This is a genomic window from Phyllobacterium phragmitis (assembly GCF_002980495.1).
Lineage (GTDB): Bacteria > Pseudomonadota > Alphaproteobacteria > Rhizobiales > Rhizobiaceae > Paramesorhizobium > Paramesorhizobium phragmitis.
In genome coordinates, this window is sequence record NZ_PVBR01000002.1 from 1 (window position 1) to 57,179 (window position 57,179).

Annotated in this window: 54 protein-coding genes, 1 pseudogene and 1 riboswitch (1 of these 56 running past the window's edge); of the genes and pseudogenes, 29 read left to right on the forward strand and 26 right to left on the reverse strand. The window is 60.4% G+C overall.

Going from position 1 to position 57,179, the window contains the following annotated elements; translation table 11 throughout:
• Window positions 1-151 precede the first annotated feature (151 nt).
• Window positions 152-376: a hypothetical protein gene (locus C5748_RS02175; protein ID WP_105740313.1), complete on the forward strand. Its 225-nt coding sequence runs from the start codon at window positions 152-154 to the stop codon at window positions 374-376.
• Between the two features lie 3 nt (window positions 377-379).
• Here C5748_RS02175 and C5748_RS02180 read toward each other — a convergent pair whose 3' ends face one another.
• The gene (locus C5748_RS02180) at window positions 380-1,387 is read right to left on the reverse strand and encodes an MBL fold metallo-hydrolase (RefSeq protein ID WP_105740314.1); all 1,008 of its coding nucleotides are present in this window, start codon (window positions 1,385-1,387) and stop codon (window positions 380-382) included.
• A 158-nt stretch (window positions 1,388-1,545) separates the two neighbouring features.
• Between C5748_RS02180 and C5748_RS02185 the strand changes: the two genes are divergently transcribed.
• Window positions 1,546-2,352: a helix-turn-helix domain-containing protein gene (locus tag C5748_RS02185; RefSeq protein WP_105740315.1), complete on the forward strand. Its 807-nt coding sequence runs from the start codon at window positions 1,546-1,548 to the stop codon at window positions 2,350-2,352.
• A 203-nt stretch (window positions 2,353-2,555) separates the two neighbouring features.
• The gene (locus tag C5748_RS02190) at window positions 2,556-2,855 is read left to right on the forward strand and encodes a hypothetical protein (RefSeq protein ID WP_146119460.1); all 300 of its coding nucleotides are present in this window, start codon (window positions 2,556-2,558) and stop codon (window positions 2,853-2,855) included.
• 585 nt (window positions 2,856-3,440) lie between these two features.
• Here the strand turns inward: C5748_RS02190 and C5748_RS02195 are convergent.
• Together C5748_RS02195 and C5748_RS02200 are read right to left on the reverse strand one after the other, a co-directional pair.
• The gene (locus C5748_RS02195; protein ID WP_245428738.1) at window positions 3,441-4,028 is read right to left on the reverse strand and encodes an alpha-ketoglutarate-dependent dioxygenase AlkB; all 588 of its coding nucleotides are present in this window, start codon (window positions 4,026-4,028) and stop codon (window positions 3,441-3,443) included.
• Between the two features lie 73 nt (window positions 4,029-4,101).
• The gene (locus tag C5748_RS02200) at window positions 4,102-4,596 is read right to left on the reverse strand and encodes a class I SAM-dependent methyltransferase (protein WP_105740318.1); all 495 of its coding nucleotides are present in this window, start codon (window positions 4,594-4,596) and stop codon (window positions 4,102-4,104) included.
• 560 nt (window positions 4,597-5,156) lie between these two features.
• Here C5748_RS02200 and C5748_RS02205 point away from each other — a divergent pair.
• Window positions 5,157-5,585: a P-loop nucleotide/nucleoside kinase family protein gene (locus C5748_RS02205; protein ID WP_280953469.1), complete on the forward strand. Its 429-nt coding sequence runs from the start codon at window positions 5,157-5,159 to the stop codon at window positions 5,583-5,585.
• A gap of 146 nt (window positions 5,586-5,731) precedes the next feature.
• On the opposite strand, the gene phnN is transcribed toward C5748_RS02205, so the two are convergent.
• From phnN to C5748_RS02220, 3 genes are read right to left on the reverse strand one after another with little or no spacing between them, the layout of a single operon-like run.
• A complete protein-coding gene (phnN, locus tag C5748_RS02210) occupies window positions 5,732-6,328 on the reverse strand; it encodes a phosphonate metabolism protein/1,5-bisphosphokinase (PRPP-forming) PhnN (protein ID WP_245428740.1) in 597 nt (198 codons plus the stop codon).
• 26 nt (window positions 6,329-6,354) lie between these two features.
• A complete protein-coding gene (locus C5748_RS02215) occupies window positions 6,355-7,494 on the reverse strand; it encodes an alpha-D-ribose 1-methylphosphonate 5-triphosphate diphosphatase (RefSeq protein ID WP_105740631.1) in 1,140 nt (379 codons plus the stop codon).
• Window positions 7,495-7,507: 13 nt separating this feature from the next.
• A complete protein-coding gene (locus C5748_RS02220; RefSeq protein ID WP_105740632.1) occupies window positions 7,508-8,242 on the reverse strand; it encodes a DUF1045 domain-containing protein in 735 nt (244 codons plus the stop codon).
• 167 nt (window positions 8,243-8,409) lie between these two features.
• Between C5748_RS02220 and C5748_RS02225 the strand changes: the two genes are divergently transcribed.
• Complete coding sequence (locus tag C5748_RS02225; protein ID WP_105740321.1) at window positions 8,410-9,339, forward strand: sugar kinase; 930 nt, start codon at window positions 8,410-8,412, stop codon at window positions 9,337-9,339.
• 65 nt (window positions 9,340-9,404) lie between these two features.
• On the opposite strand, the gene C5748_RS02230 is transcribed toward C5748_RS02225, so the two are convergent.
• From C5748_RS02230 to C5748_RS02240, 3 genes are all read right to left on the reverse strand, one after another.
• Window positions 9,405-10,421, reverse strand: coding sequence for an aldose epimerase family protein (locus C5748_RS02230; RefSeq protein WP_105740322.1), 1,017 nt, complete (start codon window positions 10,419-10,421; stop codon window positions 9,405-9,407).
• A gap of 5 nt (window positions 10,422-10,426) precedes the next feature.
• Window positions 10,427-11,884, reverse strand: a complete 1,458-nt coding sequence (locus C5748_RS02235; protein WP_105740323.1) for an NAD-dependent succinate-semialdehyde dehydrogenase — start codon at window positions 11,882-11,884, stop codon at window positions 10,427-10,429.
• Between the two features lie 182 nt (window positions 11,885-12,066).
• Window positions 12,067-13,023 (reverse strand): AEC family transporter, encoded by a 957-nt coding sequence (locus C5748_RS02240; protein ID WP_105740324.1) that lies wholly within the window; start codon window positions 13,021-13,023, stop codon window positions 12,067-12,069.
• A 204-nt stretch (window positions 13,024-13,227) separates the two neighbouring features.
• Here C5748_RS02240 and C5748_RS02245 point away from each other — a divergent pair, with 204 nt between their 5' ends.
• From C5748_RS02245 to C5748_RS02270, 5 genes are all read left to right on the forward strand, one after another.
• Window positions 13,228-13,509 carry an acyl carrier protein gene (locus C5748_RS02245; RefSeq protein ID WP_068882530.1) on the forward strand — a complete coding sequence of 94 codons (282 nt, stop codon included), beginning with the start codon at window positions 13,228-13,230 and terminating at the stop codon, window positions 13,507-13,509.
• A 59-nt stretch (window positions 13,510-13,568) separates the two neighbouring features.
• Entirely contained in the window at window positions 13,569-14,750 is a 1,182-nt protein-coding gene (locus tag C5748_RS02250) for a beta-ketoacyl-ACP synthase (RefSeq protein WP_105740325.1), read from the forward strand.
• Between the two features lie 18 nt (window positions 14,751-14,768).
• Window positions 14,769-16,049, forward strand: a complete 1,281-nt coding sequence (locus tag C5748_RS02255) for a beta-ketoacyl-ACP synthase (protein ID WP_105740326.1) — start codon at window positions 14,769-14,771, stop codon at window positions 16,047-16,049.
• 116 nt (window positions 16,050-16,165) lie between these two features.
• Window positions 16,166-17,194, forward strand: coding sequence for a zinc-binding dehydrogenase (locus C5748_RS02260; protein ID WP_105740327.1), 1,029 nt, complete (start codon window positions 16,166-16,168; stop codon window positions 17,192-17,194).
• 217 nt (window positions 17,195-17,411) lie between these two features.
• On the forward strand, window positions 17,412-18,341 hold the full coding sequence (locus C5748_RS02270) for a lipid A biosynthesis lauroyl acyltransferase (RefSeq protein WP_105740328.1): 930 nt from the start codon (window positions 17,412-17,414) through the stop codon (window positions 18,339-18,341).
• 23 nt (window positions 18,342-18,364) lie between these two features.
• On the opposite strand, the gene C5748_RS02275 is transcribed toward C5748_RS02270, so the two are convergent.
• Window positions 18,365-18,706 (reverse strand): L,D-transpeptidase, encoded by a 342-nt coding sequence (locus C5748_RS02275; protein ID WP_342588339.1) that lies wholly within the window; start codon window positions 18,704-18,706, stop codon window positions 18,365-18,367.
• Between the two features lie 428 nt (window positions 18,707-19,134).
• Here C5748_RS02275 and C5748_RS02280 point away from each other — a divergent pair, with 428 nt between their 5' ends.
• The 4 genes from C5748_RS02280 to C5748_RS02295 all read left to right on the forward strand — a co-directional run bounded on the left by C5748_RS02280 (window position 19,135) and on the right by C5748_RS02295 (window position 24,116).
• Window positions 19,135-20,595 (forward strand): ABC transporter substrate-binding protein, encoded by a 1,461-nt coding sequence (locus C5748_RS02280; RefSeq protein WP_105740330.1) that lies wholly within the window; start codon window positions 19,135-19,137, stop codon window positions 20,593-20,595.
• A gap of 118 nt (window positions 20,596-20,713) precedes the next feature.
• Window positions 20,714-21,661 (forward strand): ABC transporter permease, encoded by a 948-nt coding sequence (locus C5748_RS02285; RefSeq protein WP_105740331.1) that lies wholly within the window; start codon window positions 20,714-20,716, stop codon window positions 21,659-21,661.
• Window positions 21,658-22,497, forward strand: coding sequence for an ABC transporter permease (locus tag C5748_RS02290; RefSeq protein ID WP_105740332.1), 840 nt, complete (start codon window positions 21,658-21,660; stop codon window positions 22,495-22,497). The genes C5748_RS02285 and C5748_RS02290 overlap by 4 nt, the downstream gene beginning before the upstream one ends.
• A complete protein-coding gene (locus C5748_RS02295; RefSeq protein ID WP_105740333.1) occupies window positions 22,497-24,116 on the forward strand; it encodes an ABC transporter ATP-binding protein in 1,620 nt (539 codons plus the stop codon). Before C5748_RS02290 ends, C5748_RS02295 begins: the two co-directional genes overlap by 1 nt.
• On the opposite strand, the gene cbiB is transcribed toward C5748_RS02295, so the two are convergent.
• From cbiB to cobA, 4 genes are read right to left on the reverse strand one after another with little or no spacing between them, the layout of a single operon-like run.
• Complete coding sequence (gene cbiB / locus C5748_RS02300) at window positions 24,113-25,093, reverse strand: adenosylcobinamide-phosphate synthase CbiB (protein ID WP_105740334.1); 981 nt, start codon at window positions 25,091-25,093, stop codon at window positions 24,113-24,115. The two genes, C5748_RS02295 and cbiB, sit on opposite strands and share 4 nt — an antisense overlap.
• A gap of 30 nt (window positions 25,094-25,123) precedes the next feature.
• Window positions 25,124-26,122 (reverse strand): threonine-phosphate decarboxylase CobD, encoded by a 999-nt coding sequence (gene cobD / locus C5748_RS02305; RefSeq protein ID WP_105740335.1) that lies wholly within the window; start codon window positions 26,120-26,122, stop codon window positions 25,124-25,126.
• The gene (locus C5748_RS02310) at window positions 26,119-27,438 is read right to left on the reverse strand and encodes a cobyrinic acid a,c-diamide synthase CobB (protein WP_105740336.1); all 1,320 of its coding nucleotides are present in this window, start codon (window positions 27,436-27,438) and stop codon (window positions 26,119-26,121) included. The genes cobD and C5748_RS02310 overlap by 4 nt, the downstream gene beginning before the upstream one ends.
• 9 nt (window positions 27,439-27,447) lie before the next feature.
• Window positions 27,448-28,302 carry a uroporphyrinogen-III C-methyltransferase gene (gene cobA, locus C5748_RS02315; protein WP_105740337.1) on the reverse strand — a complete coding sequence of 285 codons (855 nt, stop codon included), beginning with the start codon at window positions 28,300-28,302 and terminating at the stop codon, window positions 27,448-27,450.
• Between the two features lie 133 nt (window positions 28,303-28,435).
• Here cobA and C5748_RS02320 point away from each other — a divergent pair, with 133 nt between their 5' ends.
• On the forward strand, window positions 28,436-29,554 hold the full coding sequence (locus C5748_RS02320) for a cobalt-precorrin-5B (C(1))-methyltransferase (RefSeq protein WP_105740338.1): 1,119 nt from the start codon (window positions 28,436-28,438) through the stop codon (window positions 29,552-29,554).
• A 213-nt stretch (window positions 29,555-29,767) separates the two neighbouring features.
• Window positions 29,768-30,517, forward strand: a complete 750-nt coding sequence (locus C5748_RS02330) for a cobalt-precorrin-6A reductase (RefSeq protein WP_425350194.1) — start codon at window positions 29,768-29,770, stop codon at window positions 30,515-30,517.
• On the opposite strand, the gene cobM is transcribed toward C5748_RS02330, so the two are convergent.
• Window positions 30,503-31,285 (reverse strand): precorrin-4 C(11)-methyltransferase, encoded by a 783-nt coding sequence (cobM, locus tag C5748_RS28765; protein ID WP_245428777.1) that lies wholly within the window; start codon window positions 31,283-31,285, stop codon window positions 30,503-30,505. The genes C5748_RS02330 and cobM overlap by 15 nt on opposite strands.
• A gap of 99 nt (window positions 31,286-31,384) precedes the next feature.
• Window positions 31,385-31,783: pseudogene (locus C5748_RS28770) on the reverse strand (cobalamin biosynthesis protein); the annotation flags it as partial.
• Between the two features lie 217 nt (window positions 31,784-32,000).
• Here C5748_RS28770 and C5748_RS28495 point away from each other — a divergent pair.
• Window positions 32,001-32,171 carry a hypothetical protein gene (locus C5748_RS28495; RefSeq protein WP_199194684.1) on the forward strand — a complete coding sequence of 57 codons (171 nt, stop codon included), beginning with the start codon at window positions 32,001-32,003 and terminating at the stop codon, window positions 32,169-32,171.
• Window positions 32,172-32,249: 78 nt separating this feature from the next.
• Here C5748_RS28495 and cobO read toward each other — a convergent pair whose 3' ends face one another.
• The 7 genes from cobO to C5748_RS02375 all read right to left on the reverse strand — a co-directional run bounded on the left by cobO (window position 32,250) and on the right by C5748_RS02375 (window position 41,914).
• Window positions 32,250-32,888, reverse strand: a complete 639-nt coding sequence (gene cobO / locus C5748_RS02340; protein ID WP_105740340.1) for a cob(I)yrinic acid a,c-diamide adenosyltransferase — start codon at window positions 32,886-32,888, stop codon at window positions 32,250-32,252.
• Window positions 32,881-36,972, reverse strand: a complete 4,092-nt coding sequence (cobN, locus tag C5748_RS02345; RefSeq protein WP_105740341.1) for a cobaltochelatase subunit CobN — start codon at window positions 36,970-36,972, stop codon at window positions 32,881-32,883. The genes cobO and cobN overlap by 8 nt, the downstream gene beginning before the upstream one ends.
• Before the next feature lie 252 nt (window positions 36,973-37,224).
• Window positions 37,225-38,277, reverse strand: coding sequence for a cobalamin biosynthesis protein CobW (gene cobW / locus C5748_RS02350; protein ID WP_105740342.1), 1,053 nt, complete (start codon window positions 38,275-38,277; stop codon window positions 37,225-37,227).
• Window positions 38,278-38,282: 5 nt separating this feature from the next.
• Window positions 38,283-38,798: a bifunctional adenosylcobinamide kinase/adenosylcobinamide-phosphate guanylyltransferase gene (cobU, locus tag C5748_RS02355; RefSeq protein ID WP_105740343.1), complete on the reverse strand. Its 516-nt coding sequence runs from the start codon at window positions 38,796-38,798 to the stop codon at window positions 38,283-38,285.
• Between the two features lie 211 nt (window positions 38,799-39,009).
• The gene (locus tag C5748_RS02365) at window positions 39,010-39,723 is read right to left on the reverse strand and encodes a CbtA family protein (protein ID WP_105740344.1); all 714 of its coding nucleotides are present in this window, start codon (window positions 39,721-39,723) and stop codon (window positions 39,010-39,012) included.
• A 169-nt stretch (window positions 39,724-39,892) separates the two neighbouring features.
• Window positions 39,893-40,075: a CbtB domain-containing protein gene (locus tag C5748_RS02370; protein ID WP_105740345.1), complete on the reverse strand. Its 183-nt coding sequence runs from the start codon at window positions 40,073-40,075 to the stop codon at window positions 39,893-39,895.
• A 51-nt stretch (window positions 40,076-40,126) separates the two neighbouring features.
• Window positions 40,127-40,348, reverse strand: a riboswitch (cobalamin riboswitch).
• A gap of 108 nt (window positions 40,349-40,456) precedes the next feature.
• Window positions 40,457-41,914: a cobyric acid synthase gene (locus C5748_RS02375; protein WP_105740346.1), complete on the reverse strand. Its 1,458-nt coding sequence runs from the start codon at window positions 41,912-41,914 to the stop codon at window positions 40,457-40,459.
• A 122-nt stretch (window positions 41,915-42,036) separates the two neighbouring features.
• On the opposite strand from C5748_RS02375, the gene C5748_RS02380 reads away from it, so the two are divergent.
• From C5748_RS02380 to bmt, 7 genes are all read left to right on the forward strand, one after another.
• Window positions 42,037-43,203, forward strand: a complete 1,167-nt coding sequence (locus C5748_RS02380) for an isobutyryl-CoA dehydrogenase (protein ID WP_105740347.1) — start codon at window positions 42,037-42,039, stop codon at window positions 43,201-43,203.
• A gap of 33 nt (window positions 43,204-43,236) precedes the next feature.
• Complete coding sequence (mmsB, locus tag C5748_RS02385; RefSeq protein WP_105740348.1) at window positions 43,237-44,157, forward strand: 3-hydroxyisobutyrate dehydrogenase; 921 nt, start codon at window positions 43,237-43,239, stop codon at window positions 44,155-44,157.
• A gap of 1,049 nt (window positions 44,158-45,206) precedes the next feature.
• On the forward strand, window positions 45,207-46,220 hold the full coding sequence (locus C5748_RS02390) for an ABC transporter substrate-binding protein (protein ID WP_105740349.1): 1,014 nt from the start codon (window positions 45,207-45,209) through the stop codon (window positions 46,218-46,220).
• Between the two features lie 195 nt (window positions 46,221-46,415).
• Complete coding sequence (locus tag C5748_RS02395; RefSeq protein ID WP_105740350.1) at window positions 46,416-47,303, forward strand: ABC transporter permease; 888 nt, start codon at window positions 46,416-46,418, stop codon at window positions 47,301-47,303.
• Window positions 47,296-48,369, forward strand: coding sequence for a quaternary amine ABC transporter ATP-binding protein (locus C5748_RS02400; protein WP_105740351.1), 1,074 nt, complete (start codon window positions 47,296-47,298; stop codon window positions 48,367-48,369). Before C5748_RS02395 ends, C5748_RS02400 begins: the two co-directional genes overlap by 8 nt.
• Window positions 48,370-48,593: 224 nt before the next feature.
• Entirely contained in the window at window positions 48,594-50,081 is a 1,488-nt protein-coding gene (locus C5748_RS02405) for an ArnT family glycosyltransferase (RefSeq protein WP_105740352.1), read from the forward strand.
• A 104-nt stretch (window positions 50,082-50,185) separates the two neighbouring features.
• Entirely contained in the window at window positions 50,186-51,208 is a 1,023-nt protein-coding gene (gene bmt / locus C5748_RS02410) for a betaine--homocysteine S-methyltransferase (RefSeq protein WP_105740353.1), read from the forward strand.
• A gap of 206 nt (window positions 51,209-51,414) precedes the next feature.
• Here bmt and C5748_RS02415 read toward each other — a convergent pair whose 3' ends face one another.
• Window positions 51,415-52,110, reverse strand: coding sequence for a hypothetical protein (locus C5748_RS02415; RefSeq protein ID WP_105740354.1), 696 nt, complete (start codon window positions 52,108-52,110; stop codon window positions 51,415-51,417).
• Between the two features lie 86 nt (window positions 52,111-52,196).
• Window positions 52,197-53,774 (reverse strand): trimethylamine methyltransferase family protein, encoded by a 1,578-nt coding sequence (locus tag C5748_RS02420; RefSeq protein ID WP_105740355.1) that lies wholly within the window; start codon window positions 53,772-53,774, stop codon window positions 52,197-52,199.
• 253 nt (window positions 53,775-54,027) lie between these two features.
• On the opposite strand from C5748_RS02420, the gene C5748_RS02425 reads away from it, so the two are divergent.
• On the forward strand, window positions 54,028-54,732 hold the full coding sequence (locus C5748_RS02425) for a corrinoid protein (protein WP_105740356.1): 705 nt from the start codon (window positions 54,028-54,030) through the stop codon (window positions 54,730-54,732).
• A gap of 211 nt (window positions 54,733-54,943) precedes the next feature.
• Here the strand turns inward: C5748_RS02425 and C5748_RS02430 are convergent, their stop codons facing one another.
• Window positions 54,944-55,078, reverse strand: coding sequence for an entericidin A/B family lipoprotein (locus tag C5748_RS02430; RefSeq protein WP_105740357.1), 135 nt, complete (start codon window positions 55,076-55,078; stop codon window positions 54,944-54,946).
• A 73-nt stretch (window positions 55,079-55,151) separates the two neighbouring features.
• Here C5748_RS02430 and C5748_RS02435 point away from each other — a divergent pair, with 73 nt between their 5' ends.
• From C5748_RS02435 to C5748_RS02450, 4 genes are all read left to right on the forward strand, one after another.
• Window positions 55,152-55,814, forward strand: coding sequence for a DUF1638 domain-containing protein (locus tag C5748_RS02435; protein WP_105740358.1), 663 nt, complete (start codon window positions 55,152-55,154; stop codon window positions 55,812-55,814).
• A gap of 198 nt (window positions 55,815-56,012) precedes the next feature.
• Window positions 56,013-56,651, forward strand: a complete 639-nt coding sequence (locus tag C5748_RS02440) for an exopolysaccharide biosynthesis protein (RefSeq protein ID WP_245428742.1) — start codon at window positions 56,013-56,015, stop codon at window positions 56,649-56,651.
• Window positions 56,652-56,800: 149 nt separating this feature from the next.
• A complete protein-coding gene (locus C5748_RS02445; protein WP_105740359.1) occupies window positions 56,801-57,103 on the forward strand; it encodes a virulence factor in 303 nt (100 codons plus the stop codon).
• Window positions 57,090-57,179 carry the 5' portion of a methylenetetrahydrofolate reductase gene (locus tag C5748_RS02450; protein WP_245428744.1) on the forward strand. Its footprint extends 843 nt past the window's final position, so the window shows 90 of its 933 coding nt (coding positions 1-90); it begins with the start codon at window positions 57,090-57,092; the stop codon falls past the right edge of the window. Before C5748_RS02445 ends, C5748_RS02450 begins: the two co-directional genes overlap by 14 nt.

The following is a 57,179-nucleotide window of genomic DNA, read 5'->3' on the forward strand; positions in this document are numbered from 1 at the left end:
GCCTTCACATCCCGTAATGAAGACGCCCAAAGTTCAAGCGTCGCCTCGATCGAGGCACATGTCATCCATGATCTCCGAACCATCAAAACCCATGGATTCAGACCGCGAAAGAAATTGAAACTGTAATGATAGTGATAAGAACTTTGCGGAATTGGCTGTAACTCTGGCCGAGAGGCCGGTTAACGGCTTCCACTCATGGCGTGATGGCGAGGACTTGATCGAACTCTTCAAGCACATACGGTTCGGCTACTACCAGGATTTCCCGTTGGAAGACCAACTCATGGGTGCGCTCCAGGATGGCCTCATCTCGATGCTGGCGGATGGAATGGATTCCGAAGATTTGGAAAAGATATCCGAGCGGTACGGGATCGAGTAAGACCTATAAATTGAGCTGATAGGAAATCGGCAGCCAGCGGTAGCCTCCATCCTTTTTCTCGACAAACCCAAGGGAAGGGAACGACGTGTGGTAGCCAGCGACGGGAAGCCGGTCAGTCGCAACCATGTCGTAAATGCGCCGTCTGGTTTCCGCACCCTTCGCTTTATCCATATCAAAGAAGGCATGCCACTCGGGGTGCGCTAGCGATGCTACCTCATGATGTGCGCAATCACCCCACACGAACAGCTGCTTGCCCTGGCTTTCAATGTGGAAGGCTAAGTGTCCTGGGGTGTGTCCGTAGGCTTCAACGGCGTGAATGCCGGGGGCAACCTCGTCACCCGGTTTGATAAAGCTTATACGTTCGGCCAAAGGAGCAACGTTCGTCGCGAAGAGTTTGGCCGACACATATTCGTTGTCGTCGGGAGCTGCAGCGAGACGATCCTCGGACGACCAAAAATCAAACTCCGCATCTCCAATTACATATCGAGCGTTGGGAAACAGCGGTTCTCCCCCCTCCATCAAGCCACCAATATGATCGGGGTGCGCATGGGTCAGGACCACGAGGTCGATCTGCTCGGGAGCAAATCCGGCCGGGTCCAGCAAGTTAGCAAGCCAGCCGCCATGTGGCCGCGGGACGAAGCCATCCGCGCCGTTGCCGGCATCAAAAAGAATGAGCTCTTTGCCGGTGTTCACGATCGTGGGGGTGAAACCGGGTTGGAACCTCCTTTCGGGAAGCAAGCTCTGTCGCATCAGCTCTTCGATTTCCGCCTGCGGTCGATCTTGCCCGACGATCGGCCAGGGTCCATCGATCACTGCACCGGCATCGAGAATATTGGTTACTTCGAACTCGCCGAGTTTGAATCGATAGTGCGTGGGCATTGACGGACCAAGTGGCATTGCGGCGCCATGTGCTGCCGACGCGAACAGGCCGAGTATCGCCGGAGCCACTGTCAATGTAGCAGCCGAGGCGAGAACTTTTCGTCGAGATAAGTTCGAGCGAGGTAGAAGCATGTGCGGTATCCTCCGTAGGCACTGATCCCTGCAAGAACGGTTCCACTTGCCGGCAAAGTGCTTCACCGTGCCACCATTCCATTTCTGCACGGTTCGCTTACACTGCGTACCGCGACCAGGATGAGGGCCCGACAGTCGCAAGCAATGGGAGGTTAGCTGTGCCTACTCCAGATGGCTTGTACGAACGTGCTGCCGTAAGACCATCGCTCCGTCCCTTTTGGCATGTGGACGAAATGCGCACCTTCTTCGTAGGGCCGCTTGAATACAATGGGCTTCATCAGCATGGGGCGCCCGTTTACCTAGCCGGAATGTACAGCAAATTCGGGTTGCGAATCCACGGAGGTCGTTGGCATTGGTGCCGCACAGCCGTCATTCCCGCCGGAGTGCTTCACGAACTTGATCTCGCCGGGTATCCATTGGCGGTCTTATATGTTGAGCCAAGTGTCGGTGGTGTCGACGCGCTCGTGCCACTATCCGGCGATGGTTGGGAAGTGGACGGCGTCCTTATTGGCCGCAGCGGCGAGTTCTCGATCGTGCGCGAGCTGTGGGAGGACAACGCCAGCGCAAGATGGGCCGGCCAGGCACTAGACGACTTACTCGCCTATTCCAAACGGCGAGCCGCCAAGTGCATAGATCCGCGCGTATCTGCCGCCGCTGATTACCTGCGAATGCACTCAGACGAGCTCACGCCCGTGATGAAGCTGGCAAGGAAGGTGGGCTTATCCGCGTCCCAGTTTCAGCGTGTGTTCACTCGGGAGGTGGGTGTGCCTTTCCGTCGCTACCGTGCATGGAACCGAATGCGCGTAGCCATAAGCGAGATTGCGAACGGAAGCAATTTTACAACAGCCGCCCATGCAGCGGGCTTTGCGGACCAAGCACATTTCACCAATGATTTCCGTCGGACTTTCGGTGCACCGCCATCAGTCAGTCTTCTTGGCCTCAGGAATGTTGCGTACCGTGAGTAGGAGCCAACCTCCGGGTATTGGCATTATAGCTTCGGCATCCTTGGTTCTATGAAGTGGCCACAGTGGCCCACCCCAATTTCAGGCGGTCGAACACGTCACCGACACGACCATTGCTGAGCTTACCGCGATACCCTGCTGAACTGATGACTATGTGGCCGGTATCGCACCCTGCGTCCAATGCTGCCAACAATACGCCAGACATCTTGGACCGGATCGAGCTGGAACCACAGGACGAACAGGCGCTGAGGCAAGCGATGAACGACGATCGGAAGCTCACCATGGACGAGGAGTATCTCAGGGTCTGCCTGTCACTGGCTCGGGATAGGATCTCGAAGGAGACGCTGGTTCGCATGACCTCCAAAAACTGGCAGGACGCCGAGAAGGCGAGACAGGAAGCTGCAGAGCTCGTAATCGGTGAAGTGCTGAGGCATGTGCCCGTCGCGTGCAAGCCGGCCCGAAGGGGCCACAGCATCGGCTACTATCCCAGAGAGGGTGAGGATTGACACGGATCGTCGCTTCAATACCCCTCAGGGTTCCTCAAAGAGCGTTCGAGGGAAACAGCGTCGTTGAAAAACCCGCTGACAAAATTGTAAAATTTCGCGTTACACTATATCCAAAAACTACCATAAGTAATTGTTTTACTAGAAATTTTTGGTAGCGGAGGAGGGATTGGAACCCCCGACACAAGGATTATGATTTGACTCAGGGACTACCGCATTCAGTTGTAGAGTGCCAAAGGTCAGTTCGCTGAGTGATTGAACGTATTGATGAGTAAAGCTCCAAACTGCGTCGAGCTCCTTCATGCTTCCGCATTCAAGCTAACCGCCTTTGAAGACCCTTTGAAACCCAGCAGGCGTTCCCATATTCGCAATTGCGGCGGATCCGGCGATGCGTTCGGATAAGTGTCAATCACATCGCGCAGCACGAGATAGCTTCCGGCTATAGTTTGGCGACGTGCTGGCCGCCAGGATGCGACAGGCGTTCGCATGGACTAGCGGTAACTGAAAATGTCGCGCGGGAAAAAGCTGCGTTCATGTTTCCCGGTGGGATGGTCGGGTTGATCGCGGCTCGGTTACATCCACTGGGGATCATCCCGTAGGTCGATTCTCGATGACCTTTCGAAAGGTCAGCGAGACGCGTCGTCGGCGTGCGATTTTGGTCCCGTCGACGATATCAAACTTCCGAGCGGGAATTTCATGGGTCCAGTCGTAGCGGGCGGCCCCTTTCAGAACCAGAACGGAGCAGGGTTCCAGAATAGCCGACTTTCTCTCTCCGCTTTGCTGGTTTCGAAAAAGCATTTCGCACGGCGACAGCAAACTGAGCGAGGCGATCGTGTCTTCAAAGCAGGGGATGCAATCCACATGGGCGCTGATGCCTTGCGCAGGTTCATATTCGTTGACAATCACCTGATCCGGCACCTCCGTGAAATGACCCTGTCCCACCAATCGGGCGCCGAGAACGCTGAGCCACGACGGCAAGGGGCCTAGAAAGGCATTCGGCAGCACCGTCCGTGCCCGATAATCATAGCGATAGCCAAAATGCTGCACCCGGCGCTTCAGCTCCGTGCTCCAGGCCCGTTGGTCCAACAAGGCAGTCAACCGCGCCTCTTCCGCTGGAGATAAAAAATTCCGCACATACTTTGCCCCGGCGGGCAAATCGAGATCGAGGTCGCTCACGGCATGATCCATTTCTTCGATCGGCTCGGCTCGAAAACATAGGTGACAAACTCATCGTCTTGGTCGACCGCTGCTACGCCGTCCTCTTTCGTTTCACATGAGTATAGCCGGGATAATCGGAAAACTTGAACGGATGAGCCCGAGGTGGTTCATATCCGTTCCGCTTGGCAGCGCTGTCCATATCAAATGCGCCATCATAGTGCGGACTGTTTACCACGGTAATTGCGACTTGGCCTTTATAGGAAAGATGGCTACCCGCGCTTCCTAAAACGCGCCGCACAAGAACATGATTTGGATTCCTGCCGTAAAGAGGTTCACGGCTGCCGACGTTTGGGAACTGAAACACGATCAAATCGAAGCGAACAGGGCCAAAGAATTTTGTCAGATCGGTTGCATCAACACCGGAGAGAACCTTAATCCCTCGACGGCGTAAGAACCTGGCGTTCTTGGCAGCGGTCTCAGAATAATGAACCTCCTTTTCAAACGTCGTGGAGACCATATCCACATTCTGCTCCGCCAACTGCGCAAGGGATACTGAAAAACTTAAGTTGCCTTCACCAAGAAGCAGGGTGCCCCGATCCGAACCTTCTCGGAGAAATCAAAAGAAGTCTTTGAGTCGAGAATGCGTTTCAGCTGAAGTGCCGAAAACATGCAGCGTCTCCAGGCCGCCTTATACAGCACTTCATGCTGGATCTTCTCAGATTGGTTTATCATTCTTCCCCTCGCTCGAAATAGACGTGGCGCAGTATCGCATGGTGCCAGGTGGCGAGGATAAAAAAATATCGAACGAAGCAATTTTCAATTTTGATAGGGGAGAAAGATCAGGCTAACGGCCTGTTTGAACTTGTTCTTTCTGCTTGTGTCCGTTGGAATGGTGCATCGCGCGTGCAAATTCAACCCGGTTTTATCCCCATCCTTTGGAACGCCGCATCGAAGTCACGGCACGTGAACCTGGGACGGAATAGCTATGCGAATCGCGGGGTTGGTCGGAGGCCTCAACTCCTGAGAAGGTGAGCCATGACAAGCAAGACGACCAACAAGTATTCTCCAGAGAATCGCAACCGCGTGGTTCGCTTGCAAGAGGATCTACGTGACCTGATCGATCGATATGGAGCGCTGTAGTGTGCCATTCGCTTCACACATGATGAATGGATGCAGAAACTCTATGGTGATGATCCTCCCGAGCAGGAATTTTCCGAATATGCCAAGCGTGTTTCCTCTGTCATGGAGGAATTGTGGCATCGGTGTCTTTGCGTTGGTGCGGACGTCATTCTTGATTTTGGCTTTTGGTCTCGCGGGGAGAGAGATCGCATCCGAACGACGATCATTGAGATTGGAGCCGATTTCAAGCTCTATCGCTTGACTTGCTCCGACAACGTGGCATGGGAACGCATTCAGGCCCGGAATGCCGCGTTGGATAGCAGCCTGTATATCGCAGAAAATACCTTTTCCGTACTCAAAGCTCGTTTCCAGCCTCTTGACGACGACGAAGCTAGAATCGAGGTGCCGCAGAACTTCCAACTAAACGGAATTTCTGCGCAGAATTCAGTCGCATAACTTTGAATTTTGCGCCCTGCGACAGCAAGCATTCCACATTTCAGTTAAGGGCTGGCTCAAAGGCCGCCCCGCCGTAATTCAAGATCGCCGCATCAAAGGGAGCTTTGGGGAAGTTTGCGAACGGAAAGGCTCCCCCTTCCATCTCGTCAGATCTGTTCGCAGACAGCGGCGAAGGCGGCGGCTTTATCGAGGATGGCGACGAAGCGCTCGCCGGCAATCTCCACCGGCCCTGAATTGTCGAGCGTGATCGCCGCATCGCGCTCGGCGATCGCCTTCGCGCTTCGCCGCAACCGCGCTTCGATCGCCGCCGCATCCTCGCGCCCCCGCATGGCGAGACGGCGCGCCAGCACCTCCGGCGCGGCACTGAGATGGACAACCGTCACATTGGCATAAACCGAACCAAGCTCACCGAGCATGCTGCGCGAGACGTTGGCAATGACCACCGAGCCGTTCTCCACGTGATGGTCGACTGATTTGGGCAGCGCATAGCGCAGCCCATGCGCTGCCCAATGCAGGCTGAAGGCGCCGGATTGCAGCGCCGCGGCAAAAGCCTGCTCGTTCAGCGTATCATGCTCCTCCGCGTCACCTGCGGCAGTGCGCGTCACGATCCGGCGGACGAAGTGGAACTCGGGGCGGTGCCGCACCCGCTCGCGTGCATAGGAAAGAATGGTGTCCTTGCCCGAACCGCTCGGCCCGACAATGGCGACGAATACACCGTTTCTCAGCGGCCGCGACTCACCCATGGCCCGTTCTATCAACCCTGTCGCCATCATATGACCCGATCTCCCTGGCGCCAGACCGTCTTGACGACAGGCACATGATCATCGACCCGCACCCGCACCAGATCGGCGCGTTTGCCCACGGCGATCTCGCCGCGATCATCGAGCCCGACCGCCTCGGCGGAATTCTTCGATACGAGCTGCATCGCTTGCGGCAAGGTAATGCCGTCGACGACATCGCTCAGAAAGAATGCCGATTGCATCAGGCTGAACGGAATATAATCGGAGGATAAGATATCGAGACAGCCGTTTTCGGCCAGCTCCCGCGCCGAGACATTGCCCGAATGCGATCCGCCACGCACCACGTTGGGCGCGCCCATCAGCACCGATAGCCCCGCCTGCTTGGAGGCGGCGGCGGCCGTCAGCGTGGTCGGGAACTCCGCCACCCGAATGCCCTGCTCCACCGCTTCCTCGACATGGGCGGCGGTGGCATCGTCATGGCTCGCCAGAACGATGTTGCGTAGCCGGCAGGCCTGCGAGATCGCCGCCCGGTTGGCGGCTGAATTGCGCTCGGAATCGGCCATGCGCCTTTCGCAATAAAGCCGGAACGCCTCCTCCGATACCTTCAGCTTGCGGATATAATAGGCACGGTAGGTTTCCAGATCGATGAACTGGCGCTGACCCGGCGCGTGATCCATCAGCGAAGCCATGCGCACCCGGTCATATCCTTCCATGCGTGAAAAGGCTTCGAGGCAGTCGGGCGCCGAAACCTCACAGCGCAGATGCAGGAAGTGCTCGGCGCGCAGCCGCTTGTTCCGCATGCCGTCCGAGATCGCGTCGGCCAACACCCGCATATCCTCCACGCCCACCTCCGCCTCGGCATCGAGGCCGACGCGCAGCGCATCGAAAACCGTGGTGATGCCGGAGGCGGCGATCTGCGCATCATGCGCCTGGACCGCGGCGATCGGGTTCCAACGCACCTTCGGACGTGGCGCGTAATGGCCCTCCAGATGATCGGTATGAAGCTCGATCAGCCCCGGCGTCAGGAAGTCGCCTTCCATGTCCTTGCCGGCAGCCATCGACCCTTCGGAAATGTCCGCGATTTGCCCGTCCCGGATCAGTACGGAACCTGCAAGCACCTCGTTTTCCAGGACGATACGGGCATTCTTCAGTATCAATTCATGGGGCATGTCATCTTGCATGTCAGGCACTTTTCTTGCGACCGGCTCCAGTCCCGGATCCAGTCAATGAAGGCATGGCCAGCGGGTGTAGGGAATGAACCTCGAACGGCGCACCGGGCCTGGTTTCGATGAACAGCGCCAGATTGGCGATATCGACCGGCTCATTCAGAACGGGTTCGAAGAACTCGTCCAGTATGCGCGCAACACGAAGTCTATCCTTTTCCTCGACACGCCCCGTCAAAGTCATGTGAAAGCGAAAATCCTCGAACGCGTGAGGATACCCCCATTGCTCGAGATTTCTCAACTGGGAAATACTTAAAGTTTCCGGCCGCCGCCGGGCCTTCTCCGCATCGCTCGCCGGCGCGCGAAAACGATCGAAGGCGACGACGACATCATTCGCCAACTGATCAAGCTCCGGCAACGGCTCATCCGGCACCAGCGCGAAGAAATGTCCGAGAGCCGCAACCTGGAGACGCGGGATCGTCACCGGACCGGCCGACGACGCAAAATGCATCAATGCAGACAGCAGATCCCGTTCGGTGAATTTTTCATCGAGCCTAAAAGGCGCTTTCAGCGTCGCATGGAAGCCATAACGGCGCGGCTCCACTGTCAGCCGTGCGATCTCCTCCGTCTCGAACGAGCGGATTACCGGGGTTTTCACCGCCTCGCCGCTGAAAGGATTGCGGCCAAGCCAGTTGGCGGCCACCTTGCTGAGCGGATCGCCGGATGGCGGCGTGAAATAGATCGCGTAGCGCATGACCGATTCCTTCATTCCACCCTTTGTTACACGCCGAATATGACAAGCCAACAAAGGAGATCGATGCAAGCCGCGTTCAGACATCCACATATCAGTGCAACTGCGCACTGGCCTTTTGCCTTCCGCCTGACTATGGAAAGGCAACCAGAACCTAGGGGTAAGGAAAATTGAGCGGATTTGCATCTATCGGCGAGTGCATGATCGAACTTTCGGGAGCCACGGGCGACAATTGGCGCATGGGCTTTGCCGGCGATACGTTCAACACGATCTGGTATGTCCGCGCCCTTGTCGCGCCCGAGTACCCCGTCGACTATGTAAGCGCCTTCGGCGATGACCCGTTTTCCGGGAAGCAGCGCAGCTTCTTGGCTGACAATGGCGTCGGTATAGCCAAAAGCCCGATTATATCAGGTGCCCGCCCCGGCCTTTATGCGATCACGCTCGATGGCGCCGAGCGCTCCTTCACCTATTGGCGCAGCGACGCCGCCGCGCGCCAGCTTGCCAGTGACCGTCAGGCGCTTTCCGCAAGCCTGGAAGGCCGTGATATCGTCTATTTCTCCGGCATTACGCTTGCCATCCTGGCCCCGGCCGATCGGCAAACCATGTTGGAAGCTGTCGCAATTGCACGCCAAAGTGGCAGTAAAGTCGCCTTCGACCCGAATTACCGACCGAGGCTTTGGGAAAATATCGAGACCGCACGCACCGTCATTGGCCAGGCCATCCGGCTTGCCGATATCGCGCTTCCGACCTTCCCCGATGAAAAGGAATTGTTCGGCGATGCCACGCCCGCAGCCACGGCCGCACGCATCGCGGCTTCAGGCGTGAAGGAAATCATCGTCAAGGACGGCACCGGTCCGGCTCTCGTGGCCGCTCAAGGTCGGGAAGAATGGGTGGCCGCCGTGCCAGCCAACGCCGTCGATACAACAGGGGCCGGCGACAGCTTCAACGGCGCCTATCTCGCCGCGCGCCTTCAGGAGATTGCCCCCGCCGAAGCAGCAAAACGCGCCCACTGCGTGGCCGCGCGCGTCGTCGAGTTCCACGGCGCACTTGCCCCGATGCAGGAAGCCCACGATGCTTTCGAAAAGCTGTGTGAAGCGTAAGCGGCGGTTGCGCCGGAGCTTTGTAATAACCCCCACCTGCCCGTCTGGCCGAATTCAGATCAGACTCATCCCTTGCTGAAGCTGTAATGCGTCGTCTGCGAGTAAACCTCGCCCGGACGCAGCACGGCCTGCGGAAAATACGGAAAGCTCGGCGAATCAGGCCATATCTGCGGCTCGAAGCACAGACCGGCATAATTGTCGTAGGGCTTGCCCGTCAGCCCCACCGCCGGACGCGCCAACGTATTGCCTGAATAGAACTGCACGCCGGGCTCGGTGGTCAGCACATCGAGACGGACACCGGATTTCGCGCCCTTCGCCGCTGCGCACCATTTGAGCGACCCGCGCTGGGCGGCGAGACAGAAATTATTGTCATAGACGATCTGTTCGCCATTCCTCTCCCGCCGCACTGGACGAAATTCGCGAAAATCATGGCTTGTGCCTTCGACAGGCAGAACCCGGCCGTCCGGCATCAGCGCCTCATCCGACGGCAGATAGGCCTCGGCCCCGACCATCACCTGATGATCGAGAATGTCGGTTTCGCCGCCATCGTCGAGATTGAAATAGCTGTGATGGATGAGATTGCAGATCGTCGGCTTGTCGGTCACCGCCTCGAGCCGGACGACCAGCGTTCCGCCTGGGCTCAGCATATAGGTGCAACTGACGTTGAGATTGCCGGGAAAGCCCATCTCGCCGTCGACGGCAAGGATGGCGAGCGTGACGTAATCCGGCCCCGTGCCGGTCACCCGCCAGACACGCTTGCCCAATCCCTTGCGGCCGCCATGCAGATTGTGCTGGCCGAGAAAATTGCGGTCGACCGTATAGCTATTGCCGTCAATGGTGAACGTGCCGTTGCGGATACGGTTGGCCGATCGGCCGGCGATCGCCCCCATATGCGGCGAATGCGCAGGATAATCCGCGAAATCCCGATAGCCCAGGACCAGTGGATGCGTATGGCCCTCGAGCCGCAGGTCCTGAATGGCCGCGCCCCATGTGAGGACTTTCGCAGTCAGCCCCCCGCCGGACAGCGTGATGCGATGAACCGCTTCGCCGTCCGGCGTCGTTCCAAAAATCTCTGATTTCACGATGTTTAAAGCCCCAGCCCGCCGATGCAGACATATTTTGTGTCGAGATAATCCTCGATGCCCTGATGCCCACCTTCCTTGCCGAGGCCGGATTCCTTCAAGCCGCCGAATGGTGCTTCGACCGTCGTGATCACGCCCTCATTGACGCCGATCAGGCCGTATTTCAGCCCTTCCATCACCCGGAATGCACGGCCGAGATCCTGCGTATAGAAATAGCAGGCAAGGCCATATTCGGTGTTGTTGGCGAGATCGATGGCTTCCTGCTCGTTCCTGAACTTGTAGACCGGCGCGACCGGGCCGAAGATTTCCTCCCTGGTGAAGCGCATGCGCGTCTTGGCGTCGGCGATGACGGTCGGTTCGAAATAGGTGCCGCCGAGCGCGTGGCGCTTGCCGCCGGTCAGGATCTTGCCGCCCTTCTTCTCGGCATCGGCGATCAGTTCCTCCACCTTTTCCACCGCCTTCTCGTCGATCAGCGGCCCCTGCTGGGTATCCGGTTCGAGCCCGTTGCCGACCTTCAGCTTCTCGGCTGCCGCCGCGAACTTCTCGACGAATTTATTATAGACTTTCGACTGCACGAAGAAACGGTTGGTGCAGACGCAGGTCTGCCCGGAATTACGGAACTTCGCCGCGATCGCCCCTTCCACCGCACGCTCGATATCGGCATCGTCGAAGACGATGAATGGCGCATTGCCGCCAAGCTCCATCGATACCTTCTTGACCGTGTTGGCGGCCTGCTTGATCAGGATTTTGCCGACCTCGGTCGAGCCGGTGAAGGTGATCTTGCGCACCAGCGGATTGCGCGTCAGTTCGCCGCCGATCTCGGATGCCGAGCCCGTCAGGATGTTGACGACGCCCTTCGGGATGCCGGCCTCTTCGCAGAGCACCCCCCATGCGAGGCCCGAATATGGTGTCTGTGTTGCCGGCTTGGCGACTGCCGTGCAACCCGAGGCGAGCGCCGGCCCGATCTTGCGGGCAAGCATCGAGGACGGGAAATTCCAAGGCGTGATGGCGGCGATCACGCCGACCGGCTCCTTCGTCACCATGATGCGCCGATCGCGCCAGGGCGATGGCACCACATCACCGTAGACCCGGCGCGCTTCCTCGGCATACCAGAGGATATAGGCGGCGGACATGCCGACTTCGCCCTTGGCCTCGGCGAGCGACTTGCCCTGTTCGAGCGTCAGGAGCTCCGCCAAGGCATCCTGGTTCTCGATGATCAGCTCGTGCAGCTTGCGCATCAGCTTGGCGCGGTCGTTGGCGGAAGTCTTCTTCCAGCCCTCGAATGCTTCCGCCGCAGCTTGAATTGCGCGCGCCGTCTCCGCCTTGCCGGATTTCGGCACGGTTCCGATCTTCAGGCCCGTCGCCGGGTTGATGACATCGATGGTCTGACCGGAATCGGCCTCCACCCACTCACCGGCGATCAGATTGGCCTGTTTCATGAAATAGCTGGTCTTCTGAAGCATTGCTCTTCTCCTTGAGGCATGCTCGGCGATATCAGCCGATCTTGCGCCCTCGTCCAACGTCCGGAATTTTTTCGAAGCGATTATGGTGAATGTCAAGCACGAGTATCCAGCGCCGGCGGATGGATTGTCCACCCTCCCCGCCGCAGAATGGCGCGCCCGGTAATCACGTTTTGCTTAACAGATCAGCCGAACACATGCGCGGCGATCGAAATCCACAAACCGAGCGTCAGTACGGACATGCCGGTGGCGATGACCATCGAGGTGGATGCAAGCGCCTGTCCGGTACCGAAGCGGGTTGCGATCAGATAGGAATTGATGCCGGAGGGAAGCGCCGCCGCTGTGACGACGACCTTCGCGGTCAGCGGCGGAAGCTGCAACCCCCAGGCCACGGCCAGGACGATTGCCGGCATCAGCATCAGTTTTATCGTCGCGGTGAGGAATGCGGCGCGCACATTGCCGGAAATGCCGAATTTCTTCAGCCCCATGCCCATTGCGAACAATGCGAGGGGACCGGCGACCCCGGCCAGTGTATCGATCAGGGTCGACGCGAATTCCGGCAGTGAGAAGCCGGAAAAGCGCCATGCCCATCCCGCCAGTATGCCGATGATCAACGGATTGCGCAAAAGGCTTCGAAAAAACGTCCTGAGCGTAGCCGCCAGATGGGTTTCGCCTTTCGCCACCCCGTCGCGCCGCATCGCCCACTCGTTGAGCGCGATGGAAGCCGCCATCATCAGGGGCAAATGGACCGAAATGATGAGCGAGATGATCACCACGCCTTCCTGGCCGGATATGCCCAGCATCAATGGCACGCCGAGGAAAACCAGATTGGAGAATGCACCCGATACGCCGGCGACCACACCCGCACGCCGGTCGCGGCCGAACACCGTGCGGATGGTCCCGTGCGATGCGAGCCAGGCCCCGACCACCCCGGAGAAATAGGCCACCCACAGCGCCCACGGTGCACTGCCGTGGAAATCCGCCGAGATTATCGTGCGAAACAAAAGCAGGGGCGTCGACACGACGAAGACGAACTCGGAAAGCCCGTCGCCCGCAGCCTCGCTCAACACCCGGAAACGGGCCACCGCATAGCCGATAAAAATAATGCTGAAGATGATGAATATCGTTCCGGCGAGTCCCATCTAACCCGGATATGATCTGGCGCCGTCCGATGCAACCGGGAACCGGGGGAAATCCTCTTAGCAAACAGTTTACTCAACCCGCATAAATTGCCGCGCGCGGGGCCCAAGCCTTTACATCTTTCCCTAATGCGCGAAAAACGCTAGACACGCGCGGATTGATCAAAAAATGCCGCCAGCGAACGGCGCAGGAAAAGGAACTCTAAATTGTCATCCACGTTCGACAAAGTCGCCGATATCATCTCTGAAACCAGCGAGATCGACCGCAGCACGATCACGCCGGAAAGCCATACTATTGACGATCTCGGCATCGACAGTCTCGATTTCCTGGATATCGTCTTCGCCATCGACAAGGCATTCGGCATCAAGATTCCGCTCGAAAAGTGGACCCAGGAAGTCAATGACGGCAAGGTTCCGACGGAAGAATATTTCGTCCTGAAGAATCTCTGCGCCAAGATCGACGAGTTGGTAGCCGCGAAAAAGGCCTGATCGACTGGAGGCCGGTTTGATCGGAAGCCCCGGGCGGCGGGAAAAAGCGGCGGGAAAACATGCAGAACAATAAAGTCCTCATCACCGGTATCGGTATCGTGTCCTCGCTCGGCGAAGGGCTCGATGCCCATTGGAATGCGCTTTCGGGAAAGCCAGAGCCGAAGCTCGAAACCGAGACATTCGCGCCCTATACCGTACATCCGCTGGGCGAAGTGGACTGGAACCTGCAGATCCCAAAGCGCAGCGACCAGCGCCAGATGGAAACCTGGCAGCGGCTGGGAACATATGCCGCCGGTCTCGCGCTTGAGGATGCCGGCATCAAGGAAGACGAGGCCCTGTGCTCGACCATGGACATGGTGGTCGCCGCCGGTGGCGGCGAGCGCGACCTTGCGGTCGATACGCTGATCCTCGCCGAAGGCCGCACCAGCAATGATCGCGGCGTGATGTTGAACCAGAAGCTCTCCACCGAGCTTCGCCCGACGCTGTTCCTGGCGCAATTGTCCAACCTGCTGGCGGGCAACATCTCCATCGTCCACAAGGTCACCGGTTCGTCGCGCACCTTCATGGGCGAGGAAAGCTCAGGCATTTCCGCCATCGAAACCGCTGCCGCGCGCATCCGCTCCGGCCAGAGCACGCATGCGCTGGTCGGCGGCTCCTACAACACGGAGCATTTCGACATGCTGCTCGGTCACGAGCTCGGCGGCTATCTCAAATCGGATGGCTGGGCGCCGCTCTGGCAGCGCCAGGGCAGCGCCGGCGGCGGGCTCGTCCCTGGATCGGGTGGCGTGTTCCTCGTCCTTGAAAGCGCAGAGCATGCCGAAAAGCGCGGCGCTCGCGCCTATGCCGAAATTCAATCGATCACGAGCGGGCAGATCCGGCGCGGTCGCGACGATTTGAAGACGACGGTCCAGACGATGCTCGAAAAAGCCGCCGACGGCGATGAAGCATCTTTCATCGTTTCCGGCGCATCCGGCGCGCACAAGCCGACATCAGCGGAAAAAGCGGCACTCGACGCCCTCCCCGGCGCTGCCGCGCGCGGCATATCCGGCGTCACCGGCCATCTGCGCGAGGCGCAGTTCCCGCTTGCGGTGGCCCTTGCGGCAATCGCCGTTTCGAAAGGCGAGGCTTTCAGCCCCCTGGAGGAAAGCGAAAAGCCGCTGGACAAGCCGGTTTCGGCCGCTATCGCCACCACGATCGGGATCACGCGCGCCGAAGGCGTCGCCCGCCTCGTCAAAGCCTGAGTGGAGCAAGAGCAACCGATGACGAAATATACAGATCATCTTGGCCGTCCGATCGTCGCCGTCACCGGTATCGGGATCGTGTCCTCGCTCGGCCAGGGCAAGGAAGACAATTGGGCGGCATTGACCGCCGGGCGCTCGGGCATCCATGAGATCACCCGCTTCCCGACGGAAAACCTCAACACCCGTATCGCTGGCACGGTCGATTTCCTGGCGGAAAGCACCGCCGGCGCAACACCCCTGTCGGAAAAACTCGCCGCACTTGCCGCCGAAGAGGCGATCGCGCAGGCCGGCCTCCCGATGGATGATTTCGGCGGCCCCCTCTTTCTCGCGGCCCCTCCGGTCGAACTCGACTGGAAAAGCCGTTTCGCGCTCGACCGGACGACGATCGAGGATGGCGATACGAGTTACGAGTTGATGCTCGCCTCCTGCCGCCGCAAGCCGCTCCCGGATTTCTTCAACACCACCCAGTTCGGCTATATCGCCGAGCGCATCGCCGATACCTTCGGCACGCGCGGCCTGCCGATCACGCTCTCGACCGCCTGCGCCTCCGGCGCGACCGCCATTCAGCTCGGCGTCGAAGCGATCCGGCGCGGCGAAAGCGACCGCGTGCTTTCGATCGGCACCGACGGTTCGGTTTCCGCCGAATCGCTGATCCGTTTCTCGCTTCTCTCCGCGCTTTCGACGCAGAACGACCCGGCGCACAAATCCGCCAGACCCTTCTCCAAGGACCGCAGCGGCTTCGTCATGGCCGAAGGGGCTGGTGCGCTGGTGATGGAATCGCTCGAAAGCGCTCTGGCGCGCGGCGCGAAAATCCTCGGATTCCTCCAAGGATGCGGCGAAAAGGCCGATGATTTCCACCGTACCCGCTCCAAGCCCGACGGCTCTCCAGCCATCGCAGCGGTACGGAACGCACTGGACGATGCCGGTCTGACCACAGATCAGATCGATTACATCAACGCGCACGGCACCTCGACGCCGGAAAACGACAAGATGGAATATCTGGCGCTTTCCACGGTGTTTGCCGACCGCACCAGCTCGATCCCGACATCCTCCAACAAATCGATGATCGGCCACACGCTGACGGCCGCGGGCGCCATTGAGGCCGCATTCTCGCTGCTCACGATCCAGACCGGCACGTTGCCGCCGACGATCAATTACGACAATCCCGATCCCACCATCCTTCTCGATGTGGTGCCCAACGAGAAGCGCGAGGCGAAGGTCTCGACCGTTCTCTCCAACTCCTTCGGCTTCGGCGGACAAAATACCTGCCTTGTCATGGCGGCAGAACCGGTCCTTTAAGGGAGTAGGGGAATAAGGGAATAAGGGAATAGGTCAGTAGGGAATGTAAGCCGAACATATTCCCCTATTCCCCTATTCCCCTATTCCCCTACTCCCTTTTAAAAAAAGAAAGACTCATGCGCGCATTACAGCTTATCGAAGACCGCCGCCTGGAACTGACCGACGTCGCTCCGCCGCCGCCACCCGGCCCCGGCGAGGTGACGGTGCGCATCAAAGCCGTTGCGCTCAACCATATCGATGTCTGGGGCTGGCGCGGCATGGCTTTCGCCAAGCGCAAGATGCCGCTGGTCATCGGCGCGGAAGCCTCCGGCGAAGTCGAGACGCTCGGACCTGGCGTATCGAGCGTCCTGCCCGGCCAATTGGTTTCGATCTATGGCGCGCAGACCTGCGGCCTCTGCCGTCCGTGCCGCGAAGGCCGCGACAATCTCTGCGAACACGTCTCGGGCGTCCATGGCTTTCATCTCGACGGATTCGCCCAGGAGAAGATCAACCTCCCCGCCCGCCTTCTGGTTCCCGCCCCTCCCGGCGTCGATGAGATCGGCGCAGCCGTCGCGCCCGTCACCTTCGGCACCGTCGAGCACATGCTGTTCGACAATGCCAGGCTGGAACCCGGCGAAACCATTCTCGTGCAGGCCGGCGGCTCCGGCATCGGCAGCGCGGCGATCCAGCTCGCCAAGAAGATCGGCTGCACCGTCATCACCACGGTCGGCTCGGATGACAAGATCGAAAAGGCCAAGGCGCTCGGCGCCGATCATGTCATCAACTACCGCGAGGACCGCTTCGAAGGCGTCGTGCGAAAACTGACCAAGAAGAAGGGCGTCGATGTCGTCTTCGAGCATGTCGGCAAGGATACCTGGGCCGGTTCCATGCTGTGCCTGAAACGCGGCGGCCGCCTTGTCACCTGCGGCTCCACATCGGGTGTTTCAACGGATATGAACCTGATGATGCTCTTCCAGCAGCAGTTGAAGCTGATCGGCTCCTTCGGCTGCCGCATGGAGAACATGGCCGACGCCATGCAGAAAATGGCGCGCGGACTGGTCCATCCGGTAATCGATACGGTGGTCGGCTTCGAGGAAATCGATGCGGCGCTGAAACGCATGGAAGGCCGCGACGTTTTCGGCAAGATCATTTTGCGTGTGAATTAGTTGGCTTCAGGCGGAATCACTTGATGAACACCCCCCTCTGCCCTCCCGGGCATCTCCCCCACAAGGGGGGAGATTGGCTGATATTGCTCTCGGCGGTCCTTCTGCAACATCTGCGATTGATGCCGAACATCTATGAAGGCCTAATCTCCCCCCTTGTGGGGGAGATGGCTGGCAAGCCAGAGGGGGGTGGACGCTTATCAAAGCGAGCCCGGAATTCATGCTGAGCCTCAATCAAAAACTCACCATCTGGCGCTATTGGCAAAAGCTGCGCCGTGCCAATTATTGGCTGTGGGCGCAGGCGGTTTTTCTCATCCTTTGGCTCCTGCGCCGCCTGCCGGCTCGAAGCGCTATCGAGTTCACGGCAAAGGCGGGGCGGCTCATCGGCCCCTATACGCCGCGCCATCGCATTGCCATTGCCAATCTGCGCAGCGCCTATCCCGAGAAGCCTACCACCGAGATCGAAAAGATCGCCGGCGATATGTGGGACGGCATGGCGCGGCTTTTTGCCGAATACATCTTTCTCGACGCGGTTTTCGATTATGATCCGAACGCGACCGAGCCGGGGCTGATAGAGGTCCAGGGTGCCGAGATCTTCGAGCGGCTGCGCAACGAGAAGAAGCCGCATGTCTTCTTCACCGCCCATACCGGCAATTTCGAGCTTCTGCCGATCTGCGCCGCAACCTTCGGACTGAACGTCACCGCCCTCTTCCGCCCGCCGAACAACCCCTTCATCGCACAACATGTGCTGCAGGCCCGACACACCAATATGGGCCATCTGGTGCCTTCCAAGGCGGGAGCCGCCTGGTCCCTCGCCCATGTCCTCGGCGAAGGCGGCAATGTCGGCATGCTGGTCGACCAGAAGTTCCGCCGCGGCGTGCCCTCGACCTTCTTCGGGCGTCCGGTGAAGACAAACCCGCTTCTCGCCAAGCTTGCGCGGCAATATGATTGCGATGTCTATCCCGCCCGCTGCATCCGCTTGGCCGGCGGGCGCTACAGGCTGGAACTCCATGAGCGCATGGAACTGCCGCGCGACGAGAAGGGCCAGGTCGATATCAACGCCACCGCACAGCTTCTCAACGATACGGTCGAGGCATGGGTGCGCCAATATCCGGGCCAGTGGATGTGGTTCCACAAGCGCTGGGGCTAAATCCCGGTTCTTGTGGCGCGTTTCTAATACACGACGACGATCCGCGTGTTCTTCGGCCCTGCTTTGCGAACCATGCCATAGAGCTTTGCTGCATTTGCGGGATTGAGCCTTACGCAGCCATGCGATGCCGGACGTCCCAGACGCTTGGTCGCGTTGGTCGCATGGACCGCATAGCCGCCGCGGAAGAAGATCGCATGCGGCATCGGCGTATTGTCGTATTTCTTTGAATACCACATGGTGTACATCCGCTTCGGACGATAGCTCCCCGTAGGCGTTTCAAATCCGTTGCGCCCCGTCGAGACGCGCCAGTTATAGAGCACGCGCCCGTTCTTCGACACCGTCATCGTCTGATCGGTAATATTCACTTTAGCCACGAGCTTGGACGCAAATCCTTCTGCGGATGAGAGAAGACAAACACCCATAGCCAGAGAAAAAATCAGGAATATCTTTTTCATACATTCACTCTTACCCCTATACCCAACCCTTTTATGGCAGCGTGAATGACGCTTATGAAAATAATGTAAATAGATATACGCTCCATCATGAGATTTCACTTAAAGGAACGTTTCGAAATATTCATTTTACACATGGAAACCATTGTCGAAATCTATACACGCCATACGATTGACTGTTCTGCTCCAGTCCTGGTCCGACCATGCCCCCCAATTCAGGCCCCGATTCGACATTGAGCCATTGTTTCCTGTCGTGTAAGGGTGCGATAAATCGTGGGGGCACAGGCATGATCTTCAGGACATTCCGGATATTGGCCAGAACATCAGCGCAGAAATATATAATGTTCGCGCTCGCAGCGCTGCTGCTGTCGAGCATGAACGCATCAGCCGCACGATCCGATCTCATCTTGGGAATGGTTCTCGAGCCGCCGCATCTCGACCCGACCGCCGGCGCCGCCGCAGCCATCGACGAGATCGTCTATGCCAATATTTTCGAGGGATTGACCCGCATCGGCCCGAACGGCGAGACGGAGCCGGCGCTCGCGAGCAGCTGGGAGATTTCGCCCGATCAGAAATCCTATGTCTTTCACCTGCATCAGGGCGTCAAATTCCACGACGGCACGGCGTTTGATGCCGAGGACGTGAAATTCTCGCTCGACCGCGCCCGCGCAACCGATTCCACCAATGCCCAAAAAGGCCTTTTTGCCGTCATTGACCAGGTGGAAATAATCGATCCCGCGACGGTGAAGGTGACGCTGAAATATCCCTCCGGCGATTTCCTCTACAATATGGGCTGGGGCGACGCGGTGATCGTTGCGCCGGAAAGTGCCGCCGGAAACAAGGAAAAGCCTGTTGGTACCGGCCCGTTCAAATTCCAGAACTGGGCCAAGGGATCGCAGATCGTCCTCGTCGGGAACCCCGGTTATTGGGGCTCGAAGCCGGCGCTCGACAAGGCGACATTCCGCTTCATCCCTGATCCCGCCGCCTCGACGGCCGCATTGCTGGCTGGCGACGTGCAGGCATTCCCCTCCTTTCCCGCGCCGGAAGCCGTGTCGCAGTTTCAAGCCGATCCCCGGTTCCAGGTGGTGATCGGCACGACCGAGGGCGAAACCATCCTCGCCGAGAACAATGCGCGCCCACCTTTCGACAACCCGAAAGTGCGTCAGGCCATCGCCCATGCCATCGACCGCAAGGCAGTCATAGACGGCGCGATGTTCGGCTTCGGCACCCCCATCGGCTCGTTCTTTCCTCCGCACCACCCGGCCTATGTCGACCTGACCGGTGAGCGGAAATACGATCCTGAACTGGCCAAAAAGCTGCTTGCCGAGGCAGGCTACCCCAAGGGGTTCAAGACGACGCTGAAACTGCCGCCGCCGACCTATGCCAGGCGCGGCGGCGAGATCATCGCAGCGCAGTTGCGCGCCGTCGGCATCGACGCGCAGATCATTCCCGTCGAATGGGCGCAATGGCTGGACCAGGTCTTCAAGGGCCGGGATTACGACCTCACCATCGTCTCGCATACCGAGCCGAACGATCTCAATATCTTCGCCCGTGACGACTATTATTTCAATTACCGCAACCCGGCCTTCAAGGCGCTGATCGCCCAGATCGAAGCGACTACGGACGATGCAAAACGCAATGCGCTCTACCAGCGTGCGCAAAAAATCCTTTCCGACGATGCGCCGGTCGCTTTCCTGCTGCAGTTTCCCAAGCTCGGCATATGGGACGCGAAGCTCCAGGGCCTGTGGAAGAACTATCCCATACAGGCAAACGATCTGACGGCCGTGAAGTGGACGGATTGAGTACGTATGGTTCTGAAGCCTTCATATTTAGACGGAAGCGCGCTACGGTGACACCCCCTCTGGCCTGCCGGCCAGAGGGGGTGTTTGGCCGGGGACGCTGTAAGGCGAAAGGCATTTCATGCTCCTCTATGTCGTGAAACGCCTCGCCATAGGCCTCCTCACCCTGTTCGTCGCATCCCTGATCGTCTTCGCCGTTCTGGAGGTGGTTCCCGGCGATCCGGCGCGCCTCATGCTCGGCATAGGCGCAAGCGAAGACGCGATTGCAGCGCTCCGCGATCAGCTAGGCCTGAACCAGCCTTTGCCGCTACGCTATCTCTCCTGGGTCGGGCACATGCTGATCGGCGATTTCGGACGCTCCTACACCTACGGCGTACCCGTGAAGGAACTGATCGCCGAACGCGTTGCCGTTTCGCTCCCCCTTGCGATCATGGCGCTTCTTCTTTCCACGGCGATCGCTATTCCGGTCGGTCTGTTCGCGGCGGCACGGCGCGGCCGCGCCTCCGACATGGCGGTCATGGGCGTCACGCAGCTCGGCGTCGCCATTCCCAATTTCTGGTTCGCCCTGCTGCTCGTCTATGTTTTCGCCGTCACGCTGCGGCTCGTGCCGGCGGGCGGCTTTCCCGGCTGGGCGGCCGGTATCCGTCCGGCACTTCAAGCGCTGATCCTTCCAGCCATTGCGCTCGCCCTGCCGCAGGCGGCGATCCTCGCCCGGGTGACGCGTTCGGCGCTGATCGAAACCCTCTCCGAAGATTATATCCGCACCGCCCGCGCCAAGGGGCTGACGCGCTCCGCCGTTCTCTACCGTCATGCCCTGCGCAATGCCATGATCCCGGTCCTCACCATCCTCGGCCTGCAATTCGCCTTTCTTCTGGCCGGCACGATCATCATCGAGAATGTCTTTTACCTCCCAGGCCTCGGCCGGCTGATCTTCCAGGCCATCACCCAGCGCGACCTGATCGTCGTCGAGGGACTGGTCATGCTCCTCGTCGCAACCATCATCCTCGTCAATCTGATCGTCGATCTCCTCTATGCCGTCGCCGATCCCCGCTTGCGGAACCCGCGATGAACGGGCTGACGATCCACCAGGCGCTGCGCAACCCATCCCTAGCCATCGGGCTGGCGATCACCTTGGCTGTCGCCGCCACAGCACTCCTCTCCTTCGTCTGGACGCCCTATGACGCGACCGCCATCGATATCGCGGCAAAACTGCAGGCGCCCTCGGCCACGCATTGGCTCGGCACCGATCATTTCGGCCGCGATATCCTTTCCATGATCATGGTCGGCAGCCGCAACTCCATCGCTGTGGCGCTCCTTGCCGTCGGCATAGGCGCCGGCCTCGGCATCCCGCTCGGCCTCTCGGCTGCTGCGCGCGGCGGCTGGCTCGACGAGATGCTGATGCGCTTCAACGATCTCGTCTTCGCCTTTCCAGCCCTTCTGTCGGCCGTCATGATCACCGCCATATTCGGCCCCGGCGCTTTCAACGCGATCATCGCCATCGGCATATTCAATATTCCGGTCTTCGCCCGCGTGGCGCGCGGGGCAGCGCTTTCGCTCTTGCGGCGCGAATTCATCCTCGCCGCGCGCGCCGCCGGCAAGAGCCGCAGCCGGATTGCGGTCGAGCACGTCCTGCCCAACATCGCCAATCTCCTGATCGTCCAGGCGACGATCCAGTTCTCGCTCGGCATATTGGCGGAAGCCGGTCTTTCCTATCTCGGGCTCGGCGCTCAGCCGCCGATGCCGAGCTGGGGGCGCATGCTGTTCGAAGCCCAGACCATGATCGGCTTTGCCCCGCATATGGCGCTTTTCCCGGGTCTCGCCATCGTCATCACCGTGCTCGGCCTCAACCTCCTGGGCGACGGCCTGCGCGACGTGCTCGACCCAAGATTGGAAGGGCAACGCTGATGGCCCTCCTGGAGATCGAACGCCTGTCCGTCTCTATTCATGGAACCTCCATCCTCCGGGATATGCATATGACGCTCGAACAGGGCATGGTGCACGCTCTGGTCGGTGAATCCGGCTCGGGAAAGACCATGACCGCGCTCGCCCTGATGCAGCTTCTGCCGCATGGCGCCGCGATGAAAGGTCATATCCGCCTCGCCGGCAAGGATATTGCCACCGCGAGCGAGAGCGAGATGTGCCGCCTGCGCGGCGCCGAGATCGGTATGGTGTTCCAGGAGCCGATGACCGCGCTGAACCCGGTCAAGACCATCGGCGAGCAGGTGGCCGAGGGCATACGCTGGCACACCGGCGCAAGCCGTGCCGACGCGGAAGAACAGGCGCACGCCATGCTTGATCGCGTCGGCCTGCCCCCTGCCCGGTTTCCGCTCGACCGCTATCCGCACCAGCTCTCGGGTGGCCAGCGCCAGCGCGTGGTGATCGCCATCGCCTGCGCCATGAAACCGAAACTGCTCATCGCCGATGAGCCGACGACGGCGCTCGATGTCGTTCTCCAGGCACAGATCCTCGATCTCCTGAAAGACCTTGTAGCCGAAAACGACATGGGCCTCCTGCTCATCTCGCACGACCTCGCCGTCGTCGCCGACATGGCGGACCGCATCACCATCCTGCGCCGGGGCAAAGTGATGGAAAGCGGCGAGACCATCCGCGTCCTTTCCGAGCCCGCCGATCCTTATACGCGTCGGCTTGCCGAGGCTTCGCTACACATGCCGGAGCGCCCAGCGCAGAAAAAGTCCACCACTGCTCCGCTCCTCTCCGTCAACAATTTGACACGCGAATATCCGGGAAACCGCATCGGGCTTTTCAGCCGCGCCGAGCCGACACGCGCCGTCGATAATGTTTCCTTCGGCATCGCCGAAGGGCAATCGATAGCGCTGGTCGGGCGTTCCGGTTGCGGCAAGTCTACGCTGGCGCGCATGGTGCTGGCGCTCGACCGCCCGACATCGGGCGAAATCCGGCTCGACGGCCAGCGCATCGACAACCTGCCTGACGACGCGCTGCGCCATGCGCGGCAGAAGATGCAGATCGTGTTTCAGGACCCCTATGGCTCGTTCGATCCACGCCAGAAGGCCGAAAGGCTGGTGGCGGAGCCGCTGCATCTTCTCGACCGCAAGCCGACGCCGGCGGAGCGGCGCGAACGCGTCGCGGCGACACTGGAGCGCGTCGGCCTCAGCCCGGACGACATGGACAAATATCCGCACCAGTTTTCCGGCGGCCAGCGCCAGCGCCTCGCCATCGCCCGCGCCATCATCACAAAACCGAAGCTGATCGTCGCCGACGAGCCGGTTTCCGCGCTCGACGTATCGATCCGCGCCCACATTCTCGATCTCTTCGCCGATCTCACGGCAAAACTCGGGCTGGCATGGCTGTTCATCACCCATGACCTCAACGTCGCCCGCGCCATGGCCGGCCATGTCATCGTCATGGACGAGGGCCGGATCGTCGAGCAGGGCCGGACCGACGACGTGCTGCAAAGCCCACATTCGGATGCAGCCCGCGCGCTGATCGCGGCGACTCCAGATTTGCGCCGGATATTATCGGGAAAGCTCCGGGAACAGGGCTAAAACAACAACCCTATCAAGCAAAAAACCAGAACAAGGGCGGTGAGAATCGTCATGGAAAACCAGAACAGCCTCAGCGCCGCCTCGATATCGCCAGCGCCGAGATTGCACTTGCCCGCGCCGTTGATCATCGGCTCATTGACGATATCGCCCGCATAGACACGCGGACCGGCCAGAGCCACGTCGAGAGCGCCGGCATAGGCCGTCTCCGGCCAGCCGGCATTGGGAGAGCGATGCAGCCGCGCATCGCGCATCATCACGCCGAACGAGCGCATTGCCGCCGCCCGCCCCCGCTGCAGCCAGGCAGCCAGCACGGTCAGACAGCCGGTCAGCCGCGCCGGTATCCAGTTCGCTGCATCGTCGAGTCTCGCGGCAAACCGGCCGAAATCACGATAGCGCGGATTGAGATGGCCGATCATCGAATCCGCCGTGTTCAGCAGCTTGTAGGCAAGCAAGCCCGGCAGTCCCAGAAGCAGATACCAGAAGACGGGCGCGACCACGCCGTCGGAACTGTTCTCCGCGAGGCTTTCAATAGCAGCGCGACTCACGCCCGTCGGATCCAGTGATTGTGGATCGCGCCCGACGATCATCGACACGGCGCGCCTGCCGCCCTCAAGCCCCTCTTCCCTCAACGACGTGGCCACATGCGACACATGATCCGCAAGGCTCTTCTGCGCCAGCAGAACCGCCACCAGCGTGATCTCGATCAACGCCCCGAACCACGACATATGCCGCAGCAGGCTGGAGAGCAGCATGCCCACGATAAGAGCGGTAAGCAGCAATGCGGCCATGGCCAGCGCACCGTTTCTGCGCCGCTCCGCCGAGGTCCGGCGTGCATCATTATAACGGTCGTCGATAAAGGAAATCGCCTTTCCGAACAGGACGACAGGGTGCGGGATGACGCGCCACAGCCGCTCTGGATCTCCTAAAAGCCGATCAGCGACGAGCGCGAGAAACAGGACAAGAAGCTTTATTTCCATTGGCTTGACCGGAAAACATGAATCAGCATCTCAGCGGCACGCATCTGTCAGAGCCTGCTCCAGACGTTCGAACCCGGCCTCGTCGACGGCAAGGCCGATACGCAGCCAATCCGGGGCGTAGTCGAATTTACGCACCAATATATGCTGGCGGCCCATATGATCATGAAGCACATGGGCATCCGGATGGCGAATGAGCGCGAATAACGCGGTCCCGCCGATCTCTTCGATGCCCGTTCGCTCGAATATGGTAGACAACCGGGCACGGCGGACAGCAAGACGCGCGCGAAACCCATCCAGAACCGGACCGCGCTGGAATGCGTGGGCGGCAATCGCCAGCGCCGGGCCGGAAACCGCCCAGGGACCGAGCCGTTCCGCCAGTTTTTGCGCAATAGCTGCACTGGAAATCGCAAACCCAAGTCGCAAACCCGCAAGTCCGAAAAATTTTCCAAAGGATTTCAGGAGAATCAGATTGTCGCCGCCTGCCCGTGCCGCGACGCTGATTTCCGGACTGGCATCGGCAAAAGCCTCGTCTACGACCAGAAAGCCGCCACGCGCCTCAAGCCGTTGCGCCAGCGCCAGAATCTCGTCGCCGGGCACGACGCGGCCATCAGGGTTGTTCGGATTGACCACCACGGCGGCTTTCGCTGTTTCCGGGATGGAACCAATGTCGGAGCAAGGCAGGACACGCCAGCCCGCCCGCGCAAAAGCGGCATGATGCTCCTGATAGGTCGGGGAAAGAATGGCCACTTCGCCGGGGCTTCCAAGCTCCGGCACGATCTGGATCAGCGCCTGCGTGCCCGGAGCAGCAATCACAGCGGCTTCGTCTGCCACACCATAATAGCCTCGCGCCGCCGCGAGCGCCCGGCTTAGAAGCGCCTCATCCGGCAGCCTGTTCCAAACCTCGGGCGCAATGGCAGGCAACGAAAAGGCTTCCGGATTGATACCCGTGGAAAGATCGAGCCAATCCGCCCGGGCGCCGCCGAAGCGAGCCATGGCGCGGTCGAGCGCACCGCCATGTTCGATCGTCATATGTCGTCTCCGGCGCCATCCCCGGCGATATCGATCAGATGCATGAAGGAACCCGCTACCGATCCCACGCGCAAACCGGCTTGGCCGATATCCGTATCCGCCGCGTCAGCCACTTCAAAAAGCCTGTCCGCCGCCCCTTCCCTGACGATGCTGGCATAATGAAACTCATGCCCCCGCAGCGGCATGTTCCAGAACGATCCGGCAAGCGGCGTCAGCTTGCGGTAGCCGAGATGCAGCTTGCGCTTGGCGAAGCTCGTTTCGACAGGCAGAAGGCCGAGCATTTCATGCCGCCGCCCTTCCGCGTCCTCTATTCCCGAGCCCAACACCATATAGCCGCCGCACTCGCCATAGATGACGCTGCCCTTCGCCGCGGCCTGCCGCAATCCGTCCCGGAACCTCGATGCGGAAGCCAGACGCCCACCATGCAGTTCGGGATAGCCGCCCGGCAGATAAATGGCATCCGCATCCGGCGCAGGCGCTTCATCGGCAAGCGGCGAGAAAAAGCTAAGTTCTGCGCCTCGCCTGCGCCAGCCGTCGAGAATATGCGCATAGGAAAAGGCGAAGGCATCGTCGCGCGCCACCGCGATGTGCTGCCCCAGCGGCGGAAGCCGCGGCACGTTGGCCGCAGCCACACCAGCCTGGACCTGGCGCGCGATCTCCTCGAACCGTGTCAGATCGAGCCTTTCGGCCATGATTCGGCCCGCCTGTGCGATGAAGGCTTCGAGATCGCCATGCTCGCCCGCCTGTATCAACCCGAGATGGCGTTCGGGCAAATGCAGCGCCTCGTCACGCGGCACGACGCCGAGAACCGGAATGCCGAGCGGCTGAAGTGCCGTGCGCAGCATAGCCTCGTGCCTGGCGCTGCCGACCCGGTTCAGCACCAGCCCCGCAATGAAGACATTGCGCCGGAAATCGCGGAACCCGCTGACGAGAGCCGCCACCGACTGCGATTGCCGACTGCAATCCACCACCAAAATGACCGGCAGTCCGAGATGGATCGCGAGATCGGCGGCGGAGCCGGTCCCGTCGACGGCGCCATCGAACAGGCCCATCATGGCCTCGACGGCAAGAAGCCTGGTCCCTTCGGTCATACGCGAGGCGAGCGCGCTGATCAGTTCCGGTCGCATCGCCCAGGGATCGAGATTGAAGCATTGCACCCCACTCGCAGCCGCGTGAAACGCCGGATCGATATAGTCCGGCCCGGCCTTGGCCGGCGCCAGCGCGACACCCCTCTCCTTGAGGGCCCGCAACAGGCCGAGCGTCACCGTCGTCTTGCCCGAGCCCGAACAGGGGGCGGCGATCAGAAATCCCATCATTTGGACGGTTTACCCCGTTTCCTTGCCGTGGCGAATCTCGCGATTCTTCAGCGGATCGGCAACGAGCATACGTCCGTTGGCCGCGCCCATCCAGTCGAGCGCGGCGCGAAACCGCACCACCTCGCCGACGACGACGATGGCCGGAGGCGCGAACCCCGCCGCTTCCACATCCGCCTCGGCCTGGCGCAACGTCGTTTCGAGAACCCGCTGTTCGGCCGTGGTCGCATTGCAGATGAAGGCGACGGGCTCGTCAGGCGAACGTCCGGCTGCGATCAGCCGTCCGGTGATCAGGCCGATATGCTTCATCGCCATATACATGACGATGACAGGCGATCCCCTGGCGATCGCCGCCCAGTCCATGGTGTCGGGCACGACGCCCGTCGCGTCATGCCCGGTGAGGAAGGTGACGCTTTGATTGACGTCGCGATGCGTCGCAGGAATGCCGGCATAGGCAAGGCCGCCGATACCAGCCGTGACGCCGGGCACGATGCGGAACGGAATGCCGTGCTCGACCAGCATCAGCGCCTCCTCGCCACCGCGCCCGAAGATGAAGGGATCGCCGCCCTTCAGCCGCAGCACGCGCTTGCCCTCGCGGGCGAGTTCCACGAGCCGCAGCGAGATGTCGCGCTGCTTTGGCGAAGGTTTACCGCCGCGCTTGCCCGCATAGACGAGGGCGGCCCCTTCGCGCGCCATGGCAAGGCATTCGGCATCGACCAGCGCATCATAGACGATCACATCCGCCTGTTCGAGACCATTGGCAGCGTGCAACGTCAATAGCCCGGGATCGCCCGGTCCGGCGCCGACCAGCCAGACATGGCCCGGCTCGAAGACCGGCAAGGCCTTGCCTTTTCCCGCTGCGCTCATTTTTGCCTCCTGTTTCGCCTAGACTTGGGGAGTAAGGGAATAGGGGAATAAGGGAGTATGTTTTTTTAGCAGACCTACTCCCCTACTCACTTATTCCCTTACTCCCCTAATTACCTTGCTCTATAAGGCGCATATGAGCGACGAACCAGATGCCGGGACAAGAAAAACAGGTCCGGGAGAGCCCCAGAAGCCGCTGCGGCGCGGCTGGACGACCGGCGCATGCGCGACCGCGGCGACCAAGGCCGCGCTGACCGCGCTCATCACAGGCGAATTTCCCGATCCGGTCGGCATCATCCTGCCCAAGGGCGAAGTGCCGTTCTTTCCGCTGGCGCTCGAAGGGCTCGGTGAAGGCTACGCCATGGCCGCCATCGTCAAGGATGCCGGCGACGACCCTGACGTGACCCATGGCGCGACGATCATCTCCACCGTCTTTCCCGCCGAGCCCGGCAGCGGCATCATTTTCGCCGCCGGTGAAGGAGTCGGCACCGTCACCCTACCCGGACTGCCGATCCAGCCCGGCGAGGCGGCGATCAACCCCGTTCCCCGCGCCATGATGTGCGCCATCTGCGAGGAGATTTGCGCCGAATACGATCTTCCCGCCGATCTGGTCATCACCATTTCCGTCCCCGATGGCGAGGAGATCGCCAAAAAGACATGGAACCCTCGTCTCGGGATCGTCGGCGGCATATCCATCCTTGGCACGACGGGAATCGTCCATCCCTTTTCCTGCTCGTCATGGATTCACTCGATCCATAGCGGCATCGATGTCGCTCGCGCAGCAAACCTCACCCATGTGCTGGGTGCAACCGGCTCCACCTCCGAGGACGCAGCCCAGAAGATCTACAACCTGCCCGAAATCGCGCTGCTCGACATGGGCGATTTCGCCGGCGGACTGCTCAAATATCTGCGTGTTCATCCCATCGAAAAACTCACCATCGCCGGCGGCTTCGCCAAATTGACCAAGCTTGCCCAGGGTGCACTCGACCTGCACTCGTCGCGAAGCCAGATCGATATGCAATTCCTCTGGGCTGAAGCCGAAAAGCTTGGTGCTGACGCGGCGATAAAGGAGCGGATTCTTTCTGCGAACACCGCGCAGGAAGCGCTTGAAATGACTCAAGGAATAGGCATCGACCTTGCCCGCCCGATCGCCGAACGCGCCCGCACAACCGCGCTCGGCGTCCTCAGAGGCGCGCCGGTCGAGGTGGAAGTCATCGTCACCGACCGCAAGGGGAATATTCTTGCGCGGGTTTAGATTCTTTCAGATGAAATCGCTCGGCCATTACCCCCCTCTGCCCTGCCGGGCATCTCCCCCTCAAGGGGGGAGATTGGCTGACATTAATAACGGAGCTTTATCCTGCTACGTCGGCGATTGGCGGCAACGGTACTCACATCCAATCTCCCCCCTTGAGGGGGAGATGCCCGGCAGGGCAGAGGGGGGTGTCTCGCGACCGGCACTCATTTATAAGTGAACCCCACCATCCTCATCCTCGGCGGCACCATGGAGGCGGCCGAACTCGCCAGACGCCTCGCGCCCCAGCCCTTGCGAAGCATCACCTCACTCGCCGGCCGCACGCGCAATCCCGCAAATCTCGACGGTGACGTACGCAGTGGCGGCTTCGGCGGTGCGGAAGGTCTCGCCCGATATATCGAGGCGGAGGATGTGACGCTGGTGGTGGATGCCACCCATCCCTTCGCCACGCAGATCTCCCCCAATGCGGCAAAGGCAGCAGAACTAACCGCCCGGCCCATCATCCGGCTCGAACGCCCGGCCTGGCAGAAGACCGAAGGTGACCGCTGGCACGAAGTCGCCACGCTCGAAGATGCAGCTTCCGCTATTCCCTCAGGCGCGCGCGATATGCTGGCGCTTGGCCGCCAGCATATCGCGGCCTTTGCCGCGCGCCATGACGTCCACTTCGTGGTACGCATGATCGATCCGCCCGAAGCACCGCTCGATCTCGCCTCCTACGAGCTAGTGCTCGCCAGACCCGGCAAATGCGGGGATGAGGAAGTCTTCCTCCGGGAGCGGCGCATCACCCATATCGTCTGTCGCAACTCCGGCGGCACCGCCTCATATGCCAAGCTGAAAGCCGCACGCACGCTGCAAATTCCGGTCATCCTCATCGCGCGTCCACCACAATCATTCGCCAATGCCGTGGGCGATATCGAAGCGGTTCTCGATTTCATCGAGGCGCACACCGGCTTACGCCTCGCCTGAAGCCTCGGTAGGCGTCGAGTTGCGCAGGGCGTGGATATGATCCTTGTGATAAAGTGCCGAATCCCTGAAATTCTCTGGCGCCAGCCCACGCCCGACGAAAATCATCGCGGTGCGCGCCAGCTTCGCCTCCCTCACCTTCTCCCCGATATCGGCAAGCGTTCCCCTGACGAACTGCTCATCCGGCCAGCCGACGCGATAGGCGACGATCACCGGACAATCCGGCCCATAGAGCGGCGTCAGCTCGCGCTCGATATGCGCCATGTTGCGGATCGAGAGATGGATCACCAACGTCGCGCCCGAACGCCCAAGTGTCGCCAGATCCTCGCCTTCCGGCATCCCGGACGATTTCATCGAGGTGCGCGTCAGGATCACAGTCTGGTTCACCTCGGGGATCGTCAGTTCCTGTTTCAGTGCGGCGGCGGCGGCGGCGAAGGCGGGAACGCCCGGCGTCACCTCATAGGGAATGTTCAACTGATCGAGCCGCCGCATCTGCTCGGCCATCGCGCCATAGATCGACGGATCGCCCGAATGCACCCGCGCCACGTCATGGCCCGCCAGATGCGCCGCCTGCAACTCCGCGATGATCTCATCGAGCGTCAGGACCGACGTGTCGATCACCCGTGCGCCTTCCGGCGCGGATGCAACCACCTCCTTCGGCACCAGCGACCCGGCATAAAGGCAGACCGGGCAACGCTCGATCAGCCGCAAGCCCCTGACGGTGATGAGGTCCGCCGCCCCCGGACCGGCGCCGATGAAATGAACGGTCATGGCTGGAACACCCCCCTCTGCCCTGCCGGGCAGAGGGGGGTGATTTGGCGCATATGACCTTTTTCCATAGAAAACCCTATTACCCACGGCGATGGCGACCGTCACATGTTGCGAGCGCATTTTCGGCACGACCAGCCGCGCGCCCGGTCCCGCCCCCGCCAAGGCCGCGCTCTCCGCCACGCCATGGCAGCCGACGGCGCGATAGACCGCATCGGATGGATTTTGCAGGCGCGGCGTCTCCTCCTCGAGCCGTTGCGCATCAAAAAACATCGCTTCCAGCCTGAAATGCTCCGCCAGCGCCTGAACCGCGGGTTCCGTCATCTTCCTGTCGAGCGAGAAGATACCTCCCAGAGAATCGACGCCAAAGCCCGAAACCTGCAATGCCCGCTCCGCCAGCCCGATCGCTTCGGCCGCTTCGGCACCGCGCTCGCAGCCGACGCCGAGCGCCAGGAATGGCGTCTTTTCGTCGGGAGCCCGATCATATTCTCCTGATGCCATCGAAATTCTCCCCACCGAACAGCGCCGAACCGGCCCCGTAACTGCATTGGTCACGAAATATTGTTTCTGCTAATCTCCGCGTTGCGAATCGGTCGCTTGCGTATGTGTTCTAAGGAACTGCTTTGCAATAACTTCCGCCGCAATCGGCATAGAGGGGGCTCTATCTGATCATTTTACGGTTTGTCGATTTCAATTATTCTCCAAGGAGGAGATTATTATGAAACTCAATGCACCTACGCAGGTTGTCTTTTTCATCAGCCTTGTGATCGCCATTATAGCGCTGATATCGTTTTTCGGAGCGCTCGCCTTCATTCCCGTCGCCGCTTTCTGGATTCTGGCGGTCGCCTATGTGGTGCTCCTCGCCGGATGCGTGCTCAAGAACATCTGACAAGCGGCCACGGTTCCGTCGTCATACTCTGATTGCGAGCAGCACCGCGCCGCTCGCAATCGGCAGAACCCCGAACGTTTAGAACTCTATTCCCTTCTGCGCCTTCACGCCGGACCGGAAGGGATGCTTGATCATTTCCATCTCGGTGACGAGATCGGCGAATTCGATCAGTTCGTCCTTGGCGTTGCGCCCGGTGATGATGACGTGCTTCATGGCTGGCTTGGCGTTGAGCACCTCGATGATTTCCTCGACCGGCAAATAATCATAGCGCAGCACGATGTTGAGCTCGTCACAGAGCACTATGTCATGCTCATCGTCGAGGATCATGGCTTTCGCCTGTTCCCAGGCGTCCCGCGCCATGGCGATATCGCGGACGCGGTCCTGCGTTTCCCAGGTGAAGCCCTCGCCCATGGCGGAAATCGTCACCTGCTCGGGGAATTTCTCCAGCACCCAGCGCTCGCCCGTGTCCCATGAACCTTTGACAAACTGCACCACGCCGATCTTCATGCCGTGGCCGAGCGCGCGGAACACCACGCCGAAACCCGCCGTCGACTTGCCCTTGCCCTTGCCCGTATTGACGATGACGAGACCCTTCTCGTCCGTCTTGGTGGCGAGAATCTTGTCGCGCGCCGCCTTCTTCTTCTTCATCTTGTCGGCATGACGGAGGTTCAGTTCCTCCTCGCTCAACCCGGCAAGTTTCTCTGATTTTTCAGCCATTTGGCATCGCTCCCTGAATCAATTTATCAGCATTTGCTACTTTAGTAAGATCAAAACGGGCGGAATTTGATCGCGGCGCCCACAGCCCCCGGTCGATCGCCTCGGCAAGCTTTTCAGCCATCTCCGCCAGCGCGGCGGGATTTTTCTCCGCCAGAAAATCATGCACATGGCCATCGGCGATAAACGCCTGATAGACCGCCTCGAAATGATGGTTCGCCACCGCGCCGGTGGTTGCAGAGAAGGCGAAGAGATAATCCACCGTCGCCGCCATCTCGGATGCGCCCTTGTAGCCATGGCGCATCACGCCCGCGATCCATTTCGGATTGACGACGCGGGCCCGCACCACGCGGCTGATCTCTTCTTCCAGCGTGCGGATGACGGGGCGCTCAGGCCGCGAATGATCATTGTGGTAGATCGCGGGGCGCTTGACCGTCAGATGCTCGACCGCCGCCGCCATGCCGCCCTCGAACTGGTAATAATCGTCGCTGTCGAGCAGATCATGCTCGCGATTGTCCTGGTTCTGGATCACCGCTTCGACGGATTTCAGCCGCTCTTCCAGAAGGCCGCGCTCAGCCTTCCCCTCCTCGCCCGCGCCATAGGCATAGCCGCCCCAGACGAGCCACGCCTCGGCCAGATCGCCCCGATCCTGCCAGCCCTTCTCATCCATCAGCGCCTGCAAGCCCGCGCCATAAGCGCCCGGCTTGGAGCCGAAAACGCGGTAGCCAGCCTTGCGCCGCGCCGATTTTTCATCCTCGCCCTCGGCCTTCAGGCGAGCTTCCTCGCGTCGCATCCGTGCGGCAATCGGATTGTCGGCCTCATCCTCATCAAGCGAACCAACCGCCCGCACTGCTTGATCGAAAAGCGCAATCTGGTCGGGAAAGGCATCGCGGAAGAACCCGGAAATGCGCAATGTCACATCGACACGCGGGCGGCCAAGCATCGCCAACGGCACGATTTCATAGCCGGTGACCCGACGCGAAGCCATGTCCCAGACCGGCTTGACGCCGATCAATGCCAGCGCCTGGGCGATATCGTCGCCGCCGGTTCGCATGTTCGACGTGCCCCATGCCGTCAGCCCGAACGAGGTCGGCCATTCGCCATGATCCTGCGTGTAGCGGGTGATGAGCAGTTCGGCGGATTTTTTACCAAGGTCCCAGGCAGCCCGCGTCGGCACCGCACGGCTGTCGATGGAAAAGAAATTGCGCCCCGTCGGCAGCACATCCGGCCGCCCCCGCGTCGGCGCCCCCGATGGGCCGGGAGCCACGAACCGCCCATCGAGCGCGGTGAGCAAGGCACCAGTCTCCGCTGGGCCACATGCTTCCACGGCAGGCCGCAGATGCGCGGCGATGCCATCGAGCACGGCGCGCGTGGCGCTCCACTCTTCAGGGCATTCCACCTCGCCGCCCACGAACTTCGCCGCCAGAAGCTCAATCCGCTCGACCGTATCGCCGGTAATCCGCCATGGGTCGATAGAGATTGATTGCAGGATTTCGGGCTTTGGGCCGGTCCATGGGGCGGACATATCGCAGTCGAGGGGATCGAACGAGGCATCCTTACGAACACCCCCCTCTGTCCTGCCGGACATCTCCCCCACAAGGGGGGAGATTGGCTGACATAAAACTCCGTTCTCATTCTTCAACGTCTGCGATTGGCCTAAATCTTGATGAAGGCTAATCTCCCCCCTTGTGGGGGAGATGGCTGGCAAGCCAGAGGGGGGTGCTGCCACGCACGACACCCCCGCATCCCCCGCAATCGCCCGCTGCAAGCTCATATCCGCCTCTCCAGACCCCCGCGGCACCCGCGCCAGCGCCACCAGCAAATCCGTCAACAACCGCCCCTCAGGCGATTGCCCGAACACATGCAGCCCATCGCGGATCTGCATTTCCTTCAAATCGCATAGATACGCGTCGAGCTTTTGCAGCGCCAGATCCTCGCCGTCATGCTCATGAATCCCCGCATCATGATCCAGCCCGATATCGCGCACCAGATCCAGTATCTGCCCTTTCAATCGCCGCAAGCGGCGCGGGTCCACACCCGCCGCCTCGTAATATTCATCCACCAGCGCTTCCAAATCCTTCAGCGGCCCATAGCTCTCCGCCCGTGTCAGCGGCGGGGTCAGATGGTCGATGATGACGGCGGCGGAGCGCCGCTTGGCCTGCGTCCCCTCGCCGGGATCGTTGACGATAAAGGGATAAATATGCGGCACCGCGCCGAAAACGGCTTCCGGGTAGCAAGTCTCCGACAGCGCTAGCGCCTTGCCCGGCAGCCATTCCAGATTGCCATGCTTGCCCATATGCACGATGGCATCCGCCTCGAACGCCTCGCGCAAGTGAGCGTAGAACGCGAGATAACCATGCGGCGGCACCAGATCGGGCGAGTGATAGCTTTCCTTGGGATCGATGTTATAGCCCCGCGCCGGCTGGATGCCGACCAGCGTTTCGCCAAACCGCGCCAGCGGCAAGGCAAAGCCACGCATGTCATCAAGAAAGAACGGATCGGCCTCCGGCGCACCCCATCGCGCCATAACCTCATCCTGAATCTTAAGCGGAAGCTTTTCAAAGAAGTGCTTATATTGATTCAGGGAAAGCGTTTCGCGGATTTCCCGCCCGTCGGTGGCCGCATTGGTCGGACCGGCCATGAGATGGCCGATCAGCGCATCGCCGCCATCGGGCAAATCGGCAACCGGATATCCCGCCGCCTGCATCGCCTGAAGCGCCTCCAGCGTCCCCGCTGGCGTATCCAGCCCGACGCCATTGCCCAGCCGCCCATCGCGGTTCGGATAATTCGCCATGATGATCGCAACCCGCCGCGCCGCCACCGGTTTGCGCCGCAACCCGGCCCAGCGCGCCGCAAGTTCGGCCACGAACGCCACGCGATCAGCGCGCGGCTCATGCGTGACGATATTCGCCTCGACCGCCTCATCATAGCGTCGCGCTGATTTGAACGAGACAGCGCGCGAAAGCACCCTGCCATCCACCTCCGGCAGGGCCACATTCATGGCGAGATCGCGCGCGGACAAGCCCTGCGGCGAAGTCTCCCAGGCCTCCGCCGTCGAGCCGGAAAAGATCGCCTGCAACACCACCGCGCCGCGCTTTTCCAGAACCGTCGGCTGACGGGCCGCGCCGGGCGCGGAGACGGCGAAACCGGTGGCGTTCAGCACCACATCGGGTGAAAGCTCGGCGAATATCCCGTCAAGTGTGGCCACGCAAACCGGGTCTTTGAGGCTCGATACGAACACCGGGAGCGGGTTCAGGCCCTGAGAGAACAGCGCATCGATCAGCGCCTCGACGCCTTTCGTCTGGCCACTTTGTACGAGGGCACGGTAGAAGCAGATTCCTACTACCGGACGGTGCTCACCCCCCTCTGCCTTGCCAGGCATCTCCCCCACAAGGGGGGAGATCAGGCCTTCATTGGGGTAGGCACCAATCGCAGACGTTGAAGAGTGAGCACCAGCCGCCGTGTCAGCTAATCTCCCCCCTTGTGGGGGAGATGGCTGGCAAGCCAGAGGGGGGTGAGCCGCCCACTCCCCCACCGAAACCACCCCTCGCCCCGGCCACCAAACACCCGCCTTCAGCAGCGGCGACGCCTCCGCCGGCTTCTCCCCCCGCCCCAGCAACGCCGCGCAATAATCCAGAAACCCGCGCGCGTTCAGCGCCCCACCCTCAATAAGATAATGCCAAAGCGCATCGCGATCCCCCACCGCAACCGTCGAAAACCGATGCAACCCCGCATCGGGCTTGTCATCACCGGGAAGCACCGCAAGCATGACACCATGATTGACCGCACAGGCATGAAGCGCCTCCAGCCCATAGGGCCAGTAGCTCTCACCCCCGATGACCCGCACCACGATCAACCGGGCGTACCGCGCGGTACGCTCAATGTATGTATCCACCGACATCGGATGGGCCAGCGCCATGATGCTGGCGAGCCGGAGCGTCGGCCCACTTTCAGCATACGCCGCCGCAAGGCTCGCAAGCTCCGTATCCGCCGCTGACAAAAACAGGATATCGCCCGGCGACTGACCCAGATCAACCGCCTCGCCGCCCTCCGTGATGGTTCCCTTTTGTGCGAGAAGAAGGTGCATTCGTAACTTTCTTGTTTAATGACCGGCGCCAAGCGCCCTCGCCCTTCGAGGCTCCGCTTCGCTCCGCACCTCAGGATGAGGGCTACAGAAACGCCGGGCATCCTTCACCCCCAGGATGAGGGCTCTTGAAACACCGGCACCCTTCACCCTCAGGATGAGGCTATTGAAACGCCGGCACCCTTCACCCTCATGGTGAGGTGCGATTGGAGCGAAGCGGAATGAGCCTCGAACCACGGGGGTGAAGGGCTGAGTTCACACCGCCGCCGCTGTCACCGCCTTCTCGATCGCCACATTATCAATATCATGCAGCCCAATCACCACCAGCCGCGAGGCCCGCGCCTCGTCCGCCTCCCATACCCTGTCGAAATAATGCTCGATACGCGTTCCCACCGCCTGCACCACGAGGCGCATCGGCTTATCAGGAACATCGACAAAACCCTTGAGCCGCAGGATATCATGCCCCGCAATCACGCCCTTCAGCTTTTCGACAAAAGCCTTCGGCTCGCAAACCGGCCCAAGCCCGACGACGAAGCTTTCGAACTCATCGTGGCTGTGTTCCTCACCCGCCTCATGCTCCATTTCATGATGCGATCTGCGGTTGGCGATATCAGTCTCCGTGCCGACGCCAAGACCGAGCAGCAGCTCCGCGCCGAGCTTGCCGAAGCTCGCCGGAACCATGTTCGGCACCCGATTGGTGCGGCTTGCCACATCCTCGCGCACCTTTTCAAGCTCGACCAGATCGATCAGATCGGCCTTGTTGAGCACGATCAGGTCGGCGGCGCGGATCTGGTCCTCGTAGAGCTCCTCCAGCGGGCTGTCATGGTCGAGCGCATCGTCTTGCACACGCTGCGCATCCACCCTGTCATGGTCGTCGGCAAAGCGGCCCTCGGCCACGGCGGCGGCGTCGATGACGGTGATGACGCCATCGACCGTCACCTGCGTCTTGATCTCCGGCCAGTTGAACGCGGCGACCAGCGGCTGCGGCAGAGCGAGGCCGGATGTCTCGATGACGATATGGTCCGGCCTGTCGGCCCGGTCGAGAAGCTTGGTCATCGTCGGAATGAAATCATCCGCCACCGTGCAGCAGATGCAGCCATTGTTCAACTCGATCACATCCTCCTCACGGCAAGTCTCGATGCCGCAACCCTTCAAGATGCCGCCATCGACGCCCAGATCGCCGAACTCGTTGATGATCAGCGCGATGCGTTTTCCATTGGCGTTTTCAAGCAGATGGCGGATCAGCGTCGTCTTGCCCGAACCCAGAAAGCCGGTGATCACGGTTGCCGGTATTTTTTGTCCCTGCATGGGGATTATCCCTTCATCTTGAGCGGCAATCCCGCCGCTATGAAATAAACGTCGTGGGCGGCGGCAGCTATCGCCTGATTGAGCCGCCCCGCATGGTCGCGAAATTCCCGCGCCATGCGATTATCAGGCACGATGCCAAGCCCCACCTCGTTGGAAACGAACAGAACCGTACCCGGCAGTTCGGTTATCGCTGAGCCAAGCCGCGCGGTCTCCGCCGCGATATCGCGCTCGGCCATCATCAGATTGGTCAGCCACAATGTCAGGCAATCGACCAGAACAGCGCGCTGCGGACCGGTATGGGCTGCAAGCACGCCGGTAAGATCGAGTGGCTCCTCAACCGTCGTCCAGATCGAACCGCGACGCTCTTTATGCGCCGCGATCCGCTCAATCATCTCGTCGTCATAGGCCTGCCCTGTCGCGATATAAACCGCTTCGAGACCCGACTGCTCGACAAGCCGCTCGGCAAAGACCGATTTGCCGGAGCGCGCGCCGCCAAGGACGAGTGTGGTTTTTCCGGGCACTGTTAGAGTCTTTCGTTTTTAGACGCTGGTGGGGCACAGCACCCCCCTCTGCCTTGCCAGGCATCTCCCCCACAAGGGGGGAGATTGGCTGACATGCTCTCAGCGCCCATTCTACAATGTCTGCGATTGGTGCCTTCGCTCATGAAAGCTAATCTCCCCCCTTGTGGGGGAGATGCCCGGCAGGGCAGAGGGGGGTTGCCTCGCGCTTCCATCAAACAGAACCCTCGATTTCCGCCGCCGCATACCGCTGCAACATCCAGCCCAGCGCCAGCCCGAGCACCGCCCACATGAAGAGATTGGTCGCAAGCGATGCCACCGCATATTCCGAGGCGAGCACGGCTGGAACGGGGGACGAAATGTCCCCAGCCTTCGGCGCGCCATAAAGATGCGGCGCGACGATTGCGGCGAGGCCGATCAGCTTCGCCCAAATCTCCCGCCGAAGCGCAATCAGATATAGCCCGACTGCCGAGAGCAGCACCGTCGCCACCCACCAGACCTGCCGCTCACCAAGATCGGCGGCGGGCATGGCAGGCAATTCTGGCGCAAGGCCGAGCGATGGCGCAAAGGCAAAGACGAAGAAGCCCGCAAGCCCCCAATAAATGCCGTTGCGCGCCGTGATCCGCCGACCCAGCAACAGCGCCACGCCGCCAAGCGCCAGCGCAAAACCAGCGCCCGCCACGAGATTGGCAAGGATGGTGTTGCCCAGACGCCCGAACGGCAACTCAGGCCCCGCCGCCTCTTGCTCAGTCGCTTCATGGCTATGAGGGACAGTAACACCAGCGCCATGATCATGGCCGCCCGCCGCATCCTCGAAAGTTTCGGCATGGATGATGAGCGGCACGGTGCGCAGATACATCGCCGGCGTCACGAGGATGCCTGCGAAGAGGCCGGCTACGACGGTAGCCAGCAGATATTTGACAAGCATGATTGTCTCCTAAAACGTCTCAGTCCTTCACCCTTGCCCTTCGAGGCTCGCTTCGCTCGCACCTCGCGATGAGGGTGAAGGAAGCTGACGTTCCAGTAGCCCTCATGGTGAGGTGCGGAGCGTAGCGAAGCCTCGAACCACGAGGGCGCGTGGCGGTGATTCTACCGTCTTAGTGGCAGGGAAACCCGTAGGAGTGGCGCGTATCGTGCGCCGAATCATGCAGCGCGTCGGAATGCGCGAGACCGACGCCATAGATCAGGAACGCGCCGAGCAGCAGCGAGACGACAGCCGTCGTCAGCCGTGTTGCGAGCGGCAAAGCCAGCGATTGGGAAAATTCAGTACGTGCAGCCATGACAACCTCCGTGCAGGCAGCAGGGGAAAACTCCCCAGGGGGTGCGGGCATCATTGCCCTATACGTCCGGCAGGTCTCCTGGCTCGCGGGTCGCAGGATCATTGCCGCCTTCCCGGTTTCCCAGTGGCTGCCCGAGGTCTCCCCCAAGGCGATGGCATGAACCCTATCCGCTCTACAGTCGCGGGGTCGGCTGCGATGAGGACGCCCTGTGTGGGTCCGTCCGTCGCATTCCCTTTTGATCCCTGAGCATGATCCCGAAAAGTTGCAGACTTTTCGGATAAGATCATGCGGCTAACGAATACTTGTCGGCCTTCGGGAACCAAACGTATGGTGGCACAGTATGATTTATGGGAACCGGCGTCAACGTACAGAAAGGCTGGATCAGCCTGCCGAGAGATTAAAAAGCGCATCCACATCGAGACATGCAGAAAGCTCCTCAGCCACCTCGTCCAGTGCCCGCTCCACCTCGGCGCGGTAGGAAACCGTGCCGCCGGAAACACCGAGAGAATTGAGGAGCTTCGCTCGAAACGCATCGGAGCCGAAAAGCCCGTGCAGATAGGTGCCGAAGACCCGTCCGTCGGCCGAGGCCGCGCCATCCGGCGCACCATTGATCAGCACCGGCGCGCGACTGCAATCAGGGCCATCGGTGCGGCCGAGATGAATTTCATAACCGTCGAGCGGCACGTCGAAGATAAGCGACTGCGCGCAAACATTGCGCACCGTCTTTTGCCTCTCCATCACCGTCTCGATATCGAGAAGCCCCAGGCCCTCCGTCTCCCTGATACCGCCTTCTATTCCATCCGGATCACGAACGATGCGCCCCAGCATCTGATAACCGCCGCAAATGCCGATGACATGGCCGCCGCGTCGCAGATGCATGTGCAAATCGCGGTCCCAGCCATTTTCGCGAAAGCGCGCGAGATCGCCGATGGTCGATTTCGAGCCCGGAATCACCACGAGACCGGCATCGGCGGGCAGCGGCTCGCCGCTCCTGATCATCACGACCTCCACTTGCGGCTCAGCCTTCAGCGGATCGAGATCATCGAAATTGGCGATGCGGTCGAGCACCGGCACGGCGACCTTCAGCGCCCTGCCCTCGCCCTTGGCAAGCCGTTCCAGCACCACCGAATCCTCCGCCGGCAGCCGCGCCGCAGCCTTCAGCCACGGCACCACGCCGAAGGACCGCCAGTCGGTGAAACCGGCGATCGCCGCAAGGCCGTCATCAAAAAGCGAGACATCGCCGCGGAACTTGTTGATGAGATAGCCGGCGATCATCTGCCGGTCGTCTTTGCAAAGGATCGCATGGGTGCCGACGATGGAAGCGATGACGCCGCCCCGGTCGATATCGCCGACCAGCACCACCGGCACGCGCGCCCGCGTCGCAAAGCCCATATTGGCGATGTCGCCGTCGCGCAGATTGATCTCGGCCGGCGAGCCGGCCCCTTCGACGATGACGATATCCGCGCCTGCGCGCACCTCTTCCCACGACTGCATCACCGCATCCATCAATTGCGGCTTGAGGCGCTGGTATTCTCTGCCCTTCGCGTGGCCAACCACCTTGCCCTGGACGACGATCTGGCTGCCGGTTTCCGATTGCGGCTTGAGCAGGACCGGGTTCATATGCACCGAGGACGGCACGCCGCAGGCAAGAGCCTGCAGCCATTGCGCCCGCCCGATCTCGCCGCCATCGTCGCTGACGGCGGCATTGTTCGACATGTTCTGCGGCTTGAACGGACGCACCGATAATCCGCGATGGCGCGCCAGCCGGCAAAGCCCGGCGACCAGCACCGTCTTGCCGACATCCGAACCGGTTCCCTGGAGCATGATGGCGCGCGTCATGCCGCTTGCCTAGCCCATCCGCGCCATCCTGCCTAGAGCGAGTTATTCGAAGGAAGCGTTTGCGCGCCGCCTCCATTGCTCTAGATTGAATCATCAAAGGCAAGGCACAATGGGAGGAGACCATGGACGCCGCCGTCGATCCATCCGCCGGGCAGTTCGAACTGACCGAGGAACAGCGCGCCATCCAGGACATGGCGCGCAGTTTCGCCCTCGACCGCATCGCGCCCAATGCGCTGCAATGGGACCGCGAGAGACATTTTCCCGCCGACGTCATCCGTGAAGCCGGCCCCCTCGGCATGGGCGGCATCTATGTCGGCGAGGATGTCGGAGGATCGGGACTGAAGCGCATCGATTCGGTAGTGATCTTCGAAGCGCTCGCCGGCGCCTGCCCCACCTTCTCCGCCTTCATCTCCATCCACAACATGGCGGCGTCGATGATCGATCTTTTCGGCAATGAGGAGCAGAGGCATCGTTTCCTGCCAAAACTCGTGTCGATGGAATGGCTAGCGAGCTATTGCCTGACCGAGCCTGGCTCCGGTTCGGACGCTGCGGCGCTGCGCACCCGCGCGATCCGCGACGGCGATCATTATGTGCTGAACGGCTCGAAACAATTCATATCGGGTGCAGGCGACAGCGACATCTATGTGACGATGGTGCGTACCGGCGAGGACGGGCCGAAGGGCATTTCGGCGCTGGTCATCCCGAAGGACGCGCCGGGCCTCTCCTTCGGCGCCAACGAACACAAGATGGGCTGGCACGCGCAGTCGACCCGCCAGGTGAACTTCGACAATTGCCGTGTCCCTGCGGAGAACCTTTTGGGTGAGGAAGGCTCAGGCTTTAGCATCGCCATGGCCGGTCTCGATGGCGGACGGCTCAATATCGCGGCCTGCTCGCTTGGCGGCGCCCAATCGGCGCTCAACAAGGCCATAGACTATACCGCGCAGCGCAAGGCTTTTGGCCAGACCATCAATCAGTTCCAGGCGCTCCAGTTCAGGCTCGCCGACATGGAGACGGAGCTTTCCGCCGCCAGGCTGCTGCTCTATGCGGCGGCAACCAAGCTCGACCGCAAGGCGCACGACGCCGGCAAATGGTCGGCCATGGCCAAGCGCTACGTCACCGATGCCGGCTTTTCGGTGGCCAATGACGCGCTGCAGCTTTTCGGCGGCTATGGCTATCTCCACGATTACGGCGTGGAGAAACTGGTGCGCGACCTGCGTGTCCACCAGATCCTCGAAGGCACCAACGAAATCATGCGCGTCATCATCGCCCACCAGATGATCGGCCGCTGACCGCATTCGCATAATTCAGGGAGAGTAAAGCACATGGCGACCATCGCATTCATCGGCCTCGGCAATATGGGAAATCCCATGGCGGCCAATCTGGTCAAATCAGGGCATTCCGTACAGGGCTTCGATCTCCTGCCGGGAAACCTGAGGATCGCGGCTGAAAGCGGCGTTACGGTCATGGCCAGTGCCGCGGCCGCCGTATCCGGCGCGGAAGTCGTCATCACCATGCTGCCGGCAGGAGGGCATGTTGTCTCCGTATATGAGGACATCGCGCCAAAGGCGCTAAACGATTCGCTTTTCATCGATTGCTCGACCATCGACGTGGAATCCGCGCGCAAGGCGCATGAGATTGCCGGGCGGTATCATTTGTTGTCGATCGATGCGCCGGTTTCAGGCGGCGTCGGCGGAGCCGCGGCGGGTACGCTCACCTTCATGGCCGGCGGTTCCAACCAGGCCTTCGCCAGGGCCGAACCGATCCTGCAGCCAATGGCCGGCCGCATCGTCCATTGCGGAGAAGCGGGCAGCGGCCAGGCGGCGAAGATCTGCAACAACATGATCCTCGGCATTTCGATGATCGGCGTCTCAGAAGCCTTCGTGCTGGCCGAAAAGCTCGGCCTGTCGCATCAGGCCCTGTTCGATGTCGCCTCCACCTCCTCCGGCCAGTGCTGGTCGCTCAATACCTATTGTCCCGTTCCGGGCCCGGTGCCGGCCTCGCCCGCCAACCAGGCCTACAAGCCCGGCTTCGCCGCCGCTCTGATGCTCAAGGATCTGAAACTGGCGCAGGAGGCAGCACAGGCGGCCAACGCCGCGACGCCGCTCGGCGCGCATGCTGCGCAACTCTATAATATGTTCAACGCACACGGGCACGGCGGCGACGATTTTTCCGGCATCGTGAATTTTTTGCGCGGAATTTTGCCCGAAGCCACCGGGACGGCTGCAAAAATATCAGAAAAATGACCGGATTTAGATTTGCTTAAGCTCTTGCTAACTCAACGGTAACGATGTGGCGCTAAAAAGGGAGCCGAGACGGAACGACACCGTCTCTCCGCTCCGGATCAGGTACTGCGTACCGGAGCTGTAAAATTTCCGCCGTCGTAGTGTTTGGCGGAAGCGCCATGCGTAATTTGGCAAAGCCGTGCTTCTCCCCAGGGACAGCACGGTTTTTGCCATTTTACGCTGAGCGGCACGAATCATCCTGGCCCTCGCGTAATGCAGAACCGCCGCTCACAGGCAGCGGTCTTCGTTCCGTCGGGCCGTTTTTGGCCACAGATTTCCAGTGGATTCTTCGGTGCGTCGATTCGGCGCGATTTCCGCCGCTTTCCCGCTCAGCCTGCCGAACCTCTCCAGACCACGGACACACGCGATAACAACGACCGCGAACGGTTGCGATCATCGCGATTGTCACGCCGTTCGGTTGCATTCCAGGAAATATGAACGCGGTCGTTCCGATTGAAGATGTAAAGCATGGTCGCACTCCGGCGAAGATTGTCTTTACAGCGCCTTGCGTCCTTTAGGACGCACAAAGAAAGCTGCAAGCGTTTGAATCGGCGCATTGTGCTTTCCCGAAACCACTTCCGGCTTTCGGACCGATGCGCTACAAATTGTAATGCGCCAATTCCTATTCGACGGCTGCCGTAAAGCCGTCGCGCCTTGTCGCTTTTAAGCTACTCCGCTCACAATTTGCGCATGCCAAAGATACAGATTTATGCATACCGCCCAAAGACGCCTCATTCGCACTTGCAACAAAAAATTGGCGTTTCGACCCTTGTTTTTCTGATCGCGATGGCCAATCCTTAACAAAGACGCCGGTAGCGGGGGCTTGTGATGGGCATTTATGCGTGCCCAACCGGGAGTGTGTCGCTATCCGGACATCAACCGTCGTCAATAAGACGCTAATCTGCCAAGCAAGGAGATTGCATGGATACGGGAAAAAAATGCCGACTGGCCATACAGTATGCCAGCGGACATAGAAAATTTTTGTGCTGTTGCGAATGGGAGAACATCTAATGAAGAAGCTTTTCGCTTCCACGATTCTAGCTGCCGGTATCGTCGGACTTTCCAGCGCTTTTGCCACCATGGCATCGGCCGCCGAATGCGGTGAGGTAACGATTGCCAATATGAACTGGCAGTCGGCCGAGGTTCTGGCCAATCTGGACCAGATCATCCTTACCGAAGGTTATGGCTGCACCGCAGAACTCGTTGCCGGCGATACGGTCCCGACCATCACCTCCATGGTGGAAAAGGGAAAACCTGACGTCGCGCCGGAAGGCTGGATCGACTTCCTGCCGGATGTGGTCAACCAGGGTAAGAAGGACGGCAAGATCATTTCCGTCTCGAACTCGCTTTCCGAAGGCGGCGTCTCGGGCTGGTGGATACCCAAATATTTCGCTGACGCCCATCCCGATATCAAAACCATTCCCGATGCGCTGAAGCATCCCGAGCTCTTCCCCGCCCCGGAAGAACCCGGCAAGGGCGCCATATACAATGGCCCCTCCGGCTGGGGCATCACACGCGTGACAGCGCAGTTCTTCAAGGCCTATGAGGCCGAGAAGGCAGGCTTCGTGCTGGTCGATACCGGATCGGCCGCCGGCCTCGATGGCTCGATCGCTAGGGCCTATGAGCGCAAGGAGCCCTGGATCGGCGCCTATTGGGCGCCGACAGCGCTTCTCGGCAAATACGAGATGGTCAAGCTCGGTCATGCCGCCACCTTCGATGAAGCGGAGTGGAAGCGCTGCAACACGGTCGAGACCTGCGCGGATCCCAAGCCCAACGAATGGCCGAAAGATAACGTTGAGACTCTGGTGACCAAGGAATTCGCCGACCGCGCGGGACCGGCACTCGATTACCTCAAGACCCGCTCCTGGACCAACGAAACGGTCAACAAGCTTCTCGCCTGGATGACCGACAACCAGGCCACGGGCGAAGCCGGCGCGAAATATTTCCTCAAGAACAATGAGGATCTCTGGACCAAATGGGTCTCGCCGGAAGCCGCGGAAAAAATCAAGGCTGCCGTCATGTAGTCAGACACTCGGGCGGCGGAGCAATCCGCCGCCCGTTTTGCTGATCACGCACGAGAACAATCCTGCCGCCGGAGCGGTCATCAGACCGTCCCCGATGACATCGGATACTGTCTGCATTTTTTGATGACTGCACCGGAAAAAGCCGCAGAATGGGCCCCTCCGCAGAATAGGGCCAAAAAGGAGAAATAGCGTTTAATGGACTGGCTATACCGCTTCCCGCATATGGACGATAGCACGCTCACGGCGTTGAAAAAATCGATTGATGGGGGCTTTCGCGCGTTCACCCGCGCCTATGGCGACGCGATCGAATCCTTTTTCGACCCGCTGCAGTATTTCCTCATTCATTCCGAGCGGTTCATGACCACGACGCCGTGGCCGATCATCATCGCGCTCATCGCCGCCATCGCCTGGTTCGCCAGCCGCAACTGGAAAATCGTTGCAAGCGCGATCATTACGCTTCTCCTCATCGGCTTCTTCGACATGTGGAACGATACGATGAAGACCGTCTCGATGATCTTCGTCTGCACCGTCCTCTCCATCGCCGTCGGCATTCCCATCGGCATTCTCATGTCGCGCTCCGACCGTTTGCAGAGCCTCATCAATCCGGTTCTCGACGTGATGCAGACCATGCCGAGCTTTGTCTATCTCATTCCCGTCGTCATGCTGCTCGGTATCGGCCGCGTTCCGGGGCTGATCGCTGTGGTGGTCTATGCCATTCCGCCCATCATACGCCTCACCAATCTCGGCATAAGGCTCGTCGACAAGGATGTTCTCGAGGCCGCCGACGCCTTCGGCTCGTCCAACTGGCAGAGGTTGAAGAACGTGCAGATGCCACTCGCGCTCCCCACCATCATGGCCGGCATCAACCAGACCATCATGATGGCGCTCGCCATGGTCGTCATCGCCTCTATGATCGGTGTCCAGGGCCTCGGCCAGCCGGTTCTCAAGGCCATCGCCAACCAGTATTTCACGCTTGGCATGTTCAACGGCCTTGCCATCGTCGGCATCGCCATCATCTTCGACCGCACGAGCCAGGCCTACGGCAAGCGCCTGCAGAAACATCTGGAGACGGTCCATGGCTGAAGCAAGCGCACGCGGCACCGGCATCATCATCAAGAATCTCTACAAGATCTTCGGCAAGAATCCCCAAGCCTATATAGAAGCCGTCAGGAACGGCATGTCGAAGACCGAGCTCAATGCCGAGCATGGCCATGTCCTTGGCCTCAAGGACATCAATATCGACATGCCGGCAGGCTGCATCCAGGTCGTGATGGGGCTGTCGGGCTCCGGCAAATCCACGCTGATCCGCCATATCAACCGGCTGATCGATCCGACAGCGGGCGAAGTGCTCGTCGACGATACCGATGTGGTCAAGATGAACGAGAACGAGCTGCGCCAGTTCCGCCGCCACAAGACGGCGATGGTCTTCCAGAAATTCGCACTCCTGCCGCACCGTACTGTTCTGGAAAACGCCGTCTACGGCCTGGAAATCCAGGGCGTGCCGCGGGAAAAGCAGCTTGAAGCCGCTGGACGCTGGATTGCCCGGGTCGGCCTTGAAGGCTTCGAGGACAATTACCCCAACCAGCTTTCCGGCGGTATGCAGCAGCGCGTCGGCCTTGCCAGGGCGCTGACCAACGACGCGCCGATCCTGCTCATGGATGAGGCCTTCTCGGCGCTCGATCCGCTCATCCGCATGGATATGCAATCCGTGCTGCTCGACCTTCAAAAGGAAATCAAGAAGACCGTCGTCTTCATTACCCATGACCTCGATGAGGCGTTGCGCCTCGGTGACCGTATCGCCATCCTGCGCGATGGTGAGATCGTCCAGCAGGGCACTGGCCAGGATATCGTGCTCAAACCGGCCGACGATTACATTTCGAGCTTCGTCAAGGAAGTCAATCGCGGACGCGTCATCATGGTCGACACCATCATGACGTCAGACATGCGCAATGGCGGCACCGGCCTGCCCTCCGTCGCCACCGGCACGATCCTCGAACATGCGGCAAGAATCATGAGCGAGGAGCATGTCAGCGAAATCCATGTGCATGACGACAAGGGAAAGCCCATCGGCCATATCGATATGCAGGCCGTCATCTCCGCCATGGTCACGCCCATTTCCCACGAAACCAGGCAAGAAGCCGCGGAATAGATACAGCGCCGAGCGTCAATCAGCGCAGGCAGCGGAGCCGACACGCAGATCGCCGGCTCCGCTGTGCCCGCATTGTCTTCAAGTCTTTTTTACATCGGCCATTCCGTCATTGTATTAATGACAAGATTCTGGGAAAAGGCTGCCGGCACGTTTTGCCGATGCGGGGGAGCATCATATCTATCCAGCAGATAGCGATCATGCATCCCAAGAGATGAACAGTTTTGATGAATCTGGACCGGACATTACCCATCACCTTTCCCCGGCGCGTGCTCGGCATGCATCCGGCCTTGCTGTTCGTCTTCTGCTATTTCGCTTTTCAGGCGCTTTTCATCACCTTCATCTCCAATGGCGCGGGGCTCGATGACGCCGAACAGCTCGCCAATATCGGTTATCTCGACTGGGGCTATGGTGGTTCGCAGCCGCCGCTCTATACATGGATCACCAATCTGGCGGCCTTGCTGATCGGCACCAGCCTTCTGACGTTGCAGATCGTCAAATTCGGCCTTCTCGCCAGCATGTTCGCCAGCGTCTATGGCGGCATGCGCCTGCTCGGTCTGCCGCGCAATGTCGCCGCCGCCGGCATGTTGGGTCTGTTCCTCATCCCGCAGATCGGCTGGGAATCGCAGCGCGCGCTGACCCATTCCGTCGCCGGCACGACGGGTTGTGCATGGGCTTTCCTGGCTTTCGCCTGGCATATGAAATCGCGTTCCGCCCTGTCGGCGGCCCTCTTCGGGCTGACGATGGCCGCCGCCTTCCTCGGCAAGTTCAACGCCAGTTTCTTTCTCCTCACCCTGATCATCACAGCCATGACGATCGCGGATTACAGGAAGGTGCTGCTGTCGCGCCTTTCCCTCGTGACGGCGGCGGTATCAGTTTTTTGCCTTGCACCGACCGGTTTATGGATGCTGCAGCACAAGGACAGCGTCATCGCCCGCTCGGGAAAATTCGAGATCGGCGCCACCGGCGATTTCCTGCTCGACCGGGCGCTCGGCCTCATGCGCCTTTTCGAGGTCAGCTTTCTGTTTTCCATCCTCGCCGTCGCCATCGCCGGTATCATATTCATCGCCCATCGCAACCGCAAAAACCCCGCGCCTATCCCTGCGATACCGGGTGAGCGGTTCCTGCTCCGTCTTATCCTCGTCGGCTTTGCCGTGGTTTTTGTCGGCGTCTGCCTGACCGGTGCAACCAATGTGAAGGACCGCTGGCTCCAGCCCGTGCTGTTCCTGCTTCCCGCCAGCCTCGCCTATCTCCTCCACCGCTACCGGCTGACCGACCGCAGCCTGTTCGATTTCGGCATCGCCAGCATCATCGTGGCGTTTGTGGTAACACCCGTGCTTGCCGTCAATCTGACCTATGGCAGCCGCAACGACCCGCCCATCGGTCAGCTCGATTATGCTGAATTGTTCAAGCAGGTGCGCGACGCGGGTGAATTCTCCACCGTTCTGGCTGATTTTCCGCAGATACCCGGTAATTTCCGGCTGTATGATCCTTCGCTCAAGGTGGTTCACCCGGAAACGCCTGATGCGGCGTCGCGGATCGTCAAGCCATTGCTGGTGCTCTGGTTCGGCGGCGATCAGCCGCCGGAAAAGGTCACCAACATTCTCCAGGCGGCGAATATCGAACTGCCATCCGACAAAATCGCCACGACCGAACTGCCCTACCGTACCCATCTGGACATCAAACTTCCGGTGCATTACGTGATCATCGATTAAGTGCGCCTGCATCTCGGCTTTCCTCCTGCATTCGGCAAAATCATTGACCTGATATAAAGACTTCCTTATATCTTTATCTAACCTCAAATACTGGAAACTCAGTCATGAACGCCGCCTCTTCATCGAACCCGCTGGCCGATCTCATCGCTGAAAAAGGCGTGCTGCTCGCCGATGGCGCGACGGGCACAAACCTCTTTGCCGCCGGGCTCGAAGCGGGTGAAGCCCCGGAACTCTGGAACGAGACCAATCCGGACAAGATCGAGGCGTTGCACCAGGGCTTCATCGATGCCGGTGCCGATATCATCCTCACCAATTCCTTTGGCGGCACCAGGCATCGCCTCAAGCTGCATCACGCTCAGGACCGGGTTTTCGAACTCAACAAGCAAGCAGCCGAGCTCGCGCGCGCCGTTGCCGACAAGGCCGGCCGCAAAATCATCGTCGCCGGCTCGGTCGGGCCGACGGGTGAACTGCTCGTGCCGCTCGGCGCGCTCACCTACGAGGATGCGGTCTCAGCCTTCAAGGAACAGATCGAGGGATTGAAGGCCGGCGGCATAGACGTCGCCTGGATCGAAACCATGTCGGCGGTAGATGAAATCCGCGCTGCAGCCGAGGCGGCGACCTCGCTCGGCCTCCCCTATGTCTACACCGGCTCGTTCGACACAGCCGGTAAGACCATGATGGGGCTCCACCCCAGGGACATCCATCATGTCGCGGACGGGCTTTCGGAAAAGCCGGTGGCGATCGGTGCCAATTGCGGTGTCGGCGCCTCCGATATCCTATCGTCGCTTCTCGACATGACCGATGCCGATCCCACCGCGACCGTGGTGGTCAAAGGCAATTGCGGCATACCTGAATTCCGCGGCTCGGAAATCTATTATTCCGGAACACCGGAATTGATGGCGAACTATACCCATCTGGCCGCCAATGCCGGCGCCAGGATCATCGGCGGCTGTTGCGGCACATCATTTGAACATCTGGCCGCGATGCGCAAGGCGCTCGACAGTCACGTCCAGGGCCCGCGCCCGACGGTCGAAACCATCATCGAGACCATCGGCCCGATGCGCAACAAGATTGCCGGAGACGGCAGCGCTGCCCCGCGGCGCGAACGGCGCGGCCGTCGGGGATAGAGAGCCTTTCTAGATGGGAATTCGCACCAAACGCCCTCGTCCTTCGAGGCTTCGTTCCGCTTTGCTTCACTGCGCACCTCAGGATGAGGGCTACTGCGGCGTTGCCGACCCTTCACCCTCATGGTGAGGTGCGACCCTGAGCCTGTCGAAGGGGAGCCTCGAACCACGAGGGTGAAGGGTGCTCATCGTTTCCATGAACCGCTATTTCAGCCAGCCCTCATGAACGCCGCCATGTGAAAACGTTGTTGCGCGGTTTCATAGGCATATTCCCGTCCGACCGGACAGGCGAACCGAGCGAGACAACCGCTATAACGGCAAGCTGCCCCGGCATCCGTCCGCAGATAATTCCGGCAGATGTCGACGGCAAAGCCGGAGCAGTCGAACGCATCCACCGGGCAGGCCGAAAGGCAGGGTCTGGCGGCGCATCGCTCGCATGGATGACCGATATCATCGCCCGTGGGAAAGCCGACCTCCTCATCGAACAACAATGCGCCGCGATAGGCATGCCACAGTCCGTAGACCGGATGGATCAACAGGCCGAGCGGCGATGGCTGCAAGCCCTCTGCCCTTTTCGCCCATTGCTGGAATGGCAGCCATGGCTTGTCTGAAGGGAAAACTGCCCGCGCGCCGAGCTTTTTCGCCGCCTCGCCCAGCACCTGTTTCGACCAGCAATCCAGCGGATCGGTCTTGCCCCTGCCCTCATCGGCGTGCCAGCGTGCAAAATGCGGCCAGATCGACGATCCAGCATGGCCGGCGAGCACCACGCTACGCGCACGCTCCCGCACCCGGCCCGGCGGCGCATTCTCGCCATCGCCGAAAACAAAGCCGCCACGCGGAACGAGCCCGAAGGGTTCCAGCGCGGCGGTAATTTCATCTATTGAAGGCGAAGATCGCCCGGTCATTTTTTCCCACGACCCGTTATGGCCGAACCCCAGACCTCGTCATGGATCAGATCGGCCACTTTAGCCCGGCCGCCTTCGGGCTTCTTTCATGTGAAGGCGTCGGGCATCGAGGCTTTCTTCTCCGTGATGAACGCCTTCAGCGCCTCGTCGATCGCCGGATCGAGATAGGGTCCTTCATAGGTTTCCAGCCAGCGGCGCGCCAGATCGTTGGCGCGCTGGTCGGCGCGCTTTTCGCCCTCGGCCAACCATTGCTCGTAGGAATTGTTGTCGGCGATCGAGGAGCGGTAGAACGCACTCTGGAAATTGGCCTGCGTGTGTGCGCAGCCGAGATAGTGGCTGCCGGGGCCGACTTCGCGGATCGCATCCATCGCCTGCCCGTTTTCCGACAGATCGACACCTTCGGCTAAGCGCTGCTGCATACCGAGCTGGTCGATATCCATCATGAATTTCTCATAGGAGGATACCAGCCCGCCTTCGAGCCAGCCCGCTCCATGCAGCACGAAATTGGTGCCGGCGAGCATGGCCGCGTTGAGCGTGTTGGCGCTTTCATAAGCGGCCTGCGCATCGGGAAGCTTCGAGGCGCAGAGCGAACCGCCGGTACGAAACGGCAGGCCGAGACGTCGGGCAAGCTGTGCCGCGCCATAGGAAACGAGCGACGGCTCCGGCGTGCCGAAGGTCGGCGCACCCGACTGCATGGAAATCGACGAGGCGAAAGTGCCGAAGATCACCGGCGCGCCGGGGCGGATCAACTGGGTGAACGATGCGCCGGCCAGAACCTCCGCCAGAACCTGCGTCAGCGTTCCCGCCACCGTCACCGGGCTCATGGCGCCGGCAAGGATGAACGGCGTGACGATGCAGGCCTGGTTGTTGCGCGAATAGACCTTCAGCGCGCCGAGCATGGTTTCGTCGAACACCATCGGTGAATTGGCATTGATCAGGCTGGTCAGAACCGTGTTCTGATCGACGAAATCATCGCCGAATAGGATCTTGCACATCGCCACCGTGTCTTCGGCCCGCTCCGGCGCCGTCACCGATCCCATGAACGGCTTGTCCGAATAGCGCATATGCGCATAGACCATGTCGAGATGGCGCTTGTTGACGGGCACGTCGACCGGCTCGCACACCGTTCCGCCGGAATGATGTATGGACGGCGCCATATAGGCGAGCTTCACGAAATTATGGAAATCCTCGATCGTCGCATAGCGGCGGTTGCCGTCGAGGTCGCGCACGAATGGCGGGCCGTAGACGGGCGCGAAAACGGTTGCGTCGCCGCCGATTTGCACCGAACGCGCCGGGTTGCGCGCGTGCTGGATATAAGTCGAGGGAGCGCTCTTGAGCAGCGAGCGGCAAAGCCCTTTGGGAAAATGCACACGCTCGCCCTTGACGTCGGCGCCCGCTTCCTTCCACAGCGCCAGAGCCTCGGCGTCATCGCGAAACTCGATGCCGATCTCCTCGAGAACGATATCGGCATTGGCTTCGATCAGCGCCAGCCCTTCCTCGTTCAGCACCTCGTAGACCGGCACCTTGCGGGTGATATAGGTCAGCGATTTACCCGGACCGCCGCCGGAGCGCGCCGCGCGTCTTGCCGCCGCCCCGCCGCTGGCACCGCGCCCGCGGCGCCCGCCGCGTTCTTCACCGGTTTCGACAGATGCTTCCTGGTCCATTTTTTTCTCCTGCGTGTAGATTACGCAGTCTCCCTTTCGCACATACGGATATCCGATACCACTAGCCTAATCCCGACGGCGGAAAGAACGTTCCCGTGTGCGCCAAACCGTGGCGCGTTAAAGACAGTATTCCAGTCGCTTTCACGTTTTGCGAAGTCGCTTTTGAGCAATGGATTTTTGCGGCTTGCAGGCTATGTAGTGAAAATGTGATTGGCCCTATTCAAATATAGGGCTCAGGTGAGGAAATGCGCTTATGGCCGACGATGAAATCATTCTCTCCGAACTTTCCGACGACGAACTCGTGCAGCAGATGCATGACGACCTCTATGACGGCCTGAAGGAGGAAATCGAGGAAGGCACCAACATCCTCCTCGAGCGCGGTTGGGTGCCTTACAGGGTTTTGACGGAGGCGCTCGTCGAAGGCATGCGCATTGTCGGCGAGGATTTCCGCGACGGCATATTGTTCGTTCCCGAAGTGCTGCTTTCAGCCAATGCCATGAAGGCGGGCATGTATATCCTGCGCCCCTTGCTCGCCGCCACCGGCGCGCCTAAACAAGGCAAGCTGGTGATCGGCACCGTTAAGGGCGACATTCACGATATCGGCAAGAACCTCGTCGGCATGATGATGGAGGGGGCAGGCTTCGACGTCATCGACCTCGGCATCAACAATCCGGTGGAAAACTATCTCGCGGCGATCGAAGAGCACCAGCCCGACATTGTCGGCATGTCGGCCCTGCTGACGACGACCATGCCCTATATGAAGGTCGTCATCGACACGATGAAGGAAAAAGGCATTCGCGATGATTACGTCGTTCTCGTCGGCGGCGCCCCGCTCAACGAGGAATTCGGCAAGGCCGTCGGCGCCGATGCCTATTGCCGTGATGCGGCTGTCGCGGTCGAGACAGCCAAGAGCTTCATGAAGCGCAAACACAATCTGCGCACCGGAACCGCGGGATAATGCGGATAGCGCAACCGGGATAGCGCGGTTTGAATCATCAAGGGCGATCCCCTTTTGCAGCGGATCGCCCTAAAAATAACCATCCCAAAAACCTGCCGGAAAACCTGATTGGCCTTTCGGATATGATGCTAACCAAAACAGCGGCCAGATAGCGGCCAAGTAGCGACCGGGCGTGAAGGCGTTTGGCATTTGGCCTTCATGCCCCTAAATCCTATTGTACGCTGTCTTCAACTGCCTGAGCGGTACCGCGAACATCCTTGCCCACGCCGCGCACCGTATTGGCGCAGGCAGCAAGCGAAAATGCACAGAGAATGATAACCAACGGCGCAACGCGTGACGGTTTCATGGACGGTGTCTCCCGATCTGATATAAAATGACGACAATCTGCGGAATCACATCCGCATCAAGAAGGTAGCGTGATGAACGCGCTTGGCAAGCTGAAGTTTGAACCGCCCAAAACGCCGCAACCGGAGAGGCTGCGCGTGATCGCCTGCGGCATGATCGCGCGTGAAATCCTGGCGATCCGCGAACAGTTCGGCCTCGATCATGTCGAATTGAAATGTCTTCCCGCCATCTATCATCATTACCCCGATAGAATCGCCCCCGCCGTGGAACGGGCGATCAGGCGCGCCAGGCGCGAAGGCATAGAGCGCATTTTCATCGGATATGCCGATTGCGGTACCGGAGGCGCGCTCGATAAAATCTGCGATAAATATGGCGTGGAGCGCATTGCCGGACCGCACTGCTTCTCCTTTTATGTCGGCAACGAGGTTTTCGCGGAACGCTGGGACGACGATATGACGTCCTTCTTCATGACCGATTTCCTCGCTCGTCAGTTCGAGGCGTTTCTGGTCAAGCCACTCGGCCTCGACCGCCATCCTGAGTTGCGCGACATGTATTTCGGCAATTATTCCAAGATGATCTATCTGGCGCAGACGGACGACCCCGAGCTCTCGCAGAAAGCAGAGGAAGCGGCTGCATTCCTGGGACTTGCCTATGAGCGCCGCTTTACCGGCTTCGGTGACCTTGTCTCCGCCATCAGACAGGCAGGCGGTGGAAATTCGCCGCCGGCATATTCGTGATCGTCTTTAATTCATTTCTTACACGCCGCGACCGCAGCGCCGAACGGCTTCCCACATCGAATTCCTGTGTTCGCCATATTCTAATTTTCGTCGCCGGAGTTTCGTGTCATTGAATTACCATCAGAAGCAGGCGATATGCAGGGCATGAACGAAAAGCCTCATCCCATATCCGGGCCAATATCCGGACAGGAGATTTCCGTGCCGGTAACCGGAACAACCGGCCCCGAGCAGCCCTCCGGCTTTTCCGACAGGCGGTCGCTGTCCCAGGTTTTCGAGGATCTGGCGAAAAACGCCAATGGCCCGATCAGTTTCGGGCAGATCGAGCAAGCGCTCTCCGACCGCAGCTTCGCCGCGCTCCTCACCTTCTTCGCATTGGTCAATCTCCTGCCGCTTCCGCCGGGAACCGGCATCATCACCGGCATTCCGCTGGCGCTCATTTCCGGCCAGATGGTGCTGGGCTTCGAAACGCCGTGGCTGCCGCGCTTCCTGCGCCAACGTTCCATGACGCAGGAGCGCTTCCGCCAGCTCTCGCAAAAAGGTGTTCCCTGGCTCAAGCGCATCGAACGCTTCATCCAACCGCGCGTGTGGCCTTTCACCCCGCGTCATGGCGACCGTTGGCTCGGCCTCCTGACGCTGGTCCTCGGGCTTGCCGTCATCTTTCCGATACCGCTCTCCAACTGGCTGCCGGCATTCGCCACCGCCATCATCGGCGCCGCCCTCACCGAGCGCGACGGCATCTTGATATGCATCGGCATTCTGATTGGCCTGATATCCCTGGGCATCATCGCCGCAGTGCTGTTCACGGCCGGAACGCTCATTACCAAACTGCCCTTTTGATCCTGCCCTTCCGATCCCGATCGGGGACGTTTTACCGGTGACGCAAACGCGATAGCCCGCCACGTCGTTTTTAAGTGGCCCGACGTCGCCGCGCAGCAAGCCCAGCCCTGTAATTCCAGCGATGCTGGCAATATGGAGGATGAAACTGCATGGCCGATCTCGTTGTCGTCTACTGGCGGGACATACCCGCCCAGGTGATCGTCAAAAAAGGGCGGCAGAGCGCCAAGCGCGAATTGCCGCTGCGGTTCACCGAGGCGATCGACATGTGCGCCATGCGCGTCGGAGCACAGGATACCGACGCCTATCTCGCTGAATGGCGGCGTGGAACGCCCTTGGCCGTTGGCGACGACCTCGAAACAGAAGCTAGCACGGCGCTGGAGCGCCTCGACCGCGAATATCATCAAGACCGCCTCGTGGCGCTCGTAAAGGCAGGTGGACATGACCATTCATGAATTGAAATCCCGTGAGGCAAAGACCATGAGCCACATCGGCGCATCCATTGAGCTGGCGCCGAAGCAGGTGATCGAA

Bases quoted from the DNA above. Each gene is read 5' to 3' on its own strand.
- C5748_RS28495 (WP_199194684.1), top strand. From the start codon at position 32,001: ATGAAACTCAATGCACCTACGCAGGTTGTCTTTTTCATCAGCCTTGTG.
- cobW (WP_105740342.1), bottom strand. From the start codon at position 38,277: ATGCAGGGACAAAAAATACCGGCAACCGTGATCACCGGCTTTCTGGGT.
- C5748_RS02215 (WP_105740631.1), bottom strand. From the start codon at position 7,494: ATGCCCCATGAATTGATACTGAAGAATGCCCGTATCGTCCTGGAAAAC.
- C5748_RS02260 (WP_105740327.1), top strand. From the start codon at position 16,166: ATGCGCGCATTACAGCTTATCGAAGACCGCCGCCTGGAACTGACCGAC.
- C5748_RS02370 (WP_105740345.1), bottom strand. From the start codon at position 40,075: ATGGCTGCACGTACTGAATTTTCCCAATCGCTGGCTTTGCCGCTCGCA.
- mmsB (WP_105740348.1), top strand. From the start codon at position 43,237: ATGGCGACCATCGCATTCATCGGCCTCGGCAATATGGGAAATCCCATG.
- C5748_RS02250 (WP_105740325.1), top strand. From the start codon at position 13,569: ATGCAGAACAATAAAGTCCTCATCACCGGTATCGGTATCGTGTCCTCG.
- C5748_RS02240 (WP_105740324.1), bottom strand. From the start codon at position 13,023: ATGGGACTCGCCGGAACGATATTCATCATCTTCAGCATTATTTTTATC.
- C5748_RS02425 (WP_105740356.1), top strand. From the start codon at position 54,028: ATGGCCGACGATGAAATCATTCTCTCCGAACTTTCCGACGACGAACTC.
- C5748_RS02180 (WP_105740314.1), bottom strand. From the start codon at position 1,387: ATGCTTCTACCTCGCTCGAACTTATCTCGACGAAAAGTTCTCGCCTCG.
- C5748_RS02380 (WP_105740347.1), top strand. From the start codon at position 42,037: ATGGACGCCGCCGTCGATCCATCCGCCGGGCAGTTCGAACTGACCGAG.
- cobN (WP_105740341.1), bottom strand. From the start codon at position 36,972: ATGCACCTTCTTCTCGCACAAAAGGGAACCATCACGGAGGGCGGCGAG.
- C5748_RS02420 (WP_105740355.1), bottom strand. From the start codon at position 53,774: ATGGACCAGGAAGCATCTGTCGAAACCGGTGAAGAACGCGGCGGGCGC.
- C5748_RS02435 (WP_105740358.1), top strand. From the start codon at position 55,152: ATGAACGCGCTTGGCAAGCTGAAGTTTGAACCGCCCAAAACGCCGCAA.
- C5748_RS02390 (WP_105740349.1), top strand. From the start codon at position 45,207: ATGAAGAAGCTTTTCGCTTCCACGATTCTAGCTGCCGGTATCGTCGGA.
- C5748_RS02235 (WP_105740323.1), bottom strand. From the start codon at position 11,884: ATGCTTCAGAAGACCAGCTATTTCATGAAACAGGCCAATCTGATCGCC.
- C5748_RS02375 (WP_105740346.1), bottom strand. From the start codon at position 41,914: ATGACGCGCGCCATCATGCTCCAGGGAACCGGTTCGGATGTCGGCAAG.
- C5748_RS02270 (WP_105740328.1), top strand. From the start codon at position 17,412: ATGCTGAGCCTCAATCAAAAACTCACCATCTGGCGCTATTGGCAAAAG.
- cobO (WP_105740340.1), bottom strand. From the start codon at position 32,888: ATGGCTGAAAAATCAGAGAAACTTGCCGGGTTGAGCGAGGAGGAACTG.
- C5748_RS02280 (WP_105740330.1), top strand. From the start codon at position 19,135: ATGTTCGCGCTCGCAGCGCTGCTGCTGTCGAGCATGAACGCATCAGCC.
- phnN (WP_245428740.1), bottom strand. From the start codon at position 6,328: ATGGGTGAGTCGCGGCCGCTGAGAAACGGTGTATTCGTCGCCATTGTC.
- bmt (WP_105740353.1), top strand. From the start codon at position 50,186: ATGAACGCCGCCTCTTCATCGAACCCGCTGGCCGATCTCATCGCTGAA.
- C5748_RS02445 (WP_105740359.1), top strand. From the start codon at position 56,801: ATGGCCGATCTCGTTGTCGTCTACTGGCGGGACATACCCGCCCAGGTG.
- C5748_RS02400 (WP_105740351.1), top strand. From the start codon at position 47,296: ATGGCTGAAGCAAGCGCACGCGGCACCGGCATCATCATCAAGAATCTC.
- C5748_RS02295 (WP_105740333.1), top strand. From the start codon at position 22,497: ATGGCCCTCCTGGAGATCGAACGCCTGTCCGTCTCTATTCATGGAACC.
- cbiB (WP_105740334.1), bottom strand. From the start codon at position 25,093: ATGGAAATAAAGCTTCTTGTCCTGTTTCTCGCGCTCGTCGCTGATCGG.
- C5748_RS02285 (WP_105740331.1), top strand. From the start codon at position 20,714: ATGCTCCTCTATGTCGTGAAACGCCTCGCCATAGGCCTCCTCACCCTG.
- C5748_RS02405 (WP_105740352.1), top strand. From the start codon at position 48,594: ATGAATCTGGACCGGACATTACCCATCACCTTTCCCCGGCGCGTGCTC.
- C5748_RS02395 (WP_105740350.1), top strand. From the start codon at position 46,416: ATGGACTGGCTATACCGCTTCCCGCATATGGACGATAGCACGCTCACG.
- C5748_RS02430 (WP_105740357.1), bottom strand. From the start codon at position 55,078: ATGAAACCGTCACGCGTTGCGCCGTTGGTTATCATTCTCTGTGCATTT.
- C5748_RS02310 (WP_105740336.1), bottom strand. From the start codon at position 27,438: ATGATGGGATTTCTGATCGCCGCCCCCTGTTCGGGCTCGGGCAAGACG.
- C5748_RS02255 (WP_105740326.1), top strand. From the start codon at position 14,769: ATGACGAAATATACAGATCATCTTGGCCGTCCGATCGTCGCCGTCACC.
- cobD (WP_105740335.1), bottom strand. From the start codon at position 26,122: ATGACGATCGAACATGGCGGTGCGCTCGACCGCGCCATGGCTCGCTTC.
- C5748_RS02320 (WP_105740338.1), top strand. From the start codon at position 28,436: ATGAGCGACGAACCAGATGCCGGGACAAGAAAAACAGGTCCGGGAGAG.
- cobM (WP_245428777.1), bottom strand. From the start codon at position 31,285: ATGACCGTTCATTTCATCGGCGCCGGTCCGGGGGCGGCGGACCTCATC.
- C5748_RS02365 (WP_105740344.1), bottom strand. From the start codon at position 39,723: ATGCTTGTCAAATATCTGCTGGCTACCGTCGTAGCCGGCCTCTTCGCA.
- cobA (WP_105740337.1), bottom strand. From the start codon at position 28,302: ATGAGCGCAGCGGGAAAAGGCAAGGCCTTGCCGGTCTTCGAGCCGGGC.
- C5748_RS02415 (WP_105740354.1), bottom strand. From the start codon at position 52,110: ATGACCGGGCGATCTTCGCCTTCAATAGATGAAATTACCGCCGCGCTG.
- C5748_RS02290 (WP_105740332.1), top strand. From the start codon at position 21,658: ATGAACGGGCTGACGATCCACCAGGCGCTGCGCAACCCATCCCTAGCC.
- C5748_RS02220 (WP_105740632.1), bottom strand. From the start codon at position 8,242: ATGCGCTACGCGATCTATTTCACGCCGCCATCCGGCGATCCGCTCAGC.